At 62.7% G+C, this 56,217-nt stretch carries 51 protein-coding genes, 2 tRNA genes and 1 pseudogene (1 of these 54 running past the window's edge); 24 read left to right on the plus strand and 30 right to left on the minus strand.

Features of this window, described 5'->3' with window-relative positions; genetic code table 11:
- Both V8J55_RS20115 and miaA read right to left on the minus strand, forming a co-directional pair.
- On the minus strand, positions 1 to 1,505 hold the 5' portion of the coding sequence (locus V8J55_RS20115) for an acetolactate synthase 3 large subunit (RefSeq protein WP_336447351.1). The gene continues 250 nt to the left of window position 1, outside the view; only the first 1,505 of its 1,755 coding nucleotides appear in the window; its start codon is at positions 1,503 to 1,505; its stop codon lies off the left edge, out of view.
- Between the two features lie 73 nt (positions 1,506 to 1,578).
- On the minus strand, positions 1,579 to 2,553 hold the full coding sequence (gene miaA, locus V8J55_RS20120; protein WP_336447352.1) for a tRNA (adenosine(37)-N6)-dimethylallyltransferase MiaA: 975 nt from the start codon (positions 2,551 to 2,553) through the stop codon (positions 1,579 to 1,581).
- Between miaA and serB the strand changes: the two genes are divergently transcribed.
- Genes serB through V8J55_RS20135 form a run of 3 tightly spaced genes read left to right on the plus strand, consistent with a single transcriptional unit; the run spans position 2,552 to position 4,445 of the window.
- Positions 2,552 to 3,436, plus strand: coding sequence for a phosphoserine phosphatase SerB (gene serB / locus V8J55_RS20125; protein WP_336447353.1), 885 nt, complete (start codon positions 2,552 to 2,554; stop codon positions 3,434 to 3,436). The genes miaA and serB overlap by 2 nt on opposite strands.
- Before the next feature lie 3 nt (positions 3,437 to 3,439).
- The gene (locus tag V8J55_RS20130) at positions 3,440 to 4,081 is read left to right on the plus strand and encodes a hypothetical protein (RefSeq protein WP_336447354.1); all 642 of its coding nucleotides are present in this window, start codon (positions 3,440 to 3,442) and stop codon (positions 4,079 to 4,081) included.
- A gap of 13 nt (positions 4,082 to 4,094) precedes the next feature.
- A complete protein-coding gene (locus V8J55_RS20135) occupies positions 4,095 to 4,445 on the plus strand; it encodes a DUF2200 domain-containing protein (protein WP_336447355.1) in 351 nt (116 codons plus the stop codon).
- A gap of 158 nt (positions 4,446 to 4,603) precedes the next feature.
- On the opposite strand, the gene V8J55_RS20140 is transcribed toward V8J55_RS20135, so the two are convergent.
- Positions 4,604 to 4,810 (minus strand): hypothetical protein, encoded by a 207-nt coding sequence (locus V8J55_RS20140; protein WP_336447356.1) that lies wholly within the window; start codon positions 4,808 to 4,810, stop codon positions 4,604 to 4,606.
- Between the two features lie 55 nt (positions 4,811 to 4,865).
- Positions 4,866 to 5,741, minus strand: coding sequence for a LysR family transcriptional regulator (locus tag V8J55_RS20145; protein WP_336447357.1), 876 nt, complete (start codon positions 5,739 to 5,741; stop codon positions 4,866 to 4,868).
- A gap of 93 nt (positions 5,742 to 5,834) precedes the next feature.
- Between V8J55_RS20145 and bla the strand changes: the two genes are divergently transcribed.
- Positions 5,835 to 6,749: a subclass B3 metallo-beta-lactamase gene (bla, locus tag V8J55_RS20150; protein ID WP_336447358.1), complete on the plus strand. Its 915-nt coding sequence runs from the start codon at positions 5,835 to 5,837 to the stop codon at positions 6,747 to 6,749.
- Between the two features lie 22 nt (positions 6,750 to 6,771).
- Here bla and V8J55_RS20155 read toward each other — a convergent pair whose 3' ends face one another.
- Positions 6,772 to 7,605 carry a phosphate/phosphite/phosphonate ABC transporter substrate-binding protein gene (locus tag V8J55_RS20155; RefSeq protein WP_336447359.1) on the minus strand — a complete coding sequence of 278 codons (834 nt, stop codon included), beginning with the start codon at positions 7,603 to 7,605 and terminating at the stop codon, positions 6,772 to 6,774.
- 66 nt (positions 7,606 to 7,671) lie between these two features.
- Positions 7,672 to 8,940 carry an SPOR domain-containing protein gene (locus tag V8J55_RS20160; protein ID WP_336447360.1) on the minus strand — a complete coding sequence of 423 codons (1,269 nt, stop codon included), beginning with the start codon at positions 8,938 to 8,940 and terminating at the stop codon, positions 7,672 to 7,674.
- 258 nt (positions 8,941 to 9,198) lie between these two features.
- Between V8J55_RS20160 and V8J55_RS20165 the strand changes: the two genes are divergently transcribed.
- From V8J55_RS20165 to V8J55_RS20180, 4 genes are all read left to right on the plus strand, one after another.
- Complete coding sequence (locus tag V8J55_RS20165; RefSeq protein ID WP_037518907.1) at positions 9,199 to 9,921, plus strand: ParA family protein; 723 nt, start codon at positions 9,199 to 9,201, stop codon at positions 9,919 to 9,921.
- 17 nt (positions 9,922 to 9,938) lie between these two features.
- Positions 9,939 to 10,634, plus strand: a complete 696-nt coding sequence (locus V8J55_RS20170) for a hypothetical protein (RefSeq protein WP_336447361.1) — start codon at positions 9,939 to 9,941, stop codon at positions 10,632 to 10,634.
- 22 nt (positions 10,635 to 10,656) lie between these two features.
- Positions 10,657 to 12,048 carry an SPOR domain-containing protein gene (locus V8J55_RS20175; RefSeq protein ID WP_336447362.1) on the plus strand — a complete coding sequence of 464 codons (1,392 nt, stop codon included), beginning with the start codon at positions 10,657 to 10,659 and terminating at the stop codon, positions 12,046 to 12,048.
- A gap of 201 nt (positions 12,049 to 12,249) precedes the next feature.
- The gene (locus V8J55_RS20180; protein WP_336447363.1) at positions 12,250 to 13,170 is read left to right on the plus strand and encodes a transferrin-binding protein-like solute binding protein; all 921 of its coding nucleotides are present in this window, start codon (positions 12,250 to 12,252) and stop codon (positions 13,168 to 13,170) included.
- 182 nt (positions 13,171 to 13,352) lie between these two features.
- Here V8J55_RS20180 and V8J55_RS20185 read toward each other — a convergent pair whose 3' ends face one another.
- From V8J55_RS20185 to V8J55_RS20205, 5 genes are all read right to left on the minus strand, one after another.
- Entirely contained in the window at positions 13,353 to 14,576 is a 1,224-nt protein-coding gene (locus V8J55_RS20185) for a dihydroorotase (protein ID WP_336447364.1), read from the minus strand.
- Positions 14,567 to 15,562: an aspartate carbamoyltransferase catalytic subunit gene (locus tag V8J55_RS20190; RefSeq protein WP_336447365.1), complete on the minus strand. Its 996-nt coding sequence runs from the start codon at positions 15,560 to 15,562 to the stop codon at positions 14,567 to 14,569. The genes V8J55_RS20185 and V8J55_RS20190 overlap by 10 nt, the downstream gene beginning before the upstream one ends.
- A 13-nt stretch (positions 15,563 to 15,575) precedes the next feature.
- Complete coding sequence (locus V8J55_RS20195) at positions 15,576 to 15,893, minus strand: DUF1294 domain-containing protein (RefSeq protein WP_336447366.1); 318 nt, start codon at positions 15,891 to 15,893, stop codon at positions 15,576 to 15,578.
- Between the two features lie 8 nt (positions 15,894 to 15,901).
- Positions 15,902 to 16,363, minus strand: a complete 462-nt coding sequence (gene ruvX, locus V8J55_RS20200) for a Holliday junction resolvase RuvX (protein ID WP_336447367.1) — start codon at positions 16,361 to 16,363, stop codon at positions 15,902 to 15,904.
- A 113-nt stretch (positions 16,364 to 16,476) separates the two neighbouring features.
- The gene (locus V8J55_RS20205) at positions 16,477 to 17,769 is read right to left on the minus strand and encodes a DUF3089 domain-containing protein (RefSeq protein ID WP_336447368.1); all 1,293 of its coding nucleotides are present in this window, start codon (positions 17,767 to 17,769) and stop codon (positions 16,477 to 16,479) included.
- A 203-nt stretch (positions 17,770 to 17,972) separates the two neighbouring features.
- Between V8J55_RS20205 and V8J55_RS20210 the strand changes: the two genes are divergently transcribed.
- From V8J55_RS20210 to V8J55_RS20235, 6 genes are all read left to right on the plus strand, one after another.
- Positions 17,973 to 19,745: a DUF4153 domain-containing protein gene (locus tag V8J55_RS20210; protein WP_336447369.1), complete on the plus strand. Its 1,773-nt coding sequence runs from the start codon at positions 17,973 to 17,975 to the stop codon at positions 19,743 to 19,745.
- Between the two features lie 63 nt (positions 19,746 to 19,808).
- Complete coding sequence (gene gatC, locus V8J55_RS20215) at positions 19,809 to 20,111, plus strand: Asp-tRNA(Asn)/Glu-tRNA(Gln) amidotransferase subunit GatC (protein ID WP_037518935.1); 303 nt, start codon at positions 19,809 to 19,811, stop codon at positions 20,109 to 20,111.
- Positions 20,111 to 21,592, plus strand: coding sequence for an Asp-tRNA(Asn)/Glu-tRNA(Gln) amidotransferase subunit GatA (gatA, locus tag V8J55_RS20220; protein WP_336447370.1), 1,482 nt, complete (start codon positions 20,111 to 20,113; stop codon positions 21,590 to 21,592). The genes gatC and gatA overlap by 1 nt, the downstream gene beginning before the upstream one ends.
- A 108-nt stretch (positions 21,593 to 21,700) precedes the next feature.
- Positions 21,701 to 23,167, plus strand: coding sequence for an Asp-tRNA(Asn)/Glu-tRNA(Gln) amidotransferase subunit GatB (gene gatB, locus V8J55_RS20225; RefSeq protein WP_336447371.1), 1,467 nt, complete (start codon positions 21,701 to 21,703; stop codon positions 23,165 to 23,167).
- 86 nt (positions 23,168 to 23,253) lie between these two features.
- Entirely contained in the window at positions 23,254 to 23,730 is a 477-nt protein-coding gene (locus tag V8J55_RS20230; protein WP_336447372.1) for a hypothetical protein, read from the plus strand.
- Between the two features lie 13 nt (positions 23,731 to 23,743).
- The gene (locus tag V8J55_RS20235; RefSeq protein ID WP_336447373.1) at positions 23,744 to 25,075 is read left to right on the plus strand and encodes an amidohydrolase family protein; all 1,332 of its coding nucleotides are present in this window, start codon (positions 23,744 to 23,746) and stop codon (positions 25,073 to 25,075) included.
- Here the strand turns inward: V8J55_RS20235 and V8J55_RS20240 are convergent.
- The 3 genes from V8J55_RS20240 to V8J55_RS20250 form a co-directional block, all read right to left on the minus strand.
- Positions 25,072 to 25,839, minus strand: coding sequence for a hypothetical protein (locus V8J55_RS20240; RefSeq protein ID WP_336447374.1), 768 nt, complete (start codon positions 25,837 to 25,839; stop codon positions 25,072 to 25,074). The genes V8J55_RS20235 and V8J55_RS20240 overlap by 4 nt on opposite strands.
- A 53-nt stretch (positions 25,840 to 25,892) precedes the next feature.
- Positions 25,893 to 27,578 carry an amidohydrolase gene (locus tag V8J55_RS20245; protein ID WP_336447375.1) on the minus strand — a complete coding sequence of 562 codons (1,686 nt, stop codon included), beginning with the start codon at positions 27,576 to 27,578 and terminating at the stop codon, positions 25,893 to 25,895.
- Positions 27,579 to 27,735: 157 nt separating this feature from the next.
- The gene (locus tag V8J55_RS20250; protein WP_336447376.1) at positions 27,736 to 27,933 is read right to left on the minus strand and encodes a hypothetical protein; all 198 of its coding nucleotides are present in this window, start codon (positions 27,931 to 27,933) and stop codon (positions 27,736 to 27,738) included.
- Between the two features lie 166 nt (positions 27,934 to 28,099).
- Between V8J55_RS20250 and V8J55_RS20255 the strand changes: the two genes are divergently transcribed.
- Together V8J55_RS20255 and tig are read left to right on the plus strand one after the other, a co-directional pair.
- Positions 28,100 to 28,184, plus strand: a tRNA-Leu gene (locus V8J55_RS20255).
- 87 nt (positions 28,185 to 28,271) lie between these two features.
- Positions 28,272 to 29,873, plus strand: coding sequence for a trigger factor (gene tig / locus V8J55_RS20260; RefSeq protein WP_336447377.1), 1,602 nt, complete (start codon positions 28,272 to 28,274; stop codon positions 29,871 to 29,873).
- A 323-nt stretch (positions 29,874 to 30,196) separates the two neighbouring features.
- Here the strand turns inward: tig and V8J55_RS20265 are convergent, their stop codons facing one another.
- Positions 30,197 to 30,814: a DNA-3-methyladenine glycosylase family protein gene (locus V8J55_RS20265; protein WP_336447378.1), complete on the minus strand. Its 618-nt coding sequence runs from the start codon at positions 30,812 to 30,814 to the stop codon at positions 30,197 to 30,199.
- Positions 30,815 to 30,915: 101 nt separating this feature from the next.
- On the opposite strand from V8J55_RS20265, the gene V8J55_RS20270 reads away from it, so the two are divergent.
- Positions 30,916 to 31,233, plus strand: coding sequence for a 2Fe-2S iron-sulfur cluster-binding protein (locus V8J55_RS20270; protein ID WP_336447379.1), 318 nt, complete (start codon positions 30,916 to 30,918; stop codon positions 31,231 to 31,233).
- Between the two features lie 96 nt (positions 31,234 to 31,329).
- On the opposite strand, the gene rlmB is transcribed toward V8J55_RS20270, so the two are convergent.
- Positions 31,330 to 32,097: a 23S rRNA (guanosine(2251)-2'-O)-methyltransferase RlmB gene (gene rlmB / locus V8J55_RS20275; protein WP_336447380.1), complete on the minus strand. Its 768-nt coding sequence runs from the start codon at positions 32,095 to 32,097 to the stop codon at positions 31,330 to 31,332.
- Between the two features lie 79 nt (positions 32,098 to 32,176).
- Between rlmB and V8J55_RS20280 the strand changes: the two genes are divergently transcribed.
- Positions 32,177 to 32,262 (plus strand) — tRNA-Tyr (locus V8J55_RS20280).
- Between the two features lie 58 nt (positions 32,263 to 32,320).
- Here V8J55_RS20280 and V8J55_RS20285 read toward each other — a convergent pair.
- Positions 32,321 to 33,373: a tyrosine-type recombinase/integrase gene (locus tag V8J55_RS20285; RefSeq protein WP_336447381.1), complete on the minus strand. Its 1,053-nt coding sequence runs from the start codon at positions 33,371 to 33,373 to the stop codon at positions 32,321 to 32,323.
- Positions 33,374 to 33,501: 128 nt separating this feature from the next.
- Positions 33,502 to 34,047: a TraY domain-containing protein gene (locus V8J55_RS20290; protein WP_336447382.1), complete on the minus strand. Its 546-nt coding sequence runs from the start codon at positions 34,045 to 34,047 to the stop codon at positions 33,502 to 33,504.
- Positions 34,048 to 34,926: 879 nt separating this feature from the next.
- Here V8J55_RS20290 and V8J55_RS20295 point away from each other — a divergent pair.
- The 3 genes from V8J55_RS20295 to V8J55_RS20305 are packed head-to-tail and all read left to right on the plus strand — an operon-like array spanning position 34,927 to position 37,248.
- On the plus strand, positions 34,927 to 35,787 hold the full coding sequence (locus tag V8J55_RS20295; protein WP_336447383.1) for a hypothetical protein: 861 nt from the start codon (positions 34,927 to 34,929) through the stop codon (positions 35,785 to 35,787).
- Positions 35,787 to 36,698, plus strand: a complete 912-nt coding sequence (locus V8J55_RS20300) for a hypothetical protein (protein WP_336447384.1) — start codon at positions 35,787 to 35,789, stop codon at positions 36,696 to 36,698. The genes V8J55_RS20295 and V8J55_RS20300 overlap by 1 nt, the downstream gene beginning before the upstream one ends.
- A 52-nt stretch (positions 36,699 to 36,750) precedes the next feature.
- On the plus strand, positions 36,751 to 37,248 hold the full coding sequence (locus V8J55_RS20305; RefSeq protein ID WP_336447385.1) for a hypothetical protein: 498 nt from the start codon (positions 36,751 to 36,753) through the stop codon (positions 37,246 to 37,248).
- A gap of 18 nt (positions 37,249 to 37,266) precedes the next feature.
- Here the strand turns inward: V8J55_RS20305 and V8J55_RS20310 are convergent, their stop codons facing one another.
- The 4 genes from V8J55_RS20310 to V8J55_RS20325 are packed head-to-tail and all read right to left on the minus strand — an operon-like array spanning position 37,267 to position 42,617.
- Positions 37,267 to 37,941 (minus strand): DUF7002 family protein, encoded by a 675-nt coding sequence (locus V8J55_RS20310; protein WP_336447386.1) that lies wholly within the window; start codon positions 37,939 to 37,941, stop codon positions 37,267 to 37,269.
- Positions 37,938 to 39,572: an adenylosuccinate synthetase gene (locus V8J55_RS20315; protein WP_336447387.1), complete on the minus strand. Its 1,635-nt coding sequence runs from the start codon at positions 39,570 to 39,572 to the stop codon at positions 37,938 to 37,940. Before V8J55_RS20315 ends, V8J55_RS20310 begins: the two co-directional genes overlap by 4 nt.
- Positions 39,573 to 39,574: 2 nt before the next feature.
- The gene (locus V8J55_RS20320; protein ID WP_336447388.1) at positions 39,575 to 40,891 is read right to left on the minus strand and encodes a macro domain-containing protein; all 1,317 of its coding nucleotides are present in this window, start codon (positions 40,889 to 40,891) and stop codon (positions 39,575 to 39,577) included.
- Positions 40,892 to 40,925: 34 nt separating this feature from the next.
- Positions 40,926 to 42,617, minus strand: coding sequence for a CHAT domain-containing protein (locus V8J55_RS20325; RefSeq protein WP_336447389.1), 1,692 nt, complete (start codon positions 42,615 to 42,617; stop codon positions 40,926 to 40,928).
- Positions 42,618 to 42,832: 215 nt separating this feature from the next.
- On the opposite strand from V8J55_RS20325, the gene V8J55_RS20330 reads away from it, so the two are divergent.
- Entirely contained in the window at positions 42,833 to 43,975 is a 1,143-nt protein-coding gene (locus tag V8J55_RS20330) for a DUF3644 domain-containing protein (protein ID WP_336447390.1), read from the plus strand.
- Between the two features lie 101 nt (positions 43,976 to 44,076).
- Here the strand turns inward: V8J55_RS20330 and V8J55_RS20335 are convergent, their stop codons facing one another.
- From V8J55_RS20335 to V8J55_RS20360, 6 genes are all read right to left on the minus strand, one after another.
- Positions 44,077 to 47,322 (minus strand): MobA/MobL family protein, encoded by a 3,246-nt coding sequence (locus tag V8J55_RS20335; protein ID WP_336447391.1) that lies wholly within the window; start codon positions 47,320 to 47,322, stop codon positions 44,077 to 44,079.
- A gap of 353 nt (positions 47,323 to 47,675) precedes the next feature.
- Positions 47,676 to 48,302, minus strand: coding sequence for an alpha-ketoglutarate-dependent dioxygenase AlkB (locus V8J55_RS20340; RefSeq protein WP_336447392.1), 627 nt, complete (start codon positions 48,300 to 48,302; stop codon positions 47,676 to 47,678).
- 849 nt (positions 48,303 to 49,151) lie between these two features.
- Positions 49,152 to 49,592, minus strand: coding sequence for an antitoxin Xre-like helix-turn-helix domain-containing protein (locus V8J55_RS20345; protein ID WP_336447393.1), 441 nt, complete (start codon positions 49,590 to 49,592; stop codon positions 49,152 to 49,154).
- Positions 49,582 to 50,049, minus strand: a complete 468-nt coding sequence (locus tag V8J55_RS20350; protein ID WP_336447394.1) for a hypothetical protein — start codon at positions 50,047 to 50,049, stop codon at positions 49,582 to 49,584. The genes V8J55_RS20345 and V8J55_RS20350 overlap by 11 nt, the downstream gene beginning before the upstream one ends.
- Positions 50,050 to 50,182: 133 nt before the next feature.
- Positions 50,183 to 50,803: a hypothetical protein gene (locus V8J55_RS20355; protein WP_336447395.1), complete on the minus strand. Its 621-nt coding sequence runs from the start codon at positions 50,801 to 50,803 to the stop codon at positions 50,183 to 50,185.
- Positions 50,797 to 51,333: a hypothetical protein gene (locus V8J55_RS20360; protein WP_336447396.1), complete on the minus strand. Its 537-nt coding sequence runs from the start codon at positions 51,331 to 51,333 to the stop codon at positions 50,797 to 50,799. Before V8J55_RS20360 ends, V8J55_RS20355 begins: the two co-directional genes overlap by 7 nt.
- 661 nt (positions 51,334 to 51,994) lie before the next feature.
- Between V8J55_RS20360 and V8J55_RS20365 the strand changes: the two genes are divergently transcribed.
- Together V8J55_RS20365 and V8J55_RS20370 are read left to right on the plus strand one after the other, a co-directional pair.
- On the plus strand, positions 51,995 to 52,618 hold the full coding sequence (locus V8J55_RS20365) for a TMEM175 family protein (RefSeq protein ID WP_336447397.1): 624 nt from the start codon (positions 51,995 to 51,997) through the stop codon (positions 52,616 to 52,618).
- Positions 52,619 to 52,726: 108 nt separating this feature from the next.
- A pseudogene (locus V8J55_RS20370) lies at positions 52,727 to 54,015 on the plus strand (cytochrome b).
- A 49-nt stretch (positions 54,016 to 54,064) separates the two neighbouring features.
- On the opposite strand, the gene V8J55_RS20375 reads toward V8J55_RS20370, so the two are convergent.
- Positions 54,065 to 55,351: a PAS domain-containing sensor histidine kinase gene (locus tag V8J55_RS20375; protein ID WP_336447398.1), complete on the minus strand. Its 1,287-nt coding sequence runs from the start codon at positions 55,349 to 55,351 to the stop codon at positions 54,065 to 54,067.
- Positions 55,352 to 55,359: 8 nt separating this feature from the next.
- Complete coding sequence (locus V8J55_RS20380) at positions 55,360 to 56,049, minus strand: response regulator transcription factor (RefSeq protein WP_336447399.1); 690 nt, start codon at positions 56,047 to 56,049, stop codon at positions 55,360 to 55,362.
- Positions 56,050 to 56,217 lie beyond the last annotated feature (168 nt).

Consider the following 56,217-nt stretch of genomic DNA (forward strand, 5'->3'; position numbering starts at 1 on the left):
CTGTCCGAATAGCTGTTCGAATAGCGGCTTTCATAGGTGAGTTCCTGCCACTGGCGGACCATCCCCATCCATTCATTGTTGAGGATGAAGATCTTCACCGGCAGGCGGTACTGCGCGACCGTGCCCATTTCCTGGATGTTCATCTGCAAGCTGGCTTCGCCCGCGATGCAGATGACGAGGCGGTTCGGGTGCGCGATCTGCGCGCCGACCGCGGCGGGAAAGCCATAGCCCATCGTGCCGAGCCCGCCCGAGGTGAGCCAGCGATTGGGGGCCGAGAAGCCGAAATGCTGCGCCGCCCACATCTGGTGCTGCCCGACTTCGGTCGTGATGATCGGGTCGCGGCCGCGCGTCGCGTCGAACAGTGCCTTCACCGCGCGCTGCGGCATGATTTCGGCGCCCGCTTCCTTCTTTTCGGGGTAGTCGAGGCAGCGCGTCGCGCGCCAGCCGTCGACGCGGCGCCACCATTCGCCAAGGTCGCGCGCCTTGTGGCCCTTGTCGGCCCACGCCGCGATCAGCGCATCGAGCGCGCGGCCGGCGTCGCCGACGACGGCGAGGTCGACGGGGACGATCTTGTTGATCGAGCTGCGGTCGATATCGATGTGGATCTTCTTCGATTCGGGCGAGAAGGCGTCGAGGCGGCCCGTCACACGGTCGTCGAAGCGCGCGCCGACCGCGATGATCAGGTCGGCGCGGTTCATCGCCATATTCGCTTCATAGGTGCCGTGCATGCCGAGCATGCCGAGCCATTTCTCGTCGTCCGACGGGAAGGCGCCGAGGCCCATGAGGGTCGAGGTGATCGGTGCGCCGGTGAGCGCGACGAGCTGGCGCAGCGCCGCGCTGGCATCGGGGCCGGCGTTGATGACGCCGCCGCCGGTGTAGAAGACGGGGCGCTCGGCCGCGGCGATCATGTCGATCGCCTGCGCGATCGCGTCGGCGTCGGGTTCGACCTGCGGGCGATAGCTGTTGTGCTGGATGAACTCGGGCACCGAATAGGTGCCGGTCGCGACCTGCACATTCTTCGGGATGTCGATCACCACCGGACCGGGGCGGCCATGCGTCGCGATATGAAACGCCTCGTGCATGATCGGGCCGAGGCGGTCGGGGTCCATCACGAGATAATTATGCTTGGTGCAGTGGCGCGTGATGCCGACCGTGTCGCATTCCTGAAAGGCGTCGGTGCCGATCAAGGTCGTCGGAACCTGCCCGGTGAGCACGACCATCGGGATCGAATCGAGCAGCGCGTCGGTGATGCCGGTGACGGCGTTGGTCGCGCCGGGGCCCGAGGTGACGAGCACGACGCCGGGCTTGCCGGTCGAGCGTGCATAGCCCTCTGCCGCGTGCGTTGCCGCCTGTTCGTGGCGGACGAGGATGTGCTTGATCGTCGGGTGTTTGTAGAGCGCGTCATAGATGGGAAGGACCGCGCCGCCCGGATAGCCGAACACTGTATCGACCCCGAGGTCGACCAGCGCCTGAACCACCATGTCGGCACCACTCATTTCCGTCACGACGAAACTCCTTCCAATACAAAAAGGCAGCGCTTGTGCGCTGCAACAGGGTGCGGGCAATAGGTGTATGATTCTATCTTGTCAACAGCTTATCACGTAATATTATTGCTAATTCCCTGATGGAATCGATGTTTAATGACTCGACGTGGCGCAGCCAGTCGGCGGGGGGCTGGTTGCGGAACCACGTATATTGGCGCTTTGCATATTGGCGCGTTGCGGCTTGCGTCAGGTCGAGCGCTTCGGCGCGGGTGATGTCGCCGTGGAGGTGGCTTGCGATCTGGGGGACGCCGATCGCGCGCATCGCGGGGAGATCGGGGTCGAGACCGCGCGCGAGCAGGGCTTCGGCCTCTTCGACCGCGCCGCGTTCGAACATCTGGACGAGGCGTAAGTCGCAGCGGTCGCGCAGCCAGTCGCGCGGGGGCAGGAGGACCAGCGGGGCGAGCGCGATCTCGCCCTCGATGCCGCCCGCAATCGCCCGCTGCCAGTCGGCGAGGGTGCGGCCGGTCGAGCGCACGACTTCGAGCGCGCGGGCAACGCGGGTGGTGTCGGCGGGGTTGAGGCGCGCGGCGGCGTCGGGATCGGCTTCGGCGAGTGCGACGTGGGCGTCGGCGACGGGGAGCGCGCGGACCGCCTCGCGAATATCGGGGTCGATCTCGGGCACCGGCGCGATGCCGTGGAGCAGGGTGCGCATGTGCAGGCCGGTGCCGCCGACGAGGATGGGAATTCGCCCCGTGGCGTGCGCCTCCGCGATCACGCCGCGCGCCTCGTCCGCCCAGCGTACGGCGTTGTGCGCGTCGGCGGCGTCGATATGGCCGAAGAGGCGGTGGGGTATGCCGTCCATCTCTTCGTCGGTCGGCCGCGCCGAGAGGATGCGGAGGTCGGCATAGACCTGGCTCGCGTCGGCGTTGACGACGATCGCGTCCCGGCCTGTCCCGCAAAGAGATTTTGCGAGCGCGACCGCCAAAGCGCTCTTGCCGCTGGCGGTGGGTCCGGCGATAAGTGCCACGGGCAGCCGCGCACTGGCGGTCGAGAAAGAAGGAGATGCCATGTTCGTCGCGACGCTGATAGCAGCAGGAAAGCTGACCGACGAGGTGGTTCGCGAGGGGATCGACCGGCTCGCCGCGACGGGGCACGATGTCGGTGCCCCGCACTGGATCGACGAGCATGACGCGGCCGACATCGTATTCCACGGCAGCCTGGTGAGCGCGCGCAAGGAACTGGCGCTGATGGATCATGGCTCGCTCGACATCGTCGTGCAGCCGCTGGGCGACCGGACGAAGAAGCTGATCATCGCCGATATGGATTCAACGATGATCACCGTCGAATGCATCGACGAACTCGCCGATTATGCCGGGCTGAAGCCGCAGATCGCGGCGATCACCGAGCGCGCGATGCGCGGCGAACTCGATTTTCGTGCCGCGCTGGAGGAGCGCGTCGGGTTGCTCGCGGGGATGCCCGAGACGACGCTCGTCGATTGCCGGATGGAGCGCGTGCGGCTGACGCGCGGTGCGCGCACCCTGGTGCAGACGATGAAGGCGCATGGCGCGCACTCGATCCTGATTTCGGGCGGCTTCACCGCCTTTGCCGGACCGGTGGGCGAGGCGATCGGGTTCGACAAGGTCGTCGCGAACGAGCTGGAGATTGCCGACGGCAAGCTGACCGGCAAGGTGCGCGAGCCGATCGTCGACAGCAAAACGAAACTGGAGACGCTGAAGGCCGAGGCGGCGAAGCACGGCCTGCCGCTCGCCGAGACGCTGGCGGTCGGCGACGGCGCGAACGACATTCCGATGATCACCTCGGCGGGGCTGGGGGTCGGCTATTATCCGCACCCCGCGGCGGGCGAGGCGGCGGCGGCGGTGATCCGGCATCATGATTTGACGGCTTTGCTGTGGGCGCAGGGCTATCCGCGGCGGAGCTGGGTGCTGGGCTGATATATGTCGGGAGGGTTTGTCGCGAACTGGTTGATCAGCCTTACGCTGGCGACACAGGCCGCGCCCGCTTCTGTTCAGGAGCTATGCGCGGGCAGTCGGCTGACGCGCGGGAATCTGGGCGTTTCGGTTTCGCTCAAACAGGTCGGCGAAGCGAAGCCCTTCGCGGACTACATCCATTTCCGTGCCCTGAGCAAAGATGGCACACTGGAGTTGTCCGCCGCTTATGTAGCCGATGCGGCGGGTTCACTGACACCGCACAGTTTTTCCGTCCAGACCCGGCCGCAGCGTCCGCCGGAGGACAGAACCCGCGAAACCGTCAGGTGGCGGCTCGCCGACGGGGCGTGGGCATCCTATCCCTATTCGCTGAACCCCGATCAGCGCGGCAATTACGATTTCAGGATTGCCCAATCGGGCGGGCCGGGGCTGTCGTTCCGGACCGAGTGGCTGGAGCGCTTACTGAAGGGCGGTCGCTTTTCCGTGATGCGGGTAACGGAGAAGGGGGAGGAACTGGGCACGGGTTCGGTTGACTATCCGGATGCCGCATTGATTGCGGAAGTCTTCGCCGAAGCGAGGACACTGGCGTTGGCCAAACTCGCGCCGTGCAAGCCGCCGGCGGGTTTCGTCCGCCCGGCACCCTCGGACTGAATCGGACAGGTATATGACCAAACACCGCATCTATTCGATCAGCGTCGCGAGCGTTTATCCGCATTATATCGCCAAGGCGGAGAAGAAGGGGCGCACGAAGGCGGAGGTTGACGAGATTTTCCGTTGGCTGACCGGTTACAGCCAGGCGGCGCTCGAGGGGGAGCTGGCGAAGGGGACGAACTTCGAGGATTTCTTTGCGCGAGCGCCGAAGCTGAACCCGGCGCGCGAACTGATCACCGGGGTGATCTGCGGCATCCGGGTCGAGAATATCGAGGATCCGCTGATGAAGGAGATCCGCTATCTCGACAAGCTGATCGACGAACTCGCCCGGGGCAAGAAGATGGAGAAGATCTTGCGGAGCTGATCACGAACGATGACGTGATCGCGGTTTCTCCTGTCAATATTAACAATGTCAACATTTCTGTCGTTCAAATGCGATCGATGTTTACGTCGTCAACACTGGTGCGGAAACTTGTGTCGGTGCGGGCGGTTGGAAGCTACCGCGACCCGACAGGATTGGCGTCAGTCCTTCGCCTTGATCTTGACCCACACATGGACCGTCGCGGCGAATTTGCCGGGCTCGGGTTTGCCCACGTCGATGCGTTCGGCGGTGACGAGTTCGCCGGTTGCGAGGTTGAAGCTGGCCCAGGGTTTCGGCATGCGGCCGAAGGTCATTTTCTGGATCGGCTGGCCGGTGGCGGTGTTCATTATTGTTGCGGTGATACCCATGGCGGCCGGGTAGCGGCGGGGCGGTGATTCTGTCCAGTGCGTAAAAGCGGGATGGTTATGCGGTCGCGGCGATTTCATCGGCCAGCCAGCTGCGGAAGCGCAGCATCGCGTCGCTTTCGGGGCGCGACATCAGGCGGGTGAGCCAGTAGCGGCCGGCGTCGATCGTGACCCCGAAGGGCTGGACGAGCAGTTCGGCGGCGAGTTCGCGGGTGAACATCGAAGGCGGCGCGAGCGCGACGCCCTGACCCGCCGCGGCGGCGGTCGCCATCAAGGCCGAGCTGTCGAAGACGGGGCCGCGCAGCACGGGGACGGGGACGCCCGCGGCGGCGAACCAGAGCGCCCATTCGTCGGCGCGGTACGAGCGCAGCAGCCGCTCGTGGATCAGGTCGGCAGGGGTCTTGAGGCGCGCGGCGATCGCGGGGGCACAGACCGGCGCCATCGGCGCGGCGAGCAAAGGTTCGGCATGGGTGCCGTGCCACGCGCCGTCGCCGAAGCGGATCGCATAGTCGAGCGCCTCGCCCGCGAGGTCGACGCGGTTGTTGTTCGTCGAGATGCGGAGGTCGATCGCGGGGTGCAGGCGCGCGAAGGCGTCGAGGCGCGGGAGCAGCCAGCCGGTCGCAAAGGTGCCGACGACGCCGACCTTGAGCGCCTCGCGGAAGCGGCCGCCCGCATATTGATCGAGCGTCGCGGCGACGCGGTCGAAGGCATCGGCGACGACGGGGACGAGCGCATGGCCCTCGTCGGTGAGCGCGAGTCCGCGCGGCAGACGGTGGAAGAGGCGCGTGCCGAGGCGGCGTTCGAGCTGCGCGACCTGATGGCTGACCGCGCCCTGGCTGACGCAGAGCTCGATCGCGGCGCGGGTGAAATTGAGGTGGCGCGCCGCGGCCTCAAAGGCGCGGAGGGCGTTCAAGGGGAGTTGGGCGCGATCCATGGCCTGTCATCAATTATTCTCATGGCTTTGTCGAGAAATCATGCTTTGTGGGCGGCGGCGCGGCGCGGCATCCCGGCGGGGAAGGAGACGGATATGATCGCGATGATGACAATTGCCGCCTGGCTGGCGGGCGTGAGCCATGTGCCGCTGCCGCTCGTCCAGGAGGCGAAGGCGCAGACGGTGGCGGGCGCGGTCGCGCCGGACGCCGACGACCCGTTGACGCGGCCGATTGCGGCTTCGCGTGCGGCCGAATGGCTCGAGCCTGCCAAACCTGAGAAGATTTTCGGGACGAGCTATCTGGTCGGGTTTGGCGGGCTGAGCGTCGCGCTGATCGATACCGGCGACGGGTTGGTGCTGGTCGACGGCGCGCTGCCGCAGGCGGCGCCCGCGATCCTCGCCAATGTCCGCGCGCTGGGGTTTGACCCCAAAGACATCAAATTTATTCTGAGCACTGAACCACATTTCGACCATGCCGGCGGGATCGCCGCGCTGGCGCGCGACACCGGCGCGACGGTGGTCGCGAGCGCGCGCGGCGCCGAAGGGCTGCGCACGGGCAAACATGCGGTGGACGACCCGCAGCTCGCTTACGGCGGCAGCTGGCCCGCCGTGACGCGGCTGCGCGTGATCGGCGACGGCGAGGTGCTGAAGCTGGGCAAGACGGCGATCACGGCGGTGGCGACGCCTGGGCACACGATGGGGAGCATGAGCTGGAGCTGGCAGGCGTGCGAGAAGCAGACGTGCAAGGCCATCGTTTTTGCGTCGAGCCTCAATCCGGTGTCGGCCGATGACTATCGTTATACTGCGCCGTCGAGCGCGCCGATCGTGAAGGCGTTCGAAGCGAGTCATCGCAAGATGGACGCGCTCGCATGCGACATCCTGATTTCCGCGCACCCCGATAATGCGGGGAGTGGGCGGTACAGCGAAACCCCCGGTGCGTGCCGCGCCTATGCCGACCGATCGCGAAAAGCGTTGGCTGCGCGGCTCGCGAAGGAAAGGGCCGGAGACTGACCCTCCTTCGGCCGCGACTCTGTCAGGGAAGCGGCGGCTCCGCCTGGAACGGATCATAGCGGGCCGGGTCATAGGCACCGAAACGCACGGCGCCCTCGGTTTCGCTCCATCCTTTCGACAGGGCGATCGCTACTTCGCCGCCATCGTTGAGGAGGGCGCGGTGCACGGCGGCGCAGGGCACCGATGCCTGATCGCGACAGACCAGCGGCCCCGGCGGGAGCGGATCGGATCGCCAGATCTGGCGAAGGGTAGCGGCGGCGGCGGGATCGTCGGCCTGCAGCTGGCGCCAGGGGCCTTCGGCGAGCGCCGCGACGTCGGTGCGGCCGGCAAGCAGCTCTGTCAGGGCGGCTTCGTGGGTGCCCGCATGGCGCCGCGTCGCAAAAGCCGGGGCGCGACCGGTGCTTCGCAGCGCGGCCGCCTGAACCAGTGCGCCGGACGTCGAGCCCGGCAGCACTTCGGTGTAGCGCAAGTCGCCGGCGCGCGCGCCGACGGCGTCGAGCGATGCGAGGCCGCTGTCGCGGCGCACCAGCAGGACGCCCCGATAGCGATCGAGCACGGCCGGAGGCGTGGAAAGGACGGCGATCGGCCGGACATCGGGGCAGGAGCGAGCCTCGACGAATGCGCCGAGATTGGTCATCGCAATATCGATCTCGCCGCGGCAGAGCGCCTTCGCCAGCGCTTCGGGCGTATCGAGCAAGCGGACCTCGGTCGGCCGCCCCGACGCGCGTTCGACGAGTGCGGCAAGCGGCGCCAGCGCAACCGACCGATCGTAACGCGGATAATGATAGGTGCCGATGCGCAGCGCCGGTGGTGTTTCAACCGGCGACGCCCACGCCGCGAGAAGGGTCAGAAGCATGACCGCGCGATGGACGCGACGGTAGCCGAAGCAAAGGATTCTCCGACGAACGACATGTCGGCGCGACTAGCGATCCAGCACCAGACAGGCCTGACCGCTCTTGCGCACGCTTGCGCAGAAGCTTTCGGCTTCGCCCTTGTTCGCGAAGCCGCCGGCCTGGAGACGGGTGAGCTTGCCGCTCTTGACCAGATAGGGTGTGCGCCCGGCGAAAGCGGGATTCTTCTTTTCGAGCGCGGCCCAGAGGCTCCGGGCGTTTGCCTCGACCCCGAAGGCGCCGAGCTGGGCGCGCCAGGGGCTGGCGGTGCCGTTGTGGACGCGCACCGGCGCCGGCGCGGCGGTGGCGGTGGCGACGGGGGCGGCCTTGACGGGTGCGGGCTTGACCGGCGCGGGTTTGGGTTCGGCGGGCTTGGGCGCGGGCTTTGCGGGCTCGGCCTTCGGCGGCAGCTTTCCGCTTTCGGGCGGCGCGGCATAGCTTGTGCCCGGCTGGCCGGTGGCGGCGACGGCGTTGGCGGTCGCTTCGGCGGCCGCGGCTGCGGCGGCACTCGCCACGGGGGACGAGGCCACAGCGACGCTGCGGACGGGTTCGGGCTTAGGCTGCGGTGCGGGCTTGGCGGGCGGCGTGTCGATCACTGGGGGCGGCGTATAGCGGGTGCCGGGGGTCGAGGCGGGCAGGCTCGCGACCTTGACGGGCGAGGCGGCCGGCACGGGTTTGGGCGCGGGCGGCGCCGCGGCGTTGACCGCCGCGAGGCGGGCCTGCTGTTCGCCGCGTTCGATTTCGGGGAGCAGCGCGAGGCCGCGCTGGCGCTGGTCGAGCGGGATCAGATTGTCGAGCTGCGCAAGGCGCGCCGAAGCGATGCTGAGCCCGGCGTCGCTCGCGCGCTTGGTCAGCGCATAGGCGCGCGGCCAGTCCTCTGCCGCGAGGTCGCCGTTGAAGTGCGCGGTGCCCAGAACATATTGCGCGCGCGGTTCGCCGCGCGCGGCCGAATTGAGGATGAAGGGCATCGCCTCTTGCCGGCGGTTCGCGGTGAAGAGCACGAGACCGAGATTATCTTCCGCCTGCAAATGTCCTTGCTTGGCGGCGCGGCGATACCATGCCTCCGCCTGCACGAGGTCGGCGGGAACGCCGCGGCCGAGTTTATACGCCTGGCCGAGGTTGAACTGCGCATCGGCGTCGCCGGCAAGCGCGAGCGGACGCCATTCGGCGACCGCGGCCGCATAATTTCCCGCCTGCCAGGCATCGACGCCATCCTTGACGTCGGCATGGGCGGGCGCCGCCAGCATCGATGCCGCGAGCAACGGCAAAGCCAGCGAAAGGACGGTGCGGAAAGAACGCATCTTATTCTCCAATGACTTGCGCCGCATAAGGCCGGCTGCAGTCCCCGGGGGCTTTATAACGGCAATTGGCTAACACGGCGTTAGCGACAAAGTGCGCCGCGCCGAACTTGATCCGTTCTGGCACAAGTCCGCCTTAGGGGTTCGTTTACCATATTCGCGAGGAAGTCGTTCACCCTCTTTTTATCATCGTTAACCCAATTTTAGCGCCCCGCATGGCATCCCTTCGCCGAATTTAGGATTTTCCGAGGGGGTAACGCAGTGCGCGTATTGGCATTGGCTTCACAGAAAGGCGGGTCGGGAAAGACCACGCTGTCGGGGCACCTCGCGGTGCAGGCGCAGCTTGCGGGCGCCGGCCCCGTCGTTCTGATCGACATCGATCCGCAGGGCTCGCTCGCCGACTGGTGGAACGAGCGCGAAACCGACCTTCCGGCGTTCGCCCAGACCACGGTCGCCCGGCTGGCCTCCGACCTCGAAATCCTGCGCCAGCAGGGCTTTAAACTGGCGGTCATCGATACACCGCCGGCGATCACCATGGCGATCCAGAGCGTGATTTCGGTCGCTGAACTGATCGTCGTTCCGACCCGCCCAAGCCCGCACGACCTGCGCGCCGTCGGCGCCACCGTCGACCTTTGCGAACGCGCCGGCAAGCCGCTGGTGTTCGTCGTCAACGGTGCGACGCCGAAGGCCAAGATCACCAGCGAAGCCGCGGTCGCGCTGTCGCAGCACGGCACCGTCGCGCCGATCACGCTGCACCACCGCACCGATTATGCCGCGTCGATGATCGACGGCCGCACGGTGATGGAAGTCGATCCCAACGGACGCTCGGCCGACGAGATCCGCCAGCTGTGGACTTATATGAACGACCGCCTCGAAAAGAATTTCCGCAGGACCGTATTTGCCGCGCCGCTGCCCACACAGGGCAATTATGGCGCGGTTCGCCCGATGGGTGGTGGCTTTGGCCGCCGCATCGCTGGCCAGTGACGGGGAGTACGGGAATCATGGGCGAACCAAAACCTCTCGCATCGCTGAGCGCCGGCCTGCTTGCCCGCAAGGGTGGAGCGCGTCCCGCCATGCGCCGCCAGCCGCTCGGTAGCGGCCCCGCAACGATGAACAGCGGCGGTTATGACGACCTGGGCTGGAACGACATGGGATATGATGTCGATCCCGACCAGTCGGCCGAACCCGCGCGCCTGGTCGATCTGAAGCCGCTGCTCACCGGATCGGTGCTGGCGCATAATGTCGAGGCCGAACATGCGGTCGACGACAGCGTGGGTCACGAACTGACGCAGGAATTTTCGGCTGAATATACCGGTGATTTTGCCGCTCCGGTCGACGATTACGGCGTCGACCAGTATGAGGCCGAAGCGCCCGAAGTGCCCGAAATCGTCCGCCAGCAGGAATCGCTGATCGAGCGCGTCGCCGCCGTGGCACGCAAGGTCGAAGCACGCCCGGCACCGGCACCGAAGAAGGAAAAGGCGCCGCGCGCGCTTCGTGCTCGCGAAAAGGCGGCGTTCACGCTGCGCCTCGATGCCGAGCGCCATCTGCGCCTGCGCCTCGCGAGCGCGGTGACGAACCGGTCGTCGCAGGTGATCCTGACCGACCTGCTCGACGAATATCTGTCTTCGCTGCCCGAAATCGACGCGATGGCGAGCCGCCTGCCGGCCGCACGCCCGGCGCGCCGCGTGGCGCGCTGAAGAGAAAAATGGGGGACCCGTTATGAACCGCAAGATGCTGATGAACCTGGCCGTTTCAGGTTTTGTCCTGAGCGTGGCCACCGGATGCAGCGGCATGGGCAAGATGGCCGATGCGCCGTCGCGCGCCGCCGGCAAGCCCGCGATCGCCGCCAAGTCGGCGAGCGATGCGCGCGTCGCGCTCGAAGCCGGGAAAGCCAGCAAGGCGGTCGGCCTGGCCGAAGCCGCGGTTGCGGGCAGCCCGCGCGATGCAAATTATCGCGCGTTGCTGGGACAGGCGTATCTGAACGACGGGCGCTTTGCATCGGCGACCGCGGCGCTGACCGAGGCGATCGAACTTGGCGCGAGCGACGGCAATACGGTGCTTTCCCTGGCGCTCGCGCAAATCGCACAGGGCAAGAATGCCGATGCCGTTACGCTGCTGACCCAGCATCGCGGGACGGTGCCGGCGTCGGATCTCGGGCTGGCGCTGGCGCTCGCCGGGGACAATGAAGGCGCAATCTATGTGCTGAGCGAAGCGGCGCGGGCCGAAGGCGCCGACGCGCGGACGCGGCAGAATCTGGCGCTGGCGTTCGCGCTGTCGGGCCGCTGGGCACAGGCGCGCATTCTCGCTTCGCAGGATCTGTCGATCGCCAAGCTCGAAGGGCGGATGGCCGAATGGTCGAAGCTGGCCGAACAGCCCGATGCGCAGATGCGCGTCGCGAGCCTGATCGGGACGAAGGCGCGGCAAGATGCCGGCATGCCGGTCCAGCTCGCGCTGAGCAATTTCGGCGCCCCACAAATGGCCGCGGCCGAGCCGGCAACCCAGCTCGCGAGCGCCGATCCGGCGCCGGTCGCCGACTATGCGCCGCCGCCGCCCGTCCTTGCCGACGCGAGCAGCGCGATCCGCAGCGTCGAACTGCCGATGCCCACGCGCACCGCCGACGGCGTCGTGCCGGTGACCGAATTACCGCAGCCGAAACCCGCGGGCGAGGTGATCCTCGCCGACGCCGCGCCCTATCGCGCCGCACCGCGTGTAGCGGGTGAGGGGCGTGTTCGTCCCGCACAGCAGCAGGCGATCGAGCTTGCGACGGTGCTGATCCCGAAGGCGATGGGTTTCGACGCGAAAAAGCCGACCGGCTGGGCGGTGCAGCTTGGCGCCTATGACAGCCTGGGTATCGCCAAGGAAAAATGGGGCAGCCTGAAAAAGCGCAATGGCGCGCTGGCGAATTTCCCCGCGTCGAGCCATGCCGCGACGGTGAACGGCCGCAATTTCTATCGCCTGACGGTGAACGGTCTCGCGACGCGCGCTGACGCGACGAGCCTGTGCAATCAGCTGAAGGCGCAGGGCCAGACCTGCTTCATCCGTGCGATGGGCGGCGGCGAGGCGATCCAGTGGGCGTCGAAGGCCGACGCGATGCGGCTCGCTTCGCGCTAAAAGACTTTACCCGGATAAGGGGGAGGGGCGTGGCCGCGAGGCCGCGCCTCTTTTGTTTGGGGTCGTCGCGATTTGCCGTTGCGTCGGCACCTATTCAATATTCATCGAATATATCCGCGTCATTATCTTCGTTATTTTCTGTATTCGTCTTGACGATGCGGTGGTGGATGGCAAGAAGGTTGGAATTCTCAGGGGGATTCCATGCATTACCAACGCTTTGCCGCTATCAGTCTGAGCTGCGCCCTGTTGTCCGCTTGCGGTGGCGGCGGGGGTGGCGGCGTCAATTCGACTTCGCCGCCACCGAGCGCAAACGCCAACAGTTCGCTCGTGAACTTGCAGTATAGCGAGGATTTCATCGGCCGCGCGGCGATCATCCGCTACAATGTTTCGCGGGCGACCGGCGGTGCGACGGTGCGCGATCCGCGCGAAAATCTGGGCGCGCAAATCCGCTATGACGCGGTGAACAAAACCTATCTGCTGGCTGGCACGACCTATCCGTCGTCGACCTTTGGTCCGGCCAACCGGGACGCCGGGTCGAGCGGCGCGGTCATCACCGCCTATGAGAAAGTCAGCGGCAACCGGCAGGAAAATCTGGCGTTATTCAATCCCGGTCCGGCCAACACCGAGCTGGCGCTCACCTATACCAGCTATGGCGCGTTGCAGACGATCACCGACAATGGCGCGACGGTCGATGTTGCGACCGCCTTTTTCACCTATGGCGTCCAGACTGCGGCGAGCGACATGCCGCGGACCGGATCGGTCAATTATCGCACACGGATCGACGGCCAGTACGCCGACGCGACCGGCGTCTATTCGGTTTCGGGTCCGAGCAGCTTCTCCGCCAATTTCGGGGCGGGCACGATCGCCTTTTCGATGGATCCGGTCGGCCAGAATGTCGTCACCGGTGGCATGAAAAGCCTAGGGTCGCACACGATGACCGGGTCGATCGCCATCGGCAACCAGTTCAACGCCTCGACCGAGTTCAGCCGCCCTTATGGTAGCAGTGTCGCGGGCTATTTCTATGGCCCCGGCGCCGCCGAACTCGGTGGAACCTTCCTGATCAGGGACAACACGGGGGGAAGCGGCGCCGGCGCGGGCATCGTGGTTGGCAAGAAGAACTGATCGTTCCGGGCGGTGATCCTTTTCGCCCGAGCCCGTTCTGCCCGGCGCTTTTCATAGTCTACTTGCCCGGCGCAGGCAGCCGCGCGAGCTGGACGACGACGAATCGGTTATCCATCGGGGGTGGTCCGAGGGGGGCTCGCAAGGGGCATTGCCCGATTGAAGCCCGCTGGTTGCCGCGGACTTCAGCGTATCCGCAACCCGCCCTTCCACATCATCGTCGCGCGGCCCTGTACGGGCATGCCGTCGAAGGGGGTGTTGCCGGCCCAGGCCGCCATCTTCTTGGCGTCGACCTGCCAGGGCGTGCCTTCGTCGACGAGGATGAGGTCGGCTTCCTTGCCCACCGCGAGGCTCCCGGCTTCGACGCCGAGCAGGCAGGCGGGGGTGGCCGCGAGCAGTTCAAACAGGCGGCCCGGCGAGATATGTCCGTCGCGGACGAGGTTCAGGCCGAGCGCGAGCAGGGTTTCGGCGCCCGCCATGCCGGGCTGGGCTTCGGCGAAGGGCAGGCGCTTGTCCTCGGGGCCGCGCGGGTCGTGGCCCGAGGCGAGGATGTCGATCGTGCCGTCGGCGATCGCGGCGAGGCACGCGTGGCGGTCGTCCTCCGACCGGAGCGGCGGCGACAGGCGCGCAAAGGTGCGGAAATCGCCGATCGCTGTGTCGGAGAGCAGCAGATGTGCGGGGGTGATGCCGCAGAGGACAGGCAAACCCTTCGCCTTGGCGGCGCGGATCAGGTCGAGCCCGCGTGCGGTCGTGACCTGGCGGAAATGGACGGGGGCGCCGGTTTCCTCGACGAGTGCGAGGTCGCGCGCGATCGCGATCGCCTCGGCGACGGCGGGGGCGGAAGCGAGGCCGAGGCGCGTCGCCATCTCGCCGTCGGTCGCGACCGCGCCGGCGGTGAGGCCCTCATCCTCGGCATGGATGATCGTGACGAGCCCGAGCGAGGCGGCGTAAGCGAGGACGCGGCGCATCACGCCGCTGTCGGCGATGCGCGTGCGGCCGGTGGCGATCGCGCGCGCGCCCGCCTGTTTCATCAGGCCGATTTCGGCGAGTTCCGTGCCCGCGAGACCTTTGGTGGCGGCGGCGAGCGGGTGGACCCAGAGGTCGGGCTTGCCGCCCTTGGCGGCGCGCTCGACCAGCCCGGCGCCGTCGAGCGGGCCGTTGTCGGGCATCAGCGCGGCGCGCGTGATACCGCCGAAGTGGAAGGCGGGCTTGTCGGTCGCGAAGACGCCGAGGTCGATGATGCCGGGAGCGAGCCACTGGCCCTTGGCGTCGACGGTCTCGGTGCCTTCGGGAAGCTCGGCCGGGTCGAGCGCGGCGATGCGGCCGTCCGCGACTAGCAGGCTGCCCGGACGCGGCGCGTCGCCGTCGATGAGCTGCGCGTTCGTGATATGGAGCGGCTTCAGTTCCATCCGACGACTCCCCGCTTGCGGCGCGTCAGGATGTCGAGGCACGCCATGCGCACGGCGACCCCCATTTCGACCTGCTCGGTGATCGTCGAGCGCACCGGATCGTCGGCGACATTGCTGTCGATTTCGACCCCCCGGTTCATCGGGCCGGGGTGCATCACGATCGCATCGGATTTCGCTTTCTCGAGGCGTTTCTCGGTGAGGCCGTAGAGCGCGTGATATTCGCGCGCGCTGGGGAGGTAGGCGCCGTCCATGCGCTCGTTCTGGAGGCGGAGCATCATCACGACGTCGGCGTCCTTGATGCCTTCGTCCATGTCGGTGAAGGTCGTCACATGCATGCGGTCAATCGCCGGCGGGGTGAGCGTCGGCGGCGCGACGACGCGCACTTCGTTGCCGAGCAGGGTCAGCGCGAGGATGTTCGAGCGCGCGACGCGGCTGTGGAGGACGTCTCCACATATGGCAATGGTGAGCCCCTCGACGCGGCCCAATCGGCGGCGGATGGTGAGCGCGTCGAGCAGCGCCTGCGTCGGATGTTCATGGCGGCCGTCGCCCGCGTTGAGCACGGGGCAGTCGACCTTGTCGGCGATGAGCTGCACCGCGCCCGAGCTGCCGTGACGGATCACCATCGCGTCGGCGCGCATCGCGTTCAGCGTCATCGCGGTGTCGATCAGCGTCTCGCCCTTTTTCACGCTCGATTGCGCGGCGTGCATGTTGACGACGTCGGCGCCGAGGCGCTTGCCCGCGATTTCGAACGAAAGGAGCGTGCGCGTCGAATTTTCGAAAAAGGCGTTGATGATCGTGAGGCCCGCGAGCCGGTCGTCATGCTTGGCGGCGCCCGAGCGGTTCAGGTCGACCCATTGCTCGGCGGCGTCGAGGACGTAGGAAATCTCCCACGGGGTGAGCTGAGCGATGCCGATCAGGTGGCGATGGCGAAAGGCATCGCCGCCGGGCGGATAGTCGCTGGCGGGTCGGGTTTTTGCGCTTGTCATTAAAGCCGAGCGTTTAGGTGGCAGCGCGCAAATAGGCAAGCGCGGAGGCGAGCCATGGCTCCAATATTCCGAGCATCCAGAGGACGAGCAGGACGATCTGGAGCCAGAGCCAGACCATCATCCACGTCGCGAAGGGTTGCTTGCGCGTCTTGTGGCGGATGATGCGCGATGCGGCGAAGGTGCCGAAGCCGCCGCCGAAAAAGGCCCAGCGCAGGAGCGTGTGTTCGGGGATGCGCCGCGCGCGCGCTTCGGCGCGCCGCTTGTCCACGACCATCAGGGTGAAGGCGACGATATTGGCGGCAAGCAGCCAGAGGAAGAGGTAGGGCGTCATGCGGGTCTCTATTGGCGGATCAGGGCGTCGATCGCGCCTTGCAGGATGAAAGCGGCGGCGGCGCTGTCGACGCGTTCGGCGCGTTTGGCGCGGCTGACGTCGGCGGCGATCATCGCGCGCTCGACTGCGGCGGTCGACCAGCGTTCGTCCCAGAGAAGGAGGGGGAGGTCGAGCGGGGCAAGGTTGCGCGCGAACGCGCGGGTGCTTTGCGTGCGCGGGCTGTCGGTGCCGTCCATGTTGAGCGGCAGGCCGACGACGAGACCGATGATATCATGCTCTGCGATCAGGGCTTTCAGCGCTTCGAGGTCGACTGAGAATTTCTTGCGGATGATCGTCTTGTCGGGGGTCGCGAAGCTCCAGTTCACATCGCAGAAGGCGACGCCGATGGTTTTCGTGCCGACGTCGAGGCCCATGAGGCGGCCGCCGTTTGGGAAAAGGGCGGCGAAGTCGGGGGCGGCGGTGGTGATCATGTCGACAGGCCTCTAATTCCAAAATCTCGTCATTGCGAGCGGAGCGAAGCAATCCGGTGCGGGTTTATGCCGCCTCTGGATTGCCGCGCCGCGTCGCTCCTCGCAACGACGGTTCAGGATTTGGGAGCAGGAGTGGGAGCAGGCGCGGCCGGAGCGGGGGTCGGCGCCGCGGCCGGCGGCACCGGCGAGGGCTTGCCCTGATAGGTCGCGAGGCGGCGGAGGGCGTCGGCGCGGACGTTCGCCCAGAAGAGGGTGATGTCGTAGACGTGGTAATTGTTGCCGGGGAGCACATAGCCCGCGACGACATAATTCTTCGCGATATCGGCATCGCCGATCATCAGGAAACCGCGCGCGTCGTCGCATTTCGCGCCGATCTTGCCCGCGATCAGCGACCCCGACTTGAAACCCTCGGTGGGCTTGAGCGTGCCGATATTCGCCTCGGGCGGCGCCTCGGTATCGGGGATCCCGGTGAGCGGATTGGTGCAGAGCATTCGCGTTTCGGCGCGCGGGCGGCCGTCGAAACCGATCGTGCCGTCATAGGCGCCGGTGACCATCGCGGGATCGGCGGGCTCGGCGAAACTCGCCCAGCCGATGATGCAGCCCTTTTGTTCGGGGGTCTGGCACGCGGGCAGGCCGAGACCGGCGATGTCGGTGTCGAGGCTGACCGGCCAGCCGATGACGTATGCCGCGACGATGCGCTTCGCGAGCGGGGTGCCGGCGATTTTCGTGCGGAGTAAAGTGGTGAGGTGCAGCGCGCCCTGGCTGTGGCCCGCGAGGATGATCGGCTTGTTTTTCGGCTGCGCGGCGAGGAAGGCGTCGAACGCCTCCTCGACGTCGCGATAGGCCGAATCGATCGCCTTGCCGGCGGTGACGCGGTCCTCTGCGAGGAAGGCGCCGAGCGTCGCCTGGCGGTAACGCGGCGCCCAGATTTCGCCCGCGTCGGCAAAGGCGCTCGCCATGCCCTGCACGAAGAGGTTGGCGCGGTGATCCGAATCGCGGTCCTCGAGCGGGGCGTTCCAGCTCGAGCGGCTGTAATAGCTTGTCGGGTGGATGAAGAAGATCGCGGCGTCGCCCTTGGCGAAGGGGGCTTCGATTGCCGCCTCGGCCGCCTTTGCGGGCGGGATCAGCGGTGCGGCGGCTTTTTCTCCCGGAAGCTCGGTCCCGGGGGTTTCGCTGCCGTCGGCGGCGGGGCGCCATGCCGACGGGTCGTTTTCCATGCCGGGGCGCGCGAACCACATTTTGGGATCGTCATAGGCGTTCGGGGCGACGGCCGCTTGCGGCTTGAATTCGGTGCTGGGGACGAAGGCGGTGCGTGCGATCCAGCCCGGGAAGAGCTGGTACACGACCCCGGCGGCGACGATCAGCAGGATGATGGCAGCGATAATGTAGAGGAATTTGCGGGCCAAATGGGCGCTCCATGGGGGAGGGGAGACGGATTTCGGGCCTCTCTAGCCGCTCGCGTGCCCGCCTACAAATAACTCGTCATGCTGAACTCGTTTCAGCATCCATGGTCATAACTCGCGGCCTCGGGCCATGGATCCCCGGATCGGGTCCGGGGCAGGCCCTGAAACAAGTTCAGGATGATGGGGTTACGCGATAGGCTGAGTGCATGACCGACACGACCGCACCCGCCGCCCCCGATTCGCCCGCCCGATCGCCGGGCGTTTCGGCGCGCCTCGACGACAACGACCTGCCGTGGCCGCTACGCCCGTGGATCATGGCGGCGATCTGTGCTGCCGCGGGCTTGGCGTTCCATCTGCTCATCGACCATCATTATGACGACACGCTGGCCGACTGGCGTAGCGCACTGGCGACCGCGGTTGCGGTGGCGGCGGTGGTGTTCGTGCTCGGCGTCGAACTCAGGCGCTGGCATTGGGCGCTGGGGTTCGCGCTCGGCTGGGGCACGATCCTCGGGCTGATCGCGTGGCAGACGGCGGCGTATAATATTCAGGGCAATCCGGTCGAATGGCCTTTCTGGTCGGGGATGCTCGCGGTGCTCGTCGCGACGCCTTTGTTCCAGACGCGGCGCGACGTCGCGCCCGACTGGCGCTTCTGGAAACTGTGGCAGATGCCGTACGCGCGATTGCACAGCCATGCGTGGACCGATGCGGTCATCGGCGCCGCGAGCCTGGCGTTCGTCGGCATCACCTTCCTGCTGACCGTGCTGATCGGGCAGATGTTCAAGCTGATCGGGATCAACCTGATCTTCGACTTGCTCAATGACGAATGGTTCGGCTGGATGCTCGCGGGTGCGGCGTTCGGCGGCGCGGTCGGCCTACTGCGCGAGCGCGATAAGCTGGTCGCGACGTTGCAGCGGCTGGTGATGATCGTGCTTGCGGTGCTGGCGCCGGTGCTGGCTGTCGCATTGGTGCTGTTCCTGCTCTCGCTCGCGGGGACGGGGCTACAGAAATTGTGGGATTCGGGCTTTTCGACCGCGGCGGTGATGATGGCGGCGGCGGCGTTCGCGGTGCTGCTCGCCAATGCGGTGATCGGAAATGGCAGCGACGATCGTGCGACGAGCCCGGTGCTGCGCTGGGCGGCGCCGGTGCTGGTCGTCGCGGTGCTGCCGCTGGCGGGGATCGCTTTCTATTCGATGCATTTGCGCGTGATCCAATATGGGTGGACCCCTGAGCGCATCTGGGGGGTGATCGCGGCGATGATCGCGCTCGCTTATGGTTTGGCGGGCGTGTGGTCGGTGGTGAAGGGGCGGCGCGATTTCGACGACTGGCTGCGGCCATTGCAGCAGAAGCTGGCGATCGGGCTGGCGTTGCTCGCGCTGTTCCTGGCGCTGCCGATCCTCGATTTCGGGGCGATTTCGGCGCGCGATCAGGTGGCGCGGTTGAAAAGCGGAGCGACGCCGGCCGAGAAATTCGACTGGGCGGCGATGGCGTTCGATTTCGGGCCGAGCGGCCGGGCGGCGCTGAAGGAGCTCGAGCGTTCGCCCATCAAGGCTCGCGCCGATGCGGCGAAGGCGGCGCTGACGGCGAAGAATCGTTGGGATTTGACGGGGCCTGACGGTCCGACCCTGCTCAAGCCCTTTGCCGAGCGGCTGCGCGTCGTTCCGGCGGAGCGGGCGTTGCCGCCCGAGGCACTCGAGCGCGTGTCGGGCAGCTACATGTGCAGCCGCGCGAAGGCGTGCGTCGCGGTGTGGCTCGACGACAAGCGGATCGGCGTACTCGGGCAGAACGAGCCGGGCGATTCGCTCAATTTCGATTTCGTGACGCAGAATGATGCCGGGCAATGGGTGCAGGGCGATTGGGCGAAGGCGTCGCCGGCCAAAAAGCCGCCGGTCGACCTGTCGAAGGCGCGGATCGAGGTCGAGACGGTGCAGCAACGCCGCCTGTCGGTGGACGGGGTGCCGGAATCCGGCACTTTCGAGTAGCCGCACCTTGAAGCGCGCGGGGCGGGATGCTAGCGGCGCGGCTTCGTTAAAGTTAGGGCGATCATGTCAATCGATCAGGCAACAGTAAGGAAAATCGCGTCGCTGGCGCGCATCGCGATCAGCGATGCCGAAGCCGCCGCGATGGAAGGCGAATTGAACGGCATCTTGGGCTGGGTCGAACAACTCGGCGAGGTCGATGTGACCGGGGTCGAGCCGATGACCGCGGTGATCCCGAACCATCTGCGGCTGCGCGACGATGTCGTCGATGCCGACCCGCTGACCGGCGGCGGCCGCCGTGACGACGTGCTCGCGAATGCGCCCGCGCCGCAGCACGGCTTCTTTGGTGTTCCCAAGGTGATCGAATAATGACCGATCTTACGAATCTTACCGTTGCGCAGATCCGCGACGGGCACCGCGCGGGCGATTTCAGCGCCGTCGAGGTCGCCGAGGCGTTCAACGCCAATGTCGCCGGCGCGAAGGCGCTCAATGCGTTTATCGTCGAGACGCCCGAGCATGCGATCGCTGCGGCGAAAGCGGCCGATGCCGATCGTGCTGCGGGGACGCTGAAGCCCCTGTCGGGCGTGCCGATCGGGATGAAGGACCTGTTCGCGACGAACGGCGTCCAGACGACCGCGGCGAGCCATATGCTCGAAGGCTTTGTCCCGCGCTATGAATCGACCGTGTCGGCTAAGCTGTGGGACGCGGGTTGCGGGATGCTCGGCAAGCTGAACCTCGACCAGTTCGCGATGGGGTCGTCGAACGAGACGAGCTATTTCGGCAATGTGATCAGCCCGTGGAAGCGCAACGACGGCGGCAATGCCGCGCTCGCGCCGGGCGGGTCGTCGGGCGGGTCGTCGTCGGCGATCGCCGCGCGGCTGTGCCCCGCGGCGACGGGGACCGACACCGGCGGATCGATCCGCCAGCCCGCGGCTTTCGTGGGGATCAGCGGGATCAAGCCGACCTATGGCCGCTGCTCGCGCTGGGGCATTGTGGCCTTCGCAAGCTCGCTCGATCAGGCGGGGCCGATGGCGCGCGACGTCAAGGACTGCGCGATCATGCTCGAAAATATGGCGGGCTTCGATCCGAAGGACGCGACGAGCCTCGACATGGCGGTGCCCAATTGGGAAGCGGCTTTGTCGAGCGATCTCAAGGGCAAGAAGGTTGGTATTCCCAAGGAGTATCGGCTTGAGGGTATCGATCCCGACATCGACGCGATGTGGGATGCGGGCATCGCGATGCTGAAGGATGCGGGGGCCGAGGTCGTCGAGATCAGCCTGCCGCACACGAAATATGCGCTGCCGGCTTACTACATCATCGCGCCGGCCGAGGCGTCGTCGAACCTCGCGCGCTATGACGGCGTGCGTTATGGTTTGCGCGATCTGCCGCAGGGCGCGGGGTTGCAGGACATGTACGCCGCAACGCGCGCCGACGGCTTCGGGCCCGAGGTCAAGCGCCGCATAATGATCGGCACCTATGTGCTGTCGGCGGGCTTTTACGACGCCTATTATACGCAGGCGCAGAAGGTGCGGACGCTGATCGCGCGCGATTTCGAACAGGCGTTCGGGGTGTGCGACGTGATCCTCGCGCCGACCGCGCCGTCGGCGGCGTTCGGGTTGGGCGAAAAGACCGCGGATCCGTTGTCGATGTACCTCAACGACGTGTTTGCGGTGCCCGCGAGCCTCGCCGGACTGCCCGCGATGTCGGTGCCCGCGGCGCTGAACCGCGAAGGGCTGCCGCTGGGGCTGCAGATCATCGGCAAGGCATTCGACGAGCAGGGCGTGCTCAACGCCGGGCTGGCTATTGAAGAGCGGGCGGGCTTCACGGCGCGCGCCGAGAAGTGGTGGTAATTTAGCCTGTGCCCCTGCGAAGGCAGGGGCCCATCTCCGGATGGTGCAAGGTTGAAGCGGCAGGTGATGGGTCCCTGCCTTCGCAGGGACACACTAAGGATTTGAATGATGTCTGACTATCGCATCAAGGGCGAAACCGGCGAGTGGGAGGTCGTGATCGGCCTCGAGGTCCATGCGCAGGTCACCTCCAACGCCAAGCTGTTTTCGGGCGCCGCGACGGCGTTCGGGGCCGAGCCGAACACGCAGGTGTCGCTGGTCGACGCCGCGATGCCGGGGATGCTGCCGGTGCCGAACCGCGAGTGCATCCGCCAGGCGGTGCGCACGGGCATGGCGATCGAGGCGCAGATCAACAAATGGTCGCGGTTCGATCGCAAGAATTATTTCTATGCCGATTTGCCGCAGGGTTACCAGATTTCGCAGCTTTATCATCCGCTTGTCGGTGAAGGTTCGCTGACGATCGCAGCCGATGAAAAGGCGGGCATTCCCGGCGACAAGGTGATCGGGATCGAGCGTATCCATGTCGAGCAGGACGCGGGCAAGCTGATGCACGACCAGCATCCGACGATGTCCTACGTCGACCTCAACCGGTCGGGCGTCGCGCTGATGGAGATCGTCTCGCGCCCCGACATGCGTTCGCCGGCGGAAGCAGGGGCGTATGTGCGCAAGCTGCGCTCGATCCTGCGCTATGTCGGCTCGTGCGACGGCAATATGGAAGAGGGCTCGATGCGCGCCGACGTCAATGTCAGCGTGCGCAAGCCCGGCGATGAGTTCGGGACGCGCACCGAGACGAAGAACGTCAATTCGGTGCGCTTTGTGATGGCGGTGATCGAGGGCGAAGCGAAGCGCCAGGTCGAGCTGATCGAAAGTGGTGGCACCGTGGTACAGGAAACGCGGCTTTACGATCCCGATCGCAACGAGACGCGTTCGATGCGGTCGAAGGAAGATGCGCATGATTATCGCTACTTCCCCGATCCCGATCTGTTGCCGCTCGAGCTCGACGATGCGTTCCTCGCCGAGTGCCGCGACAGCCTGCCCGAACTGCCCGATGCCAAGCGCACGCGTTATCTGGCCGAGGGCATCAGCGCCTATAACGCCGATGTTTTGACCGCCGAGGTCGAGGCAGCGCGCTGGTTCGACACGTTACTCGATGCGGGTGCGAAGCCCGCCCCGGCAGCGAACTGGGTGACGAGCGAATTGTTCGGTGCGCTCAATCGTATGGGCCGCGACATTTCGAATTCGCCGGTATCGCCCGCGCATGCCGCCGAATTGCTCGGCCTTGTTGCCGACGGCACGATTTCGGGGACGATCGCCAAGGCGGTGTTCGAAAAGATGCTCGAAAGCGGCGACGCTGCGGGCGTGATCGTCGAGCGCGACGGGCTGAAGCAGACGAGCGACACCGGCGCGATCGAAGCCGAAATCGCGAAGATCCTGACCGCCAATGCCGACAAGGTCGAGCAGTATAAGGGCGGCAAGGAAGCGCTGTTCGGCTTCTTCGTCGGGCAGACGATGAAGGCGATGCAGGGCAAGGCGAACCCGCAGGTCGTCAACGAGTTGCTGAAGAAGGCGCTCGGCTGAGAATAAGTGATCGGATTCACAGCGAATTCAGCTACTTCTGTGTCATAGGCATTGCTATCGGTGCCTATGTGACGAAGGATGTGAAGATGAAGCGGATTCTGATTTCGTTTTGTAGTGTGCTCGCACTTGGCGGCGCGGCGAACGCGGCGCCCGCGCCCGCGGTGAACAACGGTTATGACTGGGCGATGCGCGTCAACGACGAGGAACGCACGCAGAGCGCGATCCTCGCCTATGAGGTTGACGGCACCGACGACCAGCCGCTGAACTTCACCTGCGAGGAGGGCGGCGACCGCGTCTTTGCGGGGATTTCGGGCGGGGCTCTCAATCTGACCGCCATCGAACTGGAATCGGACGATCAGCGTGTGCGGTTGACCGGAACGACCGACGCGGACGAACTGCCGACCTTCACCGCGCAGGAAATGCCCGCGACGTCGCCGCTGTTCCGTGCCTTCGCGGCGAACGGCTGGCTGCGGATGACCGCCGATGGCACCACGACCGACATGGCGGCGACGCCAGGCGGCAAGAAGGCAATCGCGCGTTTTGCCGCCTTCTGCGCCGGCTGACGCGGCGCGGCGGATGCTGCGCGCGCTGCTGACGCTGTGGATGCTGTTCGCTTGCGCGACGCTCGCGCGGGCGGAAACGGTGGTTTTTACCGACGTCAATGTCGTGCCGATGGATCGCGAGCGCGTGATTGCGCGCACGACGGTGATCGTCACCGACGGTGTGATTTCGAGCGTCGGGATCAAGGCGAAGCTGCCCGCGGGCACCAAGGCGGTCGACGGCAAGGGGGCGTGGCTGGTGCCGGGGCTCGCCGACATGCACAATCATGTGACGAGCCGTGACGATCTCGCGCTGCTGCTCGCGAACGGCGTGACGACGATGCTCAACATGGGCGAGGCGACCAGCGCGTTCGCCGGGCGGACGCGGATCGCGGTGAACAAGGGCGAGGTGCCGGGGCCGCAGATCTTCACCGCCTTCGTCGTCGACAGCGACCCGCAATATGGCCATTTCGTCGTGCGGACGGCCGACGAGGCGCGCGCGATCGTGCGGCTGGCGAAGACCAACGGCTACAGCTTCATCAAGGTTTATACGAACCTGTCGGCCGAGGCTTTCGCGGCGCTCGCCGACGAAGCCAAAGCGCAAGGGGTCGGGATCGTCGGACATAATGTGAAGGCGGTCGGCCTTGCGAAGCAATTTGCGGCGGGGCAGGCGATGGTCGCGCATGTCGAGGAATTCTTCTACGGCTTCTTCCCCGAACCGCCAGCCGACGATCAAAACGCGCCGCCCGCCGACGCGCGGATTGCCGAGGCGATCGCGCTGGTGAAGGCGCATGATGCGTTCGTCACGTCGGACCTGTTCAACTATCGCACAATCGCGGCGCAATTCGGCAAGCCCGAGGTGGTGAAAGCCTATCTGGCGGCGCCCGAGGCGCGCTATCTGTCGCCCGCCGACCGGCTGGCTTGGGCGGGGTCGGGCTATCAGAAGAAGGCGGTCGACCTGTCGCGGCGCGTGGCGTTCGAGGCGCGCTTCGTGAAGGCGATGGCCGACGCCGGGGTGCCGCTGATCGCGGGCGGCGACGCGCCGACGATCCCGGGGCAGGTGCCGGGGTTCGCTCTGCACGAAGAGATCGACGCGATGCTGGCGGCCGGGCTGACCCCGTGGCAGGCGCTGTCGGCGGCGACGCGCACGCCGGGCGAATTCATTGCCAAGACGGTGCCGGGCGCGGCGAAGTTCGGCGTCATGGCGCCGGGCTATCGTGCCGACCTGTTGCTCGTTGCCGACAATCCGCTGGAAAAGGCCGCGACGCTGCGCGCTCCGCTCGGCGTGATGGCGGGCGGGCGCTGGTTCGACGCGGCGGCGCTGAAGGCGATGCTGGACGAGGTCGCGGCGAAGCGTGCGGCGCCTTAGAAGCGCCGCGTGCCGGCCGCCCAGTCGCCGCTGTCGCACTGGCCCGAGAAATTGGTGATCGCGTTGATCGTGATGCGGCCCGAGCGGCGATCGACGGTCAGTTTCGGCTTGTTGAGGCCGTTGATCCGGTAACTTGCGGTGATACGGTCGGGGGTGACGACCAGATTATCGAGGTCCCACCAGCCGTGATCGTCGCCGCTGTGGATCGGCGCGACGAGCTTTGGCCCCAGATGGATGCGACCCTGATCGCCATAGAGTTCGATCTGGACGTCGCTGGTGAAGCCTTGCGCGGTGTTGCCGACCTCGGTGCTCCATTCCCACTTATGGTTCCACGGATTCCATTTGTAGGTCGGCTTGCTGGTGACCGTGGGACGGGTGCCCGCGCCATAGCAGACGAGAACAAGTGAATTCGGATCGCGATAGCCCGTTTCGGCGGAGCGATCATAGGCGTGTTGTTGCGGCGCATAGGCGTCGCGCGGCGGGCCGTTGTCGCAATTTTCGGCGGGCACCGCGATCAGCACGCCATAGCGGCCGTCGATCGTGGAGACCGAGAGGCAGCGGCCGAGGCGCTGGTTCCACCAGAAGGTATAGCGTTGTTCGCCGACGGTGGTCGAATGGCGCGAGACATAGCCGCGCGCGAGCAATTGGGTCTCGCCGCCCGCTGCGCGGGCGCCGGCGAGGTCGGCGACGTCGGGTGCCGACTGGGCGAAGGCCGGCGCGGGAAGCGCGGCGGTGACGAGGAGAAGCGCGAAATAGCGACGCATGACAAAGACCCCTACTGCTGCCGGGGTAACCCCGCCATTGCAATGATATCGCGTCAGAAGTTCGCGCGCCAGACGCTGCGTCCCTCCTTGATCGTTTCGCGGACCTTGATCGACTTGATGTCATCGACGGGCGTGGTCAGCGGGTTCTTGTCGAGAATTACGAAATCGGCGAGCAGGCCGGGCTTGATGCGGCCCTTGCGATCCTCCTCGAACGCCTGCCAGGCGGGACCGGTGGTGAGCGCCTGGAGCGCTTCATAGGCGTTCAGGCGCTCGTCCGCGCCGCTGACGACGCCGGTCGGCGAGACGCGCGCCATCGACGTCCAGAGCATGAAGCGCGTGTCGAGCGGGGTGACGCTGAAGTCGCTGTGGTTCGACGCGATGAGGCCCGCGGCGCGCGCCGAGCGGAGGGGGCTGATGAAATCGACGACTTCGGCGGGGAAGTTGGTGCGGTGGACGTCGGCCCAATACCACGCGTGGTTCGAGAAATAGGCGGGGCCGACGCCGATGCGTTTGTACGCGGCGAGCTGATCGCGGCGCTGGAACTGCGAGTGGATGACGATCGGGCGGCGATCGTCGGCCGCCTTGATGCCGAGCGTGTCGAACCCCTTGATCGCCATGTCGATCGCGGCGTCGCCATTGGCGTGAACGAACAGCTGCCAGCCGCGGTCGTGGACCTTGCGGGCTTGGGCGACGAATTCTTCCTCGGAGAGGATCGGTTCGCCGTGCCAGGGGTGGTGGCCCTCGGGGCTGCCGCGCTGGTAGTCGCGGGTGAAGAAACCCGTGCGTGCCTGCACCGATCCGTCGAGGACGAACTTGATGCCCTGCAGTTTTACATGGCCCTGGTACGTGCCGAATTTGAGGTCGGGGTTGGCGAGCAGCGCGTCGAGACCCGGCGAGAATGGCAGGAGCGCGAGGTCGATCTTAAGGCGTTCACGCGCCGCCGGAGAGGTGAGGAAGGCGACGTCGTGGGGCTGGGTGGCGCCGTCCTGCGCGTGGGTATAGCCCTCGGCGAAATAGGCGTTCTGCGCGGCGTCGAGCGCGGCGAGTTTTTGCTCCGCGGTCGGTTGCGGCATCTTGGCGAGCATCAGGAACATCGCCTTTTCGAGGAGGACGCCATTGAGCTTGCCCGCGTCGTCGCGCAGCATCATGCCGCCGGGCGGGACGGGGGTGGCCTCGTCGATCCCGGCCGCCTTGAGCGCCGCGCTGTTCGCGACCGCGCCGTGGAGCGAGACGTGGAGGAGGACGAGTGGGTGGTCGGGGGCGATCGCGTCGAGTTCGGCGCGGGTGATGTAGCGTTTTTCGGCGAGGGTTTCGTGGTCGAATTGCCAGACGGTCGTCCAGCCGCCGGGCTTGGCCGGGTTGCGCGCGAGATAGTCGCGGATTGCGGCCGAGACGCCGGCGATGTCGGTGACCGGCGGGCCGCTTGATGCGCGGAGGTCGAGCCCGCCCGCGCTCAGGGTCGCGACGGTGAAATGCGAATGGGCGTCGATGAAGCCGGGGAGCAGGGTGGCGCCCTTGAGATCGCGGATGGTTGCATCCTTGCCCGCGGCGACGCGGGCCTGTTTTTCGGAGCCCGCGAAGGCGATGCGGTCGCCGCGCGTGACGACGGCTTCGACGGTTTGCGGGGTATCGCCGTCCATCGTGACGATCGGGCCGCCGCGGTAAAGCGTGGTGTCTTGCGCGGTGGCGGGTGCAGTCGTTGTCAGGAGCAGCGCGATGGCGGCGGCGATGTGGTTCATATTGTCTCTCCCCGGCGCCGTTTTGGCGGCCGGGGAGAGGGTCGGTCAAGTAGTTAGTAAGCTAAATATCGTCGTTCCGGCGAAAGCGGGAACCCCGTTGCACCGTCGCTTCGCTGGGTTCCCGCTTTCGCAGGAATGACGAACGGGGGGAAGCTTATCAAACCTGCTGCGGCGGCACTTCGTCGGGCCCGCGGCCGGGCTCGTCGATGTCGCCGCCGCCGGGGTTGCCGGGGATTTCTGGTGGCTGGCCGGCGGGGTCTTCGAGCGGGGTCGGCTGGGCCGGTTTTTCGGGGGGCGATTGCGGCTCGATCGTGTCGGGTTTCGGCTTGGGAAGCGGGTCGGGGCTGCTGGCCATGGTCTTTCTCCTTGGATTAACCAACGAACGGGCGCGGCGCATGTTCCGGCCACGGAATATGGGGCTTTGTGCCCTTGCCCTCGGCCACGCGTCTGCTATAGCCCCGCGCGGCCCGCACGGGCGTGCGCGGCAGCGCGCGATTTCGTGCACCCGGCCGAAAACACCTGCGGGCGTGGCGGAATTGGTAGACGCGCTGGTTTTAGGTACCAGTATCGCAAGATGTGGGGGTTCGAGTCCCTTCGCCCGCACCAATCTGCAATGCAGGCCGGGATCATGGGGAACTCCGCCGCTCTGGCGGGGTTCGATACGAGATTTTGAGCAAGGATAAGACCAAGGCAATGAAGACCGTCGAAACGCTGAACGAAGGCCTGAAGCGCGAATATCGCGTGACCATCACCGCCAAGGATATTGACGCGCGCGTCGACGACGAGGTGAAGAGCATCGCCCCGACCGTCCGCATGCCCGGCTTCCGCCCCGGCAAGGTTCCGCCGAACCTGATCCGCAAGATGCACGGCCCGGCGCTCTCCGCGGACGCGCTCAACAAGGCGATCGACGCCGGCGTGCGCGACCTGATGGCGAAGGAAAAGCTTCGCCCCGCGCTGCAGCCCGCCGTGTCGCTCGACGAAGGCTATGAAGCCGGCCAGGACGCCGAGCTGACCGTCAGCCTCGAAGTGCTGCCCGAAATCGAAACGCCGTCGATCGATGGTCTGAAGCTCGAACGCCTGACCGTCCCCGCCGACGACAAGGCCGTGATGGCCAAGATCGAAGAATTCGCCGCGCAGATGAAGCGCTTCGAAGAAGCACCGAAGACCAAGAAGGCCGCCCAAGGCGACCAGGTCATCATCGACTTCGCCGGCAGCGTCGACGGCGTCGCCTTTGACGGCGGCACGGGCGAGGACATGGCGGTCGAAATCGGTTCGGGTCAGCTGATCCCGGGCTTTGAAGACCAGCTGGTCGGCGTCAAGGTCGGCGACGAAAAGGTGCTGAAGGTCAGCTTCCCCGACGATTATCCGGTTGCGGACCTCAAGGGCCAGCCCGCCGAATTCGCCGTGACGGTGAAGGAAGTGAAGGTTCCGGCCGCCTCGAAGATCGACGACGAGTTCGCCAAGACGCTTGGCCTCGAAAGCCTCGACAAGCTGAAAGAGCTGATGAAGGATCAGGTCGAGCAGGAACTGAACGGCCTGACGCGGACCTATATGAAGCGCAAGCTGCTCGACCAGCTCGCCGCCGCGCACGATTTCGACGTGCCGCCGACGATGGTCGAGGCCGAGTTCAACCAGATCTGGCAGCAGCTCGAGCATGAAGTCAGCCACGAGGAAGATCCCGAAGCGGCGAAGGCCGAGCTCGAGAACGACCGCGACGATTACCGCTCGATCGCGGTGCGCCGCGTCCGCCTTGGCCTGCTCCTCTCGGAAATCGGCCAGGCGCATGGCGTCCAGGTGTCGAACCAGGAAATGTCGCGCCTGATCGCGCAGGCGGCGCAGCAGTATCGCCCCGAAGATCGCACGCGCTTCATCGAATATGTGCAGCAGGACGCGCTCGCCGCGGCGCAGCTCCGCGCCCCGCTGTATGAAGACAAGGTCGTCGACTTCCTGTTCGAAAAGGCCGAGATCACCGACCGCGAAGTGACGCGTGAAGAGATCGAAGCCGCGATCGAAGCCGACGACGACGGCCACGTCCATGGCCCGGGCTGCGGCCATGACCATGACCACGACCACAAGCCCGCCAAGAAGGCGGCCGCGAAGAAGCCGGCTGCTAAGAAGGACGCGGTGAAGGAAGAAGCCAAGGCCGAGGAAGCTCCCGCCAAGAAGGCGCCGGCGAAGAAGGCCGAAGCCAAGGACGAGGAAAAGCCCGCTGCGGCGAAGAAGGCTGCTCCGGCGAAGGCCGCCGAGGACAAGCCTGCAAAGGCTCCGGCCAAGAAGGCCGCGGCGAAGAAATAAGCTTCGGCTGACGATCAACAAAAAGGCCGGGTGGAGGATGCTCCACCCGGCCTTTTTGTTTTGCCCGTAGCGACCTTCAACTTTCGTCATTCCCGCGAAGGCGGGAATCCAGTTCAGCTGTCCATTTTCCTCCCCCTTGATGGGGGAGGCAGTGAGACTTGCCAGCTTGCTGGCTAGTCGCAGCGGTGGGGGTGTGCTCTCGGCCTCAAACCTCGGTTTAAGGACGCGCCTTCACCCCCATCCAACTCCGCCTAGCCGCTTCGCGGCAAGGCTGCGTATCCTTCCCCCATCAAGGGGGAAGGTGGAGCGCGTTCCCGCGCCGCCTAGATCACGTCCATATTATAACAATGCCAGCTGAAGATCGCCGCCGCCCCGCGATGCGGGCGCCAGGCCTCCGCCAGTTCGCGCGCTTGTTTCTCGCTGGGGCGGGCGCCGAGCTGGAAGATGCGGCCGACGGCTTCCTGTACCGCGAGATCGCCCGCGGGCCAGATATCGGGGCGTCCCTCGGCAAAGAGCAGATAGATTTCGGCCGACCAGCGGCCGATGCCCTTTACCCGGGTCAGCAGCGCGATCGCCTCCTCGTCGTCGGCGGGGAGGGCGTCGAACTGGAGCTCGCCGTCGAGGATCAACTGCGCGAGGCTTTTGGCATAGCCCTGTTTCTGCCCCGAGAGGCCGCATGCGCGGAGCGTGTCGAAGTCGGCGGCGGCGACCGTTTCGGCCGGACAGCCCTCGCCGAACTTCGCCTCGAGCTTGTTCCAGATCGAGTTGGCCGCGGCGACGCTGACCTGCTGGCCGACGATGGTGCGCAGCAGCGTGGCATAGCCGCGCGCACGGATGCGGGGCTCGGGATAGCCGACATTGCCGAGTGCGCGCGCGACGTTCGAATCCCGCGCCGCAAGCGCGTCGATTCCCGCGTTCAGCTGCTGCTGGCTGAGGCCCATCCTATATTCTCCTTTTGTTCCTTGGGTAGCCAATAGCAACGCTTGATTTGACAAGCAACGCGCGACATAGCGCCACCAACATCGAAGATATGGGGACTAGCATGGCCAAGCTGATTGTCGTGACGCGCGACGGAACCGAACATGAGATCGAGGGCGACACCAGCCTGACGGTGATGGAAAATATCCGCGACGCCGGGTTCGACGAGCTGCTCGCGCTGTGCGGCGGCTGCTGCTCGTGCGCGACCTGCCATGTCCATGTCGAGGCCGGCGCGACCGACCAGCTGCCCGCGATGAGCGAGGACGAAAACGACCTGCTCGATTCGACCACCGACCGCGACGACAATTCGCGCCTGTCGTGCCAGCTGCCGTTCAGCGAGGCGCTCGACGGGCTGAAAGTGCGGATCGCGGCGGAGGATTGATCCGCGCTGTCATCCCGGCGAAAGCCGGGATCTCGACGTTTCTGAAGTGACGCGAAGTTGAGACCCCGGCCTTCGCCGGGGTGACTGCTAATGGGATCAGGCGCCCGCCGTCGCCACCGCATAGAGCGCGATCGCCGCGGCGTTCGAGATATTCAGGCTCTCCATCCGCGGCGAGATCGGCAGTTTTGCCAGCACATCGCAATGCTCCATGACATTGTGGCGCATCCCGTCGCCTTCGGAACCGAGCACCAGCGCGACCTTGCTGCCGTCGAGCGTCGATCCGAGCGTCGTTTCGGTGTCGCCCATCAGTCCGATGCGCCAATATTGCGCCTCGGCGATTTCCTCGAGCGCGCGCGACAAGTTGACGACGCGGACCCAGGGCACGATTTCGAGCGCGCCCGACGCCGAGCGCGCGATGACGCCGCTTTCGGGCGGGCTGTGGCGGTCCTGCGTGATGATCGCCGCAGCGTCGAATGCCGCGGCCGAGCGCAGCACCGCGCCGATATTATGCGGGTCGGTGACCTGATCGAGGACGATCAGCGGGCGCTTGCTGTCGGCGTCGACCTCCTGCTGCAACAGATCGCCGAGGAAGACGTCCTCGAGCGGGTCGACTTCTATCACGAGTCCCTGATGCGGGGCGTCGCGCGCGACGAGTCGCGCGAGGTCGGTGACCTCAGCGTAGCTGATCGGGATCACCGGCGGCAGGTCGAGCTGGCCCAGCGCTTCGCGCGTGCCCCAGATGCGCTTGACGGTGCGTTCGGGGTTGGCGAGCGCGGCCAGAACGGCGTGGCGGCCCCAGAAACGGATGGCTTGTCCGCGCGAATTCTGGCTGGCGGGGCGGCGATGACGGGAAAATTGTCTCATGCGCGCGCCTTTCCCATGACTGGCATTGACAGGCAAGCCTCGTTTCGCCATTGGACCGCTTCCCAAAGCGGGCCCCAATGGACAGGTGGCCGAGTGGTTAAAGGCAGCAGACTGTAAATCTGCCCGGGTTTCCGTACGCTGGTTCGAATCCAGCCCTGTCCACCATCTCTTCAGCGGCGAATATGCGCCGCCTTTCCCCGGCAAAATATGACAGAAGAAACACCTACGGCTGGGGCGTGTGTAATTTTGGTGTAATCTCAGCGGGGACGGAAATGTCCAACGTGCTGATGGCATCGTGCACATGCTCGCCGAACAGGTGAACATAGTGAAGCACCTGCGACGCCGTTTTGTGGCCGCTGATTTTCTGAATGGTGGGAATGTCCGTTCTCGCCATGACTAGCGAACTGATGGCGGTGTGGCGCATGATATGCGGGGTGCAAAGCTTCGGGTCGAGTCCTGCGCGTTTCACGATGCGCGCGAAAGGTTCACGCATATCGGGCCGATAAGCCGTCTGGCAGTTCCTTCGTGCGGCGGGAAATATCCACCCGTCGGGATCCGCCTCCATCTTTCGTTGACGAATGAGGGCGTCCCTCAACGCCGGGGTGATTGGCTGCTGCCGCTCGCCCGCTTTGGCCTTATCAATCCAGATGAAGCAGTTCTCGAAATCAATTTCGTCATATCGCCGACGCACGATCTCGGAATGGCGCATGGATGCGTTCAGGCCAAACATGACGAAGAGCCAGGCTCTTCCGTCCTGATCTTCGATCGCCGCCTTGAGCAAGCTTTGCCGCTGTGCGACGGAGAGGATCCTGATTTGCTTCCGTGCTTCTTTCTCTTTCGGGATTTCCGGGACGTCTTCCTTCTTCATCCATGACCAGTCTTTCGATGCCGCCCGGTTGAGCATGTGCGACAATGTCGACATTTCGCGATTGATGGTGGCCTCCCGGGCTCCCTCGCTGAGACGATGCTGCCGATATTGGCCGAGCCGAAAGCCCGTGATTTTGTCGAGGCGATCGCGCCCTAGAAATGGGACGAGGCGCTGTTTCAAATGGCGCCGTTTATTCTTCATGTCCTTTCCGCCGCTCGATTCCATTCGGTCGATGTAGTCATCAGCCGCCTCGGAAAACGAACGGTGAAGTTTGCGGCCTTCGGGAAGATTGAACCGATCGGCGCGGGCGTCCGTCCTCAGTTTCTCGATGAGGCGTTCGGCCGTACCCCTTTTCGTTCCTTCGCTTTCGCGGCCCACGACCCTGTGAATGCGCTTTGCGTCGACCATTATATTGATCGACCACCGAAGATCACGATTTGGCAGCCTTTCTGCGGTGATCCCATGCTCGGTCACGCGCTCCCCCGGAGAGAGCGCTCGTAGAAGGCGGCTATCCAATTTAGCAAAGCGCAATGCCACTATGATTGATCCGGAGCCGTTGCGGTAGTTCGGGCCAAACGGCTGATGAGCAAGCTAGCGCCGAGATCGCGCGCCTTTCGCAGCGCAACCTCGTAGTCGCGAACCCTGGATGCCAACTCTGGATCCATCTGGGCCTTCTCCGGGTGGTCGAGTATGTCCAAAAACACGCGGCTAGTGACTTCGTCATCGGGTTGGGTAGGGGACAGCGCCCTAAAAGCTCTGATCACAGCTTCTTCTACTGCGATGGAAGTCAAATAGTCGTCGCGCCAACTTCTACCTGTGGCGGCTTCAACTGATTGAATTATCCCCGCGAGGAGGCGGAATAGCTCTGCCGTTTTCGAGCCACCGAGCACGGTGTCCTCTAGAAAACTCATGCCGACCCGGTTGGTGGCTTCTTGGGCTAGCGACCACCCGTTTCGATCGGCCTCCTTCTCCAGCAACCGTCTCTGTTCCGTCGAAAAACGCAACGTGACGACCGGCCTTTCGCCGTCGGACAACGGCTTTCTGGGGCGGCCGCGCGACTTTGAAGTGTCCGGCTTCTGCATATTTTCTTCCCTTCAGAATAAAAACGCTTGTCAGCCAATATGGCCATCACATATTATATTCAAGTGAGAATTAATTAGGAGGCTTCGATGCCATTGGAAGAAGTGAGAATCCGGGTTCTTCCCGATGGACGCGTTCCGCGGGCCGACGCCGCGCTGTTCCTCGGCGTCGCTACTGCGACGATGGCAGGGTGGAGCGTTAGGGGGCTGGGCCCCCTCCCACGGCGAGTGGGCGGGCGAGTTTTCTACTATCTGCGCGACATTGAAGCCTTCCGTGACACCGGTGCACGAGCGGCCTGATCCGAAAATACAGCGCGCGAATTATCAGGGGCAGGGCAGTCTGCGCAGACGAGCGTTCTTGCCGGACGTCGCGCGGGCCGATTCTACGCAGCGGTCGGATAGCGGCAGTGTCGATGTTTCGCGAATCCACCGTGGCAAACGGGCGGCATGGCAAATCCGCGCCGCCCGTTTGCCACGGTGATTAATGCGACTGGCCGATTTGAGACAGGCAGCTTTTGGGCGGCGATCTGAGCAAGCAGACATTCGCTTCTCCCGGGCCGCGACAACCTGCAAACGCCAACGGGCTCACTGGCAATCTACGCGAAGAGAGCATGACGCCGTTCCATCGTAGACGATTGATGGCTTATTTGTTTCCAGGTTCGTCGGTTTCGTGTCTGGTCACGTGGGCGGGCCGGCGGCATCGCGCCAAGAAGCATCTATTCTTTGGCATGTCGGCCCATCCGACCAAATAAGCCGGGCGATATTGCCTGTCGGGAGGAAGTGAGCGAGAGGATCATTAGGGCATTCGGTCCCGTCGCCCTCGCTCGCAGTGACTGTTCGGTTGCGTATCGCTGCGCGCGCCCTTGTTTCGGAAAGGTAAGGATGGACGTCGGCACTGCAGGTTTCGTAAATTTGGTCGGGCACGGCATTACGATTGAGGCCGAGCGTGAGATAGCGCCCGGCATAACGGTGTCGGGCCAGGCGCCAACCAACGACAGCTCATTCGGCAGCCGGACAGTTGGCGAACTTCGCGAGACGCTGAACGTCATGTCGATGGAACCGCTCGCCGATTTTTCCCTGCGCATTATCGGCGACAAGGGTGGCCAAACCCTACCAGCAAAGGCGTGGAACGCGCTCTGGATTTTCCATCTGCTTGCGTTGGCTTGTCGGCGTCCGGTGATGCCGCTCTATTGCGCAGCCAATCATGGCACGCGATTCACGCTCGCAAATCGCAACCTCGTGATCCATCGCTTGCCGAGCGTCGCGCCTGCCGGTGATAATGACCTCCGCTGGGCCACCGTACATTTCGATGCGTTCCATGGCCTGCTCAATGAGAACCGTTTCCAGAAAGCTGTGCGATGCTATGGTAACGCGCACTATCTTTTTGACGACGATGCCAAGATCATGCTGCTCTGGTCGGGCATCGAGGGGCTGCTCGATGTCGATTCCGAGCTGCGGCGGCGCATCGCACTACACGCGGCCATCTTGCTTGACGGCACCCCAGCGGAGAAGGCGCTTTACTTCGAGCGCGTCAAGAAAGGCTATGACGTGCGCTCGCGGGCAGTACATGGCAGCATCGCGAAACCAGAAATGCTGCAACAGGGATATGAACTCGCGGGCGATGTACTGCTCACCTTGCTACGCAAATGCGTGGAACTTGGCCGGGTGCCGAGCGCAAAGGAGCTGGATGAGCGAGCGGCCAGCGTGTCGCTGGCCTCTAGCATCGCCAGCGTTCACGACTGATGCCGAGCTATTTCTTCCCGTGCCTCGCGCTTTCTCCCGGGGACCTGCCGCGGACCGTCGAGACGGCGCGGGCCGTACTGCGCCAGCGCGAATGGGAAACGTCCACTTTCGATTTCGCGACGCTCGGCGCGTCGCACAAACTGCAATTTTCCTGGCATCTGCTCGACGTGTTCCTGAACGCGTGCAACCTCGAAATCGAGATCAAGGATGCGTCGGATTTCACAGACGCACAGGATCGCGTCCGCGTCCTGCAGGTGATGCTGTACCTGAAATGGGTGTCGCCGTTCGTTATGCCGGTCGGAATGACGCACACTCTGCGCGACTACAGCGGTATCAACTATCGCGATTCCGTGACGATGCGCGCCAAGCTGCCGCCCGGACTGCAGAGCGGGTTCGTGTCGGCGGACGGCAAAATCGAGGGTTGGCTGCACGAGCCGACATTCCAGTCGATTACGGTGGGGGCGGAGCGGACGGTTACAGCGCAGGCGTTCACCGATGCGGTCGATGCCGCAGAGCGCTGGACCGCACTGGAAGCGGCGCATCAGCCGCTCAAGGCCGCTCGGCTCGCGTTGCAGACGGCGCCGGCCATACCGGACCTATCCTCATCACTGCTACATATCTGGCAAGGGATCGAGGCGCTGTTCCCCAGTGTCTCGACTGAAGTGTCGTTTCGACTCGGTCTGCTGGTGAGCCAGCTTTGCGCGCCGGTGCGGAGCGATCGCCTGAAAACCTATGAGGAAGCGAAGCGAAGCTATGGACGGCGTTCGCGAGCCGCGCATGGAAATGGCGGTAAGCTAAATGATCGCGATTGGGTCGATGCATGGGACCTGCTTATCCTGTGCCTGTCGGCCTGCCTTGCCCGTTCCGCGTTGCCGAGCGAGGACATGTTAACGCGCGAGCTGCTGGACTGATCGTCGCACGCGCCTGCAATAACTTTGTCACATTCGGGCATTGAGGAATATGATGGACGACCGCCTCTTCATAACAATCGGGAAGTATTTTATCGCCTTCCAATTCATCGAGGGACTAATCGATCAGGCCTTATTGATGCTTTGGGGACATGAGAATTGGACCGGCAGTCAAAAGCGGCTCGCCGCAATGTCGAATTTCCATAAGGTAGAAGCCCTTAGCCAAGAGATGCTGAAAAATGAGAGACTTGTGCGCGCTCAATCCCGCCCCGAATGGGACGACCTCGCAGCATCAACTCGCGATAGATTGCACCGCGAACGATCCACAAGAAATCGTATTGCGCACTCGCAGTACCTTTTCGATGCCCTGAAATTCGATGGCCCAGTTGTGCAGTCGGCCAGGGTGAAAGAAGGCTCGGAAGTCAGGTTCGAAACCGACATTATGACAGAGGAGATTCAGAATGCGTTGGTCGAGAACATTCTCGATCTGGTTAAATCGGTTAGCGCTTTGCGTACTCAACTACTTCAAGACTTCAGCGCCTCTGCGGAATAGTTTGCGAAGTCAGTAGGCCTAGGTTTGCACGGGCACTGGATCCTCGCCGCATTTCCGAATTGTAACCTCCTCCACATAATCGGCTATATTCGGAACCCCGCCAATTACCGTCAATTCGACCACTGCCTCGTGACGCGACCGCCCCTTTTTTCGCCAATTTGAATATGGATACTGATCAATCGGAAGGAATGTTTCCGGTCCGCGAGGATGTGCGAACGGCATGGTGCAACCCGTGTTCATTGGGGCCAACTCAATCCGCTCACGATGATCATTAACCAGCATCGCTGTATTAATCTTGAGGACGACGTGCTGTTGCTTCCGGTACGCACCCGCGCACAGCAACTTTTGCAGACGCTTTTCCGTCAGCCAGAAAAATACGCGCTCGTTCAGCTTTGCATGCCAATCAATCGGGCTAAGGCCGCCTTGAAGACACTTAGCGAGGTGGTGGTCGTACAGCGGGATCTGATCGCGGATCGTTGCCGAGCCAACTTCCGGGTGCGCGATAGGAAAGCTCGCTGGTCGTCGCTTAGTGGTGAGTTCAGCGCGCGTCTCATGATCCACATCAAAAAGTTCGAGAAGGCGATTTGTCGGAAGAAGCCCGTGCTTCTGAATCAGCGGCCAACTGTCCCTCATCGCCATGTGAAACAACGCCGGGCAATTTTTTAGCAGCTCACCGAGCTCTTCGTCCGTCACCAAGATCTCCTATCAATCACATTCCGCCAGTCAAACTTCGTAGATATCATTGTCACCGGTTGCCCTGCCACTCGCTCAACCTCTTCGATGAACCGCAGGGTTTCTTCCGTGAGCTGCTCAAATCGAAAAGCTTGGCGATTCTTCACTGAAAGGTAATCAACAAACGTCAACGCGATATCGGTTGGACTGTTCAACAGGCATGAGCGGTGGAGCTGAGCCCAGTCGAATTCGCCAAGGCGCCGCTGTCGCAATGTGGTGGTAGTCACCTCGTTTGTTCGGAGCTCTTCAATCGGAATACCGGACCGGTCGGAAAGGATCTCGTATGAGATTTCTCCGCCGCTGAGATCTCCAGACGGTCCTCCGACACGAATAGGATAGGTTCGAAACACGACCACGACTTTTCGGACACGGCGAGGCGCGATACCCGCATCGGCCAAACAGCCGGCGACAGTCGTGTCGCGGGAGGTGACGTGTGGGTAGGGACCGTGATGCAAACTAAGGCTCGTACCTTGGGTGCCCTCCAACAAAATCCTTTGACCGCGACAATACGCCAGCTCGAGCGTCCTTTGGCTTTCCCTGATATATGGTCTTAGCTCCGGAACATCCTTCGCTAGGCGCACGACGGGATCCTCCTTTCCTCCCCTTCCCATTATTTTCCGCGCCGAGGCAGATCCGACTCCCTGCGCGGTAGACCCCATGCTCGACAATTTCGCTACCTCGATGTCTCGATCGCGATCTTCGATGATCATCGCCTGCTCATCAATGATGAGCCGGTCGAACGGAATCTTATGGGTAGTGATTTCAGTGAGCAGCTTCGGTGGATAGATTACGGCGCCGGGTCCAAGTATAAGTTGGGCATTAGGCGCCCTCTCCGATCCCGATGGCAGGTGGAAGTATGCTTCAGGCTTGGGCTCCGCATACACTTTGTGCCCCGCGTTTGGACCGCCGACCCGAACAAAGATATCATATTCAGGGGCGATATGTCCGACTATGTTGCCTTTGCCCTCGCTCCCATACTGACCGCCGACGAGCACATCCACGAGGGGATCAACCGATCGCGGATACAATCCGAGCAGCGCAGTGGCCCGGACGAAAACGCCCTCAATTGTGCAGTAGTCGGTGTTTACGACCGTGTCGGCAACCTGCTTCAGGGCCTCGACATGGCGCTCCGTAGCGTTCGCCGCCGCCTGGCTGAAGCTAACCCCCGCATCTGACGCGGCAGTGCGTTCTGAATATCGGCGAGCTAGAGTGCCGTCTGAGGCTGTCAAATGAATGTGGTGGACAACGGAACTGCCAAATACGGCACGAATGGCCTCAATCTGTCCCGCGATTCTTACAGCGTCGAGCACGAAAAGCCCTGTGGACAGCCCAGCCTCTGATCCCTGCTCTTCTATGAGCGAAACAAGCGCATTTCCTACCCAACGCCCACCAGTCGATCGATCCAATCTCTCGCCGGCTTTCTGCAGTTCCAGTCTTTGGTCCTTGGTCCGCGGAGAGGCTTGAAGAATTAGTTGGCGCGTTTTGATCAAGATCGCGTCGTGACGCGCCACCAACGCCTGCGCGAGTTGCGTCTTGCCAGCCCCAATGCGCCCTGAAAGCAGCACTATCTGCAACCGAGGGCGTGGATTCATTCTTAGAAACCCATATCTTGCTGGGTCTGCCTAGGTGGGAGATCGTAAATCCATACCCCCTTCTGCAATCCCTCAAAATTCTGTCTAATTATTGACTCCACAACCTCCCAATCCGCACCAGCTCCTCCGGTACCGATACGGGGCATGTGTACGGAGCAATCGTGTCGCTTGGCGTACTCTGCGACGCGGCGCAGACAATCATTCAACGCATGATATCGTATCCGGCTTGCGCTCTGCCCGTACCCCTCTTGTGCCACCAGACTCGCAAGGATCACCTCTCCTTTCGTGCGCGCGAAGTGCACCTCTCCTAGCCTTGCCGCGCGGGGAACAGTTTTGATCCATTCGCCAAACTCGGCTTCCGCGTTAGGATGTCTGCGAGCCATCTGCCGCGCTACACCGCCGCCCCAGCGAACGGCTCGATCGTTTACAAGCTGGCACACGATAATTGGCGGGATTTCCCGAGGCGATAGAATGTCGCCATGGATGAAATGCATAAAGTCGGATAGCCGCCGCTCATTGTGACGAATTAGGCCAGCTACCCGCGGCAATGCTGTGCCTGGGTAACCGGGGATACCGACACACTCGATCAATGCCTCGCCATTTTGCCACCAACTTTCAATGCCCCGCGCCGAAGCTCCAATTGCAGTGCATTGTCGCACCACGCTAGTTGATGGGACAATCTGCTCCCTAAGATCTCGAAGCGGAGCGGTCTCAGATGGGGCAGTATAGTCTATTCGGTAGTCGTAAGTGTCTCCAGATGAATGGGCCGACGCGATGAACATCGTCACTGGCTCCGCGGTGACACTCACGATCCGAATGAGATACGCCTCGACCGACACGTCAAACTTCATCCGGTCCGCCAACAATGTCTCAAGCGACGGCACTTCAGTCAGCTTTGGAAGGCTGCCGATCGGCATGACCATTTCGGCCGCGCCAATGTTGCAAAGTAGCTCTAGCTGCCAATCGTCCGAGATCGTCTTGTCGCCTCCCCGATGCCGCACCGCTTCGCCATGGTCGGGAAAAAACGTGTGCACAATTTCGTGGGCGATGGAAAAGCGAGCGCGAGCTCGACGCTGCTGCGGATTATATTCGATGCGAGTGCCACGCTCATCGACGATGGTCCGTGCATCCGGAACCGCCGCGCTGGCCTCAACTGGAATTCGCAGCACTTTGGCAAGTGCAATTGGGTTAAACGGGGGACCCTGCCATCCTTCGTCCCGTGCGCGCAATACGACAGCGCGCGCCATCTTTATGATCGCTTCGACCGGATCGGCATTTGGCGAGAAACGACGAACCGATTCATTGGTCCAATGCTTCACGCCAAACTGTCTCATTATCTGTCCAAGTCCTGAATTAATTCTCGGCACGATGGGCCGAGCGGGTACCGGATATGCGGGCCACGATGTGACGGTCCATGCCCATAGACTCAAGGGCGGTCTCCGCAATCCCTACTGCCTCTTCGGGGCTTCGCCCAGATGCAAGCGCGTCGTAGAAACCCTTTGCGAATACGATCGCTTCGTCGTCGTCGATTTCGTCGACCATGCCGATTATGAGCGGCCCGGTGGCCCTATCTAACCCTTGCATTGCGCTACAAGCATTCAATATCACGCACTTAAGGCTTTTCTGAACCTCGAGCATCTTCATCAGCGCGCCAAACTCGAGTGTATGGGAACCGTCCTCACCTTCGAGTTCAATCCCTTCAGCATTGGCGTGTCCGGCAAAGTGCACCACATCAAAACTGTTCGAAAGCAATCGATGTCGTAAACTGTCGACGGTGGCCGCTGTGAGGGTAGAAATATTGATGCGATCGCGCTCATTGCCCATCAACACGCGCTCTTGAATCGCACTAATCTCACGATCCAGCCGTAAAGCCCGATCGTCCCTTCCGCGGGGGTTCGCCGTCACAACGAGAATATTGGTATCGAGGATATGTGTCAGGGGCCGAAGTTCCGGCTGCTCAAGCTCAATAGCCGCTTGGATTTCTGGATCCGCCTTCAGCCACGCTTCTTTCAACAAGTCGAGCACGTCCACCGTAAGGCGATGCGCCTCCGTCCCACTTTGACGCTTCTCATTGCCGAGCCTGATAGCCAATTCGAACAACTGATCGGCAGTTTCTTTATTGTCTCCAAGCGCATTGGCCAGCCGGAACGCCAATTGCGTTAGACCCGCATTCATCTCACCGCGATCAAACGGGAGGTAGGTGTCGATCCCAGTTACTCGACCGACACTTTCCAGAACTCTGTTAGCCACATCCCGACCGCTCTTCTCAAACTCCTCGGCGTTTTGGATTGCTCCAACGCTGAGGGGCATCTCCTTAGCCATGCGCCCTACGGTGGCCTGAGGAACCGTAGGGCAAATGCAAATCTTGGCGCCGCACGCAATGCAAAGCCCAGGATATCGAGCAAGATATTCCACCTGAAAATCGAAGGTCTCATCGCGTTCACTCAACGCCAAAGAATACTCGTTGGCTAAGCCCATGATGTATGAAAATACGTCCGCCGCCTCGCCATAAAAGTAGTGAGGGTATCTGTCGAAAACGCGCACTGCTTCCGCAAGTTCGCCGACCTCCTCAAGCAAAGCGATCGTGCTAAATCCGGCAGCAGCGTTATATGATCGAGGGTAGATACGGCCGAACATAGCTTGCCATTCATTGAGATCCTTAGGCCTTGAATCCCAATTTTCGCTCGTAAGCTCCCTAACCTTCTCGTGAGAAAGAACCTCCTCGGTCCCTCGCACGAGCTTACAATCCTGCTCAGCATGGGGCGACTTTCGACAGTAGGGGCATACGCCGGGATATTTGGCGAACAGCAATTGCTCGACGCTTTCGACGCCCATTTTCGCAAGTAGTGGAAAGTACCAGCCCAACGCTTTGCAGAGAGCGCCCGGAACGTCGAACTTGTCTCGCTTCTTTTTCCGATCGATCAACGTCAGCATGCCGCAGACCTCGACGAAATGAAGGAGCGTAGCCTCCCTGCTACGACCAAGATTGGCGTCCTGATAAATGTGTGCCGTCATTCGGTAGAGATCATCCAACGACAACTGCATCTTTGCCCCCAATGCGCCTCTAGAAGCCCCATTCTTCGTATCCGTGGTAGGAAGAGAGCACCGAATTCCTCGAATTACAAATCAAACTGTCTCCAATTTTCTGATAGGTGTCGTCGCCAACCCGCATTCGGTCCAGGAATCGAGGTACTAAGTCCATGCCAAGTCGAAAACGAGGTCATAGTCTTGAGCGATGGGAAGTCGCATTAGTCAAAGCTATGCTCGCTACCAAAAAGTACAATGATCAAGACATTCTCGCCTACTTCACGAGACCAACTCGCTCGATTAATCACCGGCTGATTTCGGAGATACGCTCGGAAAAGAGGCACAAGGCTGTTAAATCCGCAGGCGCCGACCAGCTGGAAGACTATCTGAGCTGTTGGCCCGACGTCGACGGTGAAACGGGACTGAGTCTCCGTGGGGACGAGCTACTTGTTAAGTCGCGCGAGGCGATGATCGCAGCAGTCCACAATTTCAATTCGGCAGGCCTCCAGTTTCGCGCTGAGATATTTATCACGACGGCAATGATCGGCTGGACCTACCTTTGCCACGCCTGGTTCAAGCGCGAAGGTATCGACTACCGCCACAAAGCCAATGGTGTGCCGAAAATTCTGGCGAGCGGTGCGGAATCGTATTGGGAGCTCGGCAAGTGTTTGAAAAACGACAAATTGCCATTGAGCAAGGGCGCGAAACAGAACCTCGCACTGTTGTTGGAGATCCGGCACGAAATCGAGCATCGGTCCACGGATCGAATAGACAATGCGCTCGGCCCGTTGATGCAAGCTTGCTGCATTAATTTTAACGAAGCCATCCGTGCATGGTTTGGCGCCCAATTCGGACTTGAGCGCCGGTTGCCGATTGCACTCCAATTCGCGACATTTGATGCGGCACAGGTAGCGGGCCTCAAAAAACAGTCAGCTCTTCCAACAACGGTCGCGTCGACCATGGACGCATTTCACGCCAAGATGAGTGACGGCGAATTGAAGGATCCTGCCTTCTCTTACCGTGTTGCATTTGTTCCAAAACTTGGCGCGAAAGCGAGCAAAGCGGACACGGCCATTGAGTTCATCAAGCCTGATTCAGAAGAGGCCAAGGCGATCAACGCGGTCTTGCTCAAAGAGGTCGACAAATCCCGCTACACCGCGAGGCAAATAATCGACGCGATGCGCGCTGAAGGGTACGAGCGATTCAATCAAACGGCTCATACATCACTGTGGAAAGAGCTGGACGCTAAAAATCCCATAAACGGTTTTGGCAAAGCGGGTGACTACAAGAACACATGGGTCTGGTTCGACAGCTGGCTCGCTCGCGTTCGGGCGCATTGCCAAGAGAATGCTCCAAAATATCTCGCTGCGGGCTGACGTCCGCTTTCGAGAACATCCGAGACAAGGTTAAACGGCTGACCTGAGGCGCAAAGCCGCCAAGAGAGCCTGCTGCTTAATCATGCGCCGAATAACGCACTTCATTGCCGGCCATGCCCATTCCTATCTCGAAACCACTTCTGGTCAGCGAGTGCATGATCATCATGTGCGGCTGGAGGCAGTGAAGGTTCTCCTCGAGCAGAGTTTCCGGTGCCGAAGGTTAAATCACGAAACGTTGCGAACTCCGAATTCGAGGCTTGCTGATGGTTCGAGGCTTTCGGATCACGTGGGGCAGCGGAGTTGCGACGCGGGAGTCGTGCGCTCTCTTCGAGTACGGAAGCAATTTCAGGATGATCACACCATTGAGCCGCGAAATAGCATAGATCTTCGTCGCTTCCTTCAATGATCCAGCGATTGTTGCCCCTAGAGGCGATCAGTTCCCCGGCCTCGAATGCCTCCAATATCTGCGCCCTCCGTCTGGCGCGGTTATTCTCCACTTGGAGCCGGTGACGCTCGGCGTCCCGCGCCTTCTTGTGATCTTCCTCCCATCGGTCATCTATCGCCTTCTCGACGGACTCGTCGTCCTCGAAAGCCTCTACGCTCCATTTCCAGTCGGGAACACTGGAAGGATCGACACGTCGTTTCCCGTCGGTCGTTAGGATGCGCACATCTGGACCGGTTCGGATCGCAACAGCGTATGCTTCGATGGTCTCTTCGCGCGACGGGCTAGGGTTGGCGACTGACATCGCGGGAGACTGATCGGGTGCCGCGAGTGGGGGTTCCAAGTGCTCTTCATCATGCGATTCGACCTCGATCTCGGACTGAGAAAAGGCCGCTTCGACAGACGACCGCACGCGACGCCAGATCGATGGCTCCTTGGCGGAGGCGACCTCCTGCTCTGGAGTCTCCCATCCCATCAGGCGCGCTGCGAGAGGATGATCTCGATAGGCCTGAAGGGTCTGCAACGGGAGATTTTTCGCGGTGGTATCGCTCGAGGTCGTGCTTCTTTCCGCTGCGGCTGCAGGTCCATAGGATTTGTACAGAAGATGAGCGCGCTTGATCTCGTCGATCTGCCGCTTGGCCAGATCGGCCAACTCGGTCTGGGCGCGGTCTTTGGTGCTAGGGTCACGCAGGACCTGCAATTCGGCGCGGCTGACTCCTGCGACACGATAGCCGTCGTCGCCGTGGTACTCTGGGCCAAGCACTACAAGCCGGTCTGCCGATATCCTCGCGATGATTGTCGCAAGCTCGGGCTGCCTGACTGGGTCAGCAATCATGGGCTCGTTTGCGGGCGTGACTACCCGCTTCTCATTCCGCAGGTCCTGCTCGGGTGCGATGAGAATTGGATCCCGCGGTGCGGGTGAGGACGTCGTCGACGGCGGAAGGAGGGAAGGCGCGGAGACCCTCGGACTATGCAAGGATTGTACTTCCGGTGATTTCGGAACCGCCAACCGTCCCAAATAATTCGCCGCCGCGAACAGGTCGCGGAGCGCCTCGTCAATCAGCGGACGCTGTCCTGCGATGACTTTCTGGTTCTCACGGTCAATTTGCTCGATCGTCTGGAGAAATGCAGTCGCTTCGTCTCGGCGCTGCAGAATGCGGGCCCTATTCCGGCGATCTGTTGACTTCCCGCCGCCAGCTTCAAGGTCGTCAATAATACGCGAGCAGAGATTTAGGACCTTTGCCGGCCTTGCGCGCGCCATTGCGAGCGTCACGTCATATTCGGCCAGTTCGGGCTCAACCAAGTCGAGGAATTTCGCAGCCCGCACCGCTCGCTCAAGAGCAGCACGGGCGGCCGGGGTGTCGGGATCAGAGGGCGACATCCGGTCAACTGCGGCACTGATAATTTCGATGGTCTGTTCACGTAGCGCGCGGGCGGGCTCACAGTCGGTAACGCAGGATTTGAGCTCGTAGCTCCAAATGATCTCAGAATTGATCGAGCCTTTCACCGTCGGTACTCCGGCCGCCTCCAGCGGAGCAAGCCGCGTTCCAAGCTTCTTGGTAGGCTGTCGGTCGATACCCATGAGCGAGTATTTCCGCGGATCGAAGAGCCGCTTGCTTCCCGCCAATTCGAGCTCCTCGTTGCAGATGTCGGCGAACTTGCGGCGCAGATATTTTAGGAAGGCTTCAAAATCGCCGCGGTTCGAACTCGTTTTCAGGTGCGATAGGACGACCTTTTTCTGACGCTCCTTGAAATTGACACGCCCACTTTGCCCTTCGACAGCCGTGGCGATCGTGAAGTCCCACAGACCGTTGATAAGGCTCGCGGGCCGGTCGTGCGCAACCAAATGCAGATGGTAATTGCGGCCATCATTATGTTCGTCGGGCTCGTGGATCACGAGCGTGTACATCGCACCGGTCGTCTCCACTTCCTCCGCCACTTTGACCATGATGCGTACCCGAGCGGCATCGTCCAATCCGTCAGGAATCTCGGTCTCGAGTCTGTATTGCGTTCGGCCCTTTCGACCTCGTGCAAACCGTACGGGTCCCTTTTTCCGATCAGCGCCCGGAATAGACAGACGGATGAGGTCGATCGCCGAGGCGGCCTCTTCGTCCGTCATTGGGAGTTCCGCCTTGCGCAACAGCGTTCCGGCAGCAAATTGAGCGGCAATGTCCCGAATGTTTGAAGGGGCATCCTCGGCAGCGGCGAGCGCCTTCCATTCCTTCCGCGATGCCCGTGAAGGTTCCAAGATGAGCCGATCGGCGCCGGCCTTTCGTGCAGTCGAATGCACAGCGCTCCAGAAGCTCGCCCTCACTGCGGGATCCAGGCTGATGTTCGACATTAGTGCGACATCGCCGCGGGCATTGTTGGAACCAGTGTTTTCACCACGTGCAGCGTAACCATCAAACTCAGCGGGGCCGATCGTCATGACAGCGCCCTCGCGGGCGATATATTTGTCGTGATCGCCGGGGTGGCTTTCCTTTTCGCGCGCCTTGCCACGCGTGTCCGACACTACGGATTTCCCATCCGAGTTTCTTGTGACCGTCGTCCAGCGGAAGTGGAAGCTGACATGACCTTCCGGCGATGTTGGGCGATGCCAAAATGGTCCGGGAACAGAGAAGCTCGGTGGAATGATCCAGCGACCGCCTTTGATCCGAGCTTGCAATTCGTCGTCCATGGCGCGTTTCGGAATCTTGATTCGCCAAGCCAGAGCTTGCTCTTCTTCGATTTCCAACATGCGGCGAAGTTTCTTCGAGCAGCGGCCTATGGGTGTCAGTGGGCGCAGCATACGATCTCCAAAAGTCTGTTGGAGAAATTGTAACAGCCGTGTTTCTTCGCTGGCTAGATCGGTATCGAAAATAGTTCTGATTTTATTGGTTAATTCCGGTTCGACATCGAAATGCATAGCTGCGTGCAAAAGTGACGGGGACCCTCCCGAACGCCCTCTATGCTCCGAATTCACCTACGCAGGCTAAACTGAGGATCAGTTTAGCATTTATTGCGCCCTCCTAGAGGACTTGTTCTCTTCGACTTCTGGTTCGACGGAATGGGCCGGGTGGAATGCTCTTGAGGCCCGGCGCTTAAGAAGTCGCAGCAGCGAGTGTGGCGGCGTGGTGCCTAGGCCGTTAGCGTCGCTCAACATGAAATTGGCGATCACGGGCCGAGCTCAATGTCGATGGTGCTCGATAGATGCGGTCATCCGTATTCGGGAAGATATCTTGTCGAGGATGGCCAACGGAAGGCACCGCAAACGCACCTCTATGTCCCTGTCGAGATATCCGGAACTCGACGCACACGGAGACTCCGAAATGTAATGGACCAGCGCGGCACATTCATCGGAGCAATGCTATGCTCCCAGGCATCACGGACCTCGCCGTGCATGTGATAGATCGAGCGCGGGGCAAGTCCCGTCGTGGCACGGTCGAAGCCGTTCCCGCCGCGGCGTCGAAACCGCATCGATGCCGGCGCGCCCAACGATACACCGATGACATGTTCGAACACGGGGCGATCCTTGTGCCAGCCGATGCCGGCCCCCTCGCCGTATTCGATGATCAGCGCCTGCTCGAGAACCTTAGGATCCAAGCCTGCGAATTGCGCAGCGCGGTCCCTAATTAAGTCGAGCCAATTGGGGATGGGATCTCCCGGGGCGAAGCGGCCGGTCTGGAAATCATAGGTCCAGCCGAACGAGCGCGTCAGCCTTTTTCCTTTCCACTGTTGGAACTGGAAGGGCGTGAGGCCGGACGTGCCGATGGCTGCGATCAGCTGACACTCTTTGTCAGCGTCGATGATCTCCTCTGCATAAGAGAGACCGGGAAGGAGCGGGGGGGCAAAGAGGTCGGGCTGCGAGGCGGCCCACGATGCGGGCGTGTTGGTCTGCGCAGTCACAGCGGAAAGGCGGCCTGCGCTTGCAGGGATCCGACATCCGAGCGGACCAAACGGTAATTGACGCCGTCCGAGAAGCCGGGACCGCTTCCCCAGACCGCTTCCACCATTTTGACTCCATTTTCATGGCCGGGATTGCGCCTTATGAGCGCACGGCGTCCACCGTCCGGGGCATCGGGATCGAAAGGGGTTGGCGCCATTTCCATATATGGAACATAATGAGAACGAAGATGAGTCGCAATGGTCAGGGGGGCGACTGAGAATGTGCAATGATTACTGGCTGGAAGTCGACATCGCTTCGGTTGCGAAGATTTCTACAGCCTCCAGATCGAGATGCTAGAGCGCACCCCCGAGGTAGCTTCGAGGTGACTCACGGGCGCGGGCAAGCGGCGGGAGTGACGCCCGAAGTGAAGGTCTCGATCGTCGCGGAGTGCTATCCGGGCCGTGAGGGCGTCAGTGCTGTGGCGCGCCGGCATGGGCTGGATCCTCGCAGGTTTACGCATGGCGCCGGGATTTGCACACGCAGTTCGAGGCCGCGGGGTTGATCGTCTCGCCGACCGTTTGCGAGCTTGCTGAGCGTTTCGGTCAGCCATTCTTGTGGGTTTAGCCACCGATGGCGAGGCTCCACAATAGAACTATCTGCAAACCGTCCAGATCGGCCAAAAGATCGGCCAAAAGATCGGCCAAAAGATCGGCCAATTTAGGATGCTATGAGGTAGTATCTTACAGAAATCGAAGATTTTTCTTCCAATCAATGATCGGCCACATTTGGCCGAAATAATCGAGCGGAGACCAGTCTGATCGGACTTTTGACGTGAACACGGTAGACGAGATTGAGGCCAGATCGTCTTTTCAGCCGTAAATCATTCCCAAAAGATACCCGACCACTTTGTCGAGATCACCAAGCTCGCCGCTGGTCATTATGGCCAACGCACTTCTACCCTCAAAAATCTCGTCCGCATTCGGCGCACGCAACCAGTCGGCCGTTCGCTCCTCGGGAAAGAGCGTTATGAGAGATCCATAGATCGACAAAACGCAGCCGATCCTCACGATCACATCGACTGGAATCGCGACGGCCTCATGCGTTCGCACGCGGACCTTCCAATCTTCGAAGGTCGCGAGGTCATATATGCCTAGCAGATCCATTTGCTCCTCGTCGCTCAGGCTCCACAGCTCAGCGATATTGAGGAATGTGCGCATGCCCGCCCCGCCATGTTGCATGGGATCAACACCGCGTTTGATGAAATAGGCCCTGGCTGCGAGTCTCGCGTCGTTCGGTTTGTCAGTGCTCATCGGGCTGCAACACATCAAAATCCACCGACGAGGTCAGCCCCTTCGGGGTCAGCCTGAATATGGGTCCGCCCGGATCATGACCGGGCATGAAATGGATAAAGCCATCGAGCAAACAGGGACGATATTCCCGGTGCCAAGTCGGCACGAGACCATCGACCCCTATGTCGAGGATTATCTTCTTCGCGCCGTCGCAGGGCCGCGAGATTCGGACGATCAGCGCGTCGCACTTCGATAAGCACATCGCGTTCGCGACCCTAGGCCGATCGGTTCCGTTGGACGCTGTCGATGGCACGACGAGAAGGAACGCGTCGGGCGCTATCAGATATCGTGCAAACTCGGGCGGTAGGACGGGGAGCTTGCCATCCAGTTCCAGCCCGGCAGTCCGTACGATCGCAAGTGCAGCCATTAATGTCTCAGCTTCCTCGAGCCGATCTTTGGCGGTCATATATTTTTTCATCGTCAATCCAGTCTTCGCAGCGGTCGGGCTGGGCGACCGCTGCTTTCATCTGTTCGTACCAGCCAAAAGCTGGTTCTTCTTCTGTGAGGGGAAACTCCGGCCAACGTCCGGAGCGTCGGCAGCCGACGTCAGGTTATCCGCCAGCGGTGTCGGTACCGTCTCGCCGCTTCTGCCAGTCGGCCCATTCGGCAGCGATCATCGCCTTGCCTGCGTCGGCGGAAAACGGACGGACAAAGGGACCGAAGCCAAAGCATTGGAGCTCGCGGGCCATCGCCATCAGATGGATGTGCGGCGGATTGGTCGAGCCGACCGCAACAGGCAGATGCATTGCGGCGATGACGGCGACGTTGCGTTCCCGGCACAGGCGATCGCGTGCAAAGGCGCGAACATCTTCCCAGGTCTGATGCAGGCGATCGGGATTGGGAAAGCGAAGCGTGATCATCACAAGGAGATCCTTGAGATTGTTGCACGCCTGCTCCTCATATTTTTCGCAGAGCCGTTTCGGGTCAAGAAATTCGTCACTCGCGTGCGGCGGCAACAGCACATCCCAGCGATAGCAGCTGGGCACCCAGGGTGCGGCAACGTCGGCTTTCCGACCCGGACAAAGGCGCTTGAGCACGGAGACTGGAACGGTCTGAATGGGGCCGTCCTTGATCTGCCGTCGGACGACGCCGAAGATAAAAGTTGGATCGTCGCCGCCGGGGATCGGGACGAAATCGAGATTTCCGAGGGCAGGGATCTTTTTCATCACCATGACCAGCCTCCGATCCGGTGTGAGGCCAGGTGCGCGCTCGCCCGGTCCAGTCCGGCATCGCAGTCCCAGTGGTCCGAGTAAGGCGCATGTTCTGACAGGAACAGTCCGTGGCGCATCAGCTGGATCGACGGCCCGCTACCCGGCGGCACCAACCAGCCGTCGCCGGCGAGGGTGCGGTAAAGGCGATAGTCGAGGAGCCAGCTCAGGTCAGCAGGGCCGGGCAGGGCGACGTCGACCGTCAAGTCGGGAGCCGATCCGTCGGCCGACCGCCGAAGCAACAGGACAGGACAACCCATCGCGATGGCGACGACCTCCGCCTCGCCGAGGAACAGCGGCGACTGGCTCGCGGTCGCATGGACGATGACGGCTGGCGTCTTGAGCAAAAGACTGCCGGGCAGCAGGGCTGCCGCCAATCCATGGCCGCTGCTGGTCGAACTATGCATGAGCGTGGCGACATGGTGCATGACCTTGCTGTCGGCCCGCGTCACCGCGGTGAGCGAAACACGTCCCTTCAGGACCGTGTGAAGCATTGTCGTGTGAAGAACCCCTTGTGACGACTCGCCGCCGGCGCGGGGTGGGTATTCGTCATTTGCCCGGTCGGCCAAGTTTAGCGGATCGGCTATTGTCGTAAATTGCATTGAACTGCTCATATCCATGAACCCGGTTGCCGGGGCTCGGGGCGGCAGCCCTCCTTCAGATCTCTTTCATCCTTCCAGCAGGGCCAACCTGCGTCTTCCTCCCCCATTTCCAACGGCAGCAGCCGCCGCACGCCGTTAGCGCCACGGGTGCGTCATTGACGAAAAAGTGGTGCTCGCCTTGCTGGCATTGGCCTCGGCGCAGCCCGACCTCGGCGAACCCGACCTATCTCAAAGCACAGGGTCACTGGCCATTCGGCCGATCCAAACCTGTCTGCCCGTACGATATCGGCAGTCCGGTCAAATGCGCCATCAAGGTTTCAGTAAGAAGCCCCCGGCACCGGAACTGCTGACCCTGTTGCTCCGGTGTCAACCTCGCCGCTGGAGCTCCTCTCATCCCAGGCGCTCCAGCGGCTCCTTCCGACAGGAACATATCCGATGAGGCTCTATTTATTGGACCGACGTCGAATTTCCAGCTCAGGTCGCGGTTTTATGCGACTGTCTTGCTGCACACGCGCAATGCAGGCAACGACCGAGATCGAGCAGGCGAGCTGGCGTGAGCGATAGCGACCCTACGCTGGGCGGCGATATCGGTCGTCGCGGAATGCCGTCTGGGCGGATGGAAGCATTAACCGATGGCGTGGTTGCTATCGTCATCACGGTGATGGTCATAGAATTGCGTGTTCCCGCCGGCAATGGTTGGGTAGGCTTGGCGGCGAGTTTGCCGCTGCTCCTCGTTTACGCACTGAGCTTCGTGAACGTCGGTCTTTTTTGGAACAATCACCATCACCTGCTGCAGGCGACCGGTCGCATCGACGGGCGGGTGCTATGGGCCAATCTCTTCCATCTCTTCTGGCTCAGCCTTATTCCCTATACGATCCGCTGGCTCGACGAGAGCGGCTTCGCCGCGCTCGCGGTGGCGGCGTACGGCGTCATCCTCGGCATGGCATCGATCGGTTATGAACTTCTCGTGCGCACGATCATCGCTTCGCATCCCGGAAATGCGGTGATCGCGCGAGCGGTCGGCCGCGATATCAAGGGCCGTGTCAGTGTCGCATCCTACGCGCTGGCGGCCGGCCTTGCCCTTGTGCACCCCGGGATCGCCCTGGCGATCTATCTGGCCATCATTCTGCTGTGGCTCGTCCCCGACCGCAGAATGGAACGGATATTGAGCGACTGAGGGCAGTCGCCGCGGCTTGGTACATTCGCATCCACCGGTCTTGCCCCTGCCGCGCATTCTGCGCGCTGCTATTTTTAACTTTATTTTGGCGCGAGTGATGGACCATCGATGAGCTTTCCCTGGACGAAACCCTATGAACCCGCGCATCCGCTTATGCTGTGGCTCGACCAGAAACTGCCGCTACCGCGCTTAGTCTATAACGCGACGGGCGGCGGCTATCCGGTGCCGCGGAACCTGAATTTTTTCTGGAACTTCGGCGTGTTGAACGGAGTGGCGCTGGTGATCCAGATTGTCACCGGAGTGGTGCTTGCGATGCATTATGCCGCGAATAACGGCATCGCGTTCAACTCGGTCGAGCATATCATGCGCGACGTCAACGCCGGCTGGTTGATCCGCTATATTCATATGAACGGCGCGTCGCTGTTCTTCGCCTCGGTTTATATCCATATGTTTCGTGGACTCTATTACGGCTCATACAAGGCGCCGCGCGAAATGGCGTGGCTGATGGGATTGGTGATCCTTCTCTTGCTGATGGCGACGGCCTTCATGGGCTATGTCCTTCCATGGGGCCAGATGAGCTTTTGGGGTGCGAAGGTCATCACCGGCCTGTTCAGCGCGATTCCGCTGGTCGGCGAGCCGATCCAGACTTGGCTGATCGGCGGCTATGCGCCCGACAATGCCACATTGAACCGCTTTTTTGCGCTCCACTACCTGCTGCCCTTCGTGATCGCGGGCGTGGTGGTGCTGCATATCTGGGCGATCCATATTCCAGGATCGAACAATCCGACGGGAGTCGATGTCAAAGGGCCGCAGGACACAGTGCCTTTCCATCCCTTTTACACCGCCAAGGACGGCTTCGCGGTGGTGCTCACTTTGTTCGCGGGGCTTGTGTTCTTCTTTCCCAACGCGCTCGGCCATCCCGACAATTATGTCCCGGCAAATCCGCTTTCGACTCCGGCTCACATCGTCCCCGAATGGTATTTCTGGCCGTTCTATGCGATCCTTCGCGCCTTAACGGTCGACTTCATCCTCCCGGCAAAGCTGCTCGGAGTGTTGGCAATGTTCACCTCGATCTTCCTGCTATTCTTTCTGCCGTGGCTCGACACCTCGCCGGTACGGTCGGGCGCTTATCGGCCGCTGTTCCGGAAATTCTTTTGGTACGGACTGGTGCCATGCGTGCTCGTTCTCGGCTATTGCGGCGGCGCGCCGGCCGAGCAGCCCTATGTGGTGATTTCGCAGATCGCCGCCTTTACTATTTCGCTCATTTTCTGATCATCCTGCCGGTCGTCGCCAGAATCGAGAAGCCGTTGCCGCTGCCAACGTCGATCACCGCGGCGGTGCTCGGCTTTCCGGATGCCAGCCCCGCCGTCGCCGATGCCGGGTACGGCCGGGAATAACGCGCAGCAGCCAAACGAACCCGCGAGGTCCGACCAGTGATGCTTGCAATTAGGGTCGAGCCGCAGGGAGCGTGAAGCGGAACACGGCGCCGCCCGCGGGGTGGTTCGACGCGACCATCCGGCCTCCGTGAGCGGTGATGATCGCCTGACAGACGGCCAGTCCGATGCCCATACCGTCGGGCTTGGTGGTGAAAAAGCTGTCGAAGATTCGGCCGAGGTCTTCCTCGGCAATGCCGGCACCGTTGTCGCGGACCGAGAAGAACACATCGTCGTCAGCGGTCCCGCTGGCTAGGTCGATACGCCCTTCTGCCGTGCCGGCTTGCGCCAACGCCTGAAGGCTGTTCACGAGGAGATTCACGACCACCTGCTGGAGCTGGACGCAATCGCCGCGTACTTGCGGCAGACCAACATTGAGCGCAGTCGACAAGGAGATCGCGCGCATCTCGATGTCGTGGCGGACGAACAATAGCGCCTCTTCGACCACGGCGTTAAGATCGAGTGCAACCGGATCAGGGAGCTGTGGCGCGACCATGGTGCGAATGCGTTGAACGATCTGACTCGCGAGCCGCGCACTATCCGCGATGCGGTCGACCAACTGGCGCACCTTGGCCAGGTCCGGCTCGGTGCGCGAAAGCCAGCGCAGGCTGGTTTCGGCGTTCATCGTGATGGCGGACAGGGGCTGGTTCACCTCGTGCGCGATCGAGCTGGTGAGTTCGCCGAGTGTGGCGATCCGTGTGGCACGGCTGTAGTCCTCCCGGACCTGCCTTAGCTGAGCTTCGGTGCGCAGTCGCTCGGTGACATCTTCGAACGTAAGGAGCGTGACGTCGAGCGGCTCGGGCGGTGTCGGATATGTCACCGAGAGCTGGACGTCGCGCAGCCGGCCGTCGAAGGTCAGCAGCTTCATTATCTCGGAGTGATTGCGGCGGCGATCGAAATGCGCGGCGATTACCCGTTTAGCGGTGTCGGGAGAGGCGGCGAACAGGTAATCCACCGGCGCGATCAGGCGGTTTGCACCATCGGCTCCGAACAACTCGACCGCCTGTCGGTTGGCATCGGTTACCCGAACGACGTTGCGTGAATGGAACATCAAGGCGGGATTGGCCGCGAGATAGGAAGTGATGTCGCTGACCCCAGCGCAGCGGAGGTCATCGAATATCGGCAGCATCGCAGTCGAATCCACCTGCACCAGTGCCCAGGGAAGATTATGGATGAGGTTGCGATAGCGCTTTTCGCTCTCGCGTAATGACCGCCGCGGACGTACATCCGCCGTGCTGCTATCCAGGGGAAGGTAGCCCGTCGGCGGCCGTCCCGCGAAATCCGGTGCAAATATAGCCATAAGAAACTCTAGCTCCCCGCATCGCGCAGATCGGCCGGGAGCACGTCCCAAGCCCTGATGAGTTCACCGACTGTGTTGACCGCCATTTTGCGTCTTATGCTGCCACGGTGGAGCTTCACCGTGACTTCGCTGATCCCAAGATCGTAGGCGATTTGCTTGTTCAGCCGCCCGCGTGCGAGGTGCCGCAGGACCTCGCGTTCCCGCGCGGTAAGATTTACGTAACGGTCCATTTGCCGCCTGACATTATGCGCGTCAGCCCGCAGGACTATATCGCGCTCGATCCCCGCCGTAACAGCGTCGAGCAGCGACTGGTCGCGGACGGGCTTGGTCAGGAAATCCACCGCGCCGGCCTTCATGGCCTGCACCGTCATCGCGATGTCCCCATGGCCCGTAAGGAAGACGATCGGCTTGGCGTTGCCGGTGGCGGCGAAATGTTGCTGGAGATCAAGCCCGCTCGATCCGGGCATCCGCACATCGAGCACCAGGCAACCTGGCCGATCGGGAAGCTCTGCCTCGAGCAGCTCGCGTGTCGAGCCAAAGCCGGCCGTGTCGATACCAACCGAGAACAACAGTTCCTCGATCGCGGTCCGGACCGCCGCGTCATCATCGACGATCAACACCAGCGGCCGATCCGGCGGGCCCGCTAATGCAGGGGATGCGTTCTCGGGGTCAGGGTTCAACGGCAATCCCTGGTTCATGGGCACTCCGGGTGGTTGCGGTTGGAGACGAAGCCAATCTTCTCACAGCACCGGGGCGCACGAAATCCCGAACACGGGTATCCGCTGCCCCCCAATTTGGGGAGCGCGGTTTTGCCGGATAGGGCGGTGGTTACATCGCTCGACCGTGCCCTAGCGCGATGCGTGCAG

Origin of the sequence: Sphingopyxis sp. CCNWLW2 (assembly GCF_037095755.1) — a bacterium.
Lineage (GTDB): Bacteria > Pseudomonadota > Alphaproteobacteria > Sphingomonadales > Sphingomonadaceae > Sphingopyxis.

What these genes read in the sequence shown, in the direction of transcription:
- V8J55_RS20315 (WP_336447387.1), bottom strand. Translation starts at nt 39,572, where the DNA reads ATGAATCCACGCCCTCGGTTGCAGATAGTGCTGCTTTCAGGGCGCATT.
- gatC (WP_037518935.1), top strand. Translation starts at nt 19,809, where the DNA reads ATGTCAATCGATCAGGCAACAGTAAGGAAAATCGCGTCGCTGGCGCGC.
- V8J55_RS20245 (WP_336447375.1), bottom strand. Translation starts at nt 27,578, where the DNA reads ATGAACCACATCGCCGCCGCCATCGCGCTGCTCCTGACAACGACTGCA.
- V8J55_RS20360 (WP_336447396.1), bottom strand. Translation starts at nt 51,333, where the DNA reads ATGCTTCACACGGTCCTGAAGGGACGTGTTTCGCTCACCGCGGTGACG.
- V8J55_RS20325 (WP_336447389.1), bottom strand. Translation starts at nt 42,617, where the DNA reads ATGCAGTTGTCGTTGGATGATCTCTACCGAATGACGGCACACATTTAT.
- gatA (WP_336447370.1), top strand. Translation starts at nt 20,111, where the DNA reads ATGACCGATCTTACGAATCTTACCGTTGCGCAGATCCGCGACGGGCAC.
- serB (WP_336447353.1), top strand. Translation starts at nt 2,552, where the DNA reads ATGTTCGTCGCGACGCTGATAGCAGCAGGAAAGCTGACCGACGAGGTG.
- V8J55_RS20210 (WP_336447369.1), top strand. Translation starts at nt 17,973, where the DNA reads ATGACCGACACGACCGCACCCGCCGCCCCCGATTCGCCCGCCCGATCG.
- V8J55_RS20175 (WP_336447362.1), top strand. Translation starts at nt 10,657, where the DNA reads ATGAACCGCAAGATGCTGATGAACCTGGCCGTTTCAGGTTTTGTCCTG.
- V8J55_RS20170 (WP_336447361.1), top strand. Translation starts at nt 9,939, where the DNA reads ATGGGCGAACCAAAACCTCTCGCATCGCTGAGCGCCGGCCTGCTTGCC.
- V8J55_RS20135 (WP_336447355.1), top strand. Translation starts at nt 4,095, where the DNA reads ATGACCAAACACCGCATCTATTCGATCAGCGTCGCGAGCGTTTATCCG.
- V8J55_RS20290 (WP_336447382.1), bottom strand. Translation starts at nt 34,047, where the DNA reads ATGCAGAAGCCGGACACTTCAAAGTCGCGCGGCCGCCCCAGAAAGCCG.
- V8J55_RS20240 (WP_336447374.1), bottom strand. Translation starts at nt 25,839, where the DNA reads ATGCGTCGCTATTTCGCGCTTCTCCTCGTCACCGCCGCGCTTCCCGCG.
- V8J55_RS20185 (WP_336447364.1), bottom strand. Translation starts at nt 14,576, where the DNA reads ATGGAACTGAAGCCGCTCCATATCACGAACGCGCAGCTCATCGACGGC.
- V8J55_RS20300 (WP_336447384.1), top strand. Translation starts at nt 35,787, where the DNA reads ATGCCGAGCTATTTCTTCCCGTGCCTCGCGCTTTCTCCCGGGGACCTG.
- V8J55_RS20375 (WP_336447398.1), bottom strand. Translation starts at nt 55,351, where the DNA reads ATGGCTATATTTGCACCGGATTTCGCGGGACGGCCGCCGACGGGCTAC.
- V8J55_RS20380 (WP_336447399.1), bottom strand. Translation starts at nt 56,049, where the DNA reads ATGAACCAGGGATTGCCGTTGAACCCTGACCCCGAGAACGCATCCCCT.
- V8J55_RS20235 (WP_336447373.1), top strand. Translation starts at nt 23,744, where the DNA reads ATGCTGCGCGCGCTGCTGACGCTGTGGATGCTGTTCGCTTGCGCGACG.
- rlmB (WP_336447380.1), bottom strand. Translation starts at nt 32,097, where the DNA reads ATGAGACAATTTTCCCGTCATCGCCGCCCCGCCAGCCAGAATTCGCGC.
- miaA (WP_336447352.1), bottom strand. Translation starts at nt 2,553, where the DNA reads ATGGCATCTCCTTCTTTCTCGACCGCCAGTGCGCGGCTGCCCGTGGCA.
- V8J55_RS20295 (WP_336447383.1), top strand. Translation starts at nt 34,927, where the DNA reads ATGGACGTCGGCACTGCAGGTTTCGTAAATTTGGTCGGGCACGGCATT.
- gatB (WP_336447371.1), top strand. Translation starts at nt 21,701, where the DNA reads ATGTCTGACTATCGCATCAAGGGCGAAACCGGCGAGTGGGAGGTCGTG.
- V8J55_RS20305 (WP_336447385.1), top strand. Translation starts at nt 36,751, where the DNA reads ATGGACGACCGCCTCTTCATAACAATCGGGAAGTATTTTATCGCCTTC.
- V8J55_RS20250 (WP_336447376.1), bottom strand. Translation starts at nt 27,933, where the DNA reads ATGGCCAGCAGCCCCGACCCGCTTCCCAAGCCGAAACCCGACACGATC.
- V8J55_RS20350 (WP_336447394.1), bottom strand. Translation starts at nt 50,049, where the DNA reads ATGAAAAAATATATGACCGCCAAAGATCGGCTCGAGGAAGCTGAGACA.
- V8J55_RS20140 (WP_336447356.1), bottom strand. Translation starts at nt 4,810, where the DNA reads ATGGGTATCACCGCAACAATAATGAACACCGCCACCGGCCAGCCGATC.
- V8J55_RS20355 (WP_336447395.1), bottom strand. Translation starts at nt 50,803, where the DNA reads ATGGTGATGAAAAAGATCCCTGCCCTCGGAAATCTCGATTTCGTCCCG.
- ruvX (WP_336447367.1), bottom strand. Translation starts at nt 16,363, where the DNA reads ATGATCACCACCGCCGCCCCCGACTTCGCCGCCCTTTTCCCAAACGGC.
- V8J55_RS20130 (WP_336447354.1), top strand. Translation starts at nt 3,440, where the DNA reads ATGTCGGGAGGGTTTGTCGCGAACTGGTTGATCAGCCTTACGCTGGCG.
- tig (WP_336447377.1), top strand. Translation starts at nt 28,272, where the DNA reads ATGAAGACCGTCGAAACGCTGAACGAAGGCCTGAAGCGCGAATATCGC.
- V8J55_RS20265 (WP_336447378.1), bottom strand. Translation starts at nt 30,814, where the DNA reads ATGGGCCTCAGCCAGCAGCAGCTGAACGCGGGAATCGACGCGCTTGCG.
- V8J55_RS20330 (WP_336447390.1), top strand. Translation starts at nt 42,833, where the DNA reads ATGCTCGCTACCAAAAAGTACAATGATCAAGACATTCTCGCCTACTTC.
- V8J55_RS20145 (WP_336447357.1), bottom strand. Translation starts at nt 5,741, where the DNA reads ATGGATCGCGCCCAACTCCCCTTGAACGCCCTCCGCGCCTTTGAGGCC.
- V8J55_RS20230 (WP_336447372.1), top strand. Translation starts at nt 23,254, where the DNA reads ATGAAGCGGATTCTGATTTCGTTTTGTAGTGTGCTCGCACTTGGCGGC.
- V8J55_RS20285 (WP_336447381.1), bottom strand. Translation starts at nt 33,373, where the DNA reads ATGGTCGACGCAAAGCGCATTCACAGGGTCGTGGGCCGCGAAAGCGAA.
- V8J55_RS20180 (WP_336447363.1), top strand. Translation starts at nt 12,250, where the DNA reads ATGCATTACCAACGCTTTGCCGCTATCAGTCTGAGCTGCGCCCTGTTG.
- V8J55_RS20270 (WP_336447379.1), top strand. Translation starts at nt 30,916, where the DNA reads ATGGCCAAGCTGATTGTCGTGACGCGCGACGGAACCGAACATGAGATC.
- V8J55_RS20190 (WP_336447365.1), bottom strand. Translation starts at nt 15,562, where the DNA reads ATGACAAGCGCAAAAACCCGACCCGCCAGCGACTATCCGCCCGGCGGC.
- V8J55_RS20345 (WP_336447393.1), bottom strand. Translation starts at nt 49,592, where the DNA reads ATGAGCACTGACAAACCGAACGACGCGAGACTCGCAGCCAGGGCCTAT.
- bla (WP_336447358.1), top strand. Translation starts at nt 5,835, where the DNA reads ATGATCGCGATGATGACAATTGCCGCCTGGCTGGCGGGCGTGAGCCAT.
- V8J55_RS20195 (WP_336447366.1), bottom strand. Translation starts at nt 15,893, where the DNA reads ATGACGCCCTACCTCTTCCTCTGGCTGCTTGCCGCCAATATCGTCGCC.
- V8J55_RS20335 (WP_336447391.1), bottom strand. Translation starts at nt 47,322, where the DNA reads ATGCATTTCGATGTCGAACCGGAATTAACCAATAAAATCAGAACTATT.
- V8J55_RS20160 (WP_336447360.1), bottom strand. Translation starts at nt 8,940, where the DNA reads ATGCGTTCTTTCCGCACCGTCCTTTCGCTGGCTTTGCCGTTGCTCGCG.
- V8J55_RS20155 (WP_336447359.1), bottom strand. Translation starts at nt 7,605, where the DNA reads ATGCTTCTGACCCTTCTCGCGGCGTGGGCGTCGCCGGTTGAAACACCA.